The 41,437-nt window shown below is 72.0% G+C and carries 49 protein-coding genes; 31 read left to right on the top strand and 18 right to left on the bottom strand.

Annotated elements, in window-relative coordinates; translation table 11 throughout:
* The 3 genes from VGO20_RS04575 to VGO20_RS04565 form a co-directional block, all read left to right on the top strand.
* Positions 1–437, top strand: a 437-nt coding sequence (locus VGO20_RS04575; RefSeq protein WP_327501112.1) for an ISAs1 family transposase, incomplete at its 5' end; no start/stop codon positions are given.
* An 85-nt stretch (positions 438–522) separates the two neighbouring features.
* On the top strand, positions 523–1,320 hold the full coding sequence (locus VGO20_RS04570; RefSeq protein WP_327501111.1) for a terminase small subunit: 798 nt from the start codon (positions 523–525) through the stop codon (positions 1,318–1,320).
* A 127-nt stretch (positions 1,321–1,447) separates the two neighbouring features.
* Complete coding sequence (locus VGO20_RS04565) at positions 1,448–2,350, top strand: DMT family transporter (RefSeq protein WP_327501110.1); 903 nt, start codon at positions 1,448–1,450, stop codon at positions 2,348–2,350.
* Between the two features lie 7 nt (positions 2,351–2,357).
* On the opposite strand, the gene VGO20_RS04560 is transcribed toward VGO20_RS04565, so the two are convergent.
* Both VGO20_RS04560 and VGO20_RS04555 read right to left on the bottom strand, forming a co-directional pair.
* Positions 2,358–3,338, bottom strand: a complete 981-nt coding sequence (locus VGO20_RS04560) for a DMT family transporter (protein WP_327501109.1) — start codon at positions 3,336–3,338, stop codon at positions 2,358–2,360.
* A gap of 82 nt (positions 3,339–3,420) precedes the next feature.
* Positions 3,421–3,810, bottom strand: coding sequence for a YkvA family protein (locus VGO20_RS04555; RefSeq protein WP_327501108.1), 390 nt, complete (start codon positions 3,808–3,810; stop codon positions 3,421–3,423).
* Positions 3,811–3,912: 102 nt separating this feature from the next.
* On the opposite strand from VGO20_RS04555, the gene VGO20_RS04550 reads away from it, so the two are divergent.
* Positions 3,913–4,674 carry an SDR family NAD(P)-dependent oxidoreductase gene (locus VGO20_RS04550; RefSeq protein ID WP_327501107.1) on the top strand — a complete coding sequence of 254 codons (762 nt, stop codon included), beginning with the start codon at positions 3,913–3,915 and terminating at the stop codon, positions 4,672–4,674.
* Positions 4,675–4,698: 24 nt separating this feature from the next.
* On the opposite strand, the gene VGO20_RS04545 is transcribed toward VGO20_RS04550, so the two are convergent.
* Entirely contained in the window at positions 4,699–5,052 is a 354-nt protein-coding gene (locus VGO20_RS04545; protein ID WP_327501106.1) for a 4a-hydroxytetrahydrobiopterin dehydratase, read from the bottom strand.
* Between VGO20_RS04545 and VGO20_RS04540 the strand changes: the two genes are divergently transcribed.
* Positions 5,051–5,452: a metallopeptidase family protein gene (locus VGO20_RS04540; RefSeq protein ID WP_327501105.1), complete on the top strand. Its 402-nt coding sequence runs from the start codon at positions 5,051–5,053 to the stop codon at positions 5,450–5,452. The genes VGO20_RS04545 and VGO20_RS04540 overlap by 2 nt on opposite strands.
* A 48-nt stretch (positions 5,453–5,500) precedes the next feature.
* Here VGO20_RS04540 and VGO20_RS04535 read toward each other — a convergent pair whose 3' ends face one another.
* The 3 genes from VGO20_RS04535 to cobB form a co-directional block, all read right to left on the bottom strand.
* A complete protein-coding gene (locus VGO20_RS04535; RefSeq protein WP_327501104.1) occupies positions 5,501–6,469 on the bottom strand; it encodes an acyltransferase in 969 nt (322 codons plus the stop codon).
* A 195-nt stretch (positions 6,470–6,664) separates the two neighbouring features.
* Entirely contained in the window at positions 6,665–7,285 is a 621-nt protein-coding gene (locus VGO20_RS04530) for a uracil-DNA glycosylase family protein (protein WP_327501103.1), read from the bottom strand.
* The gene (cobB, locus tag VGO20_RS04525) at positions 7,282–7,998 is read right to left on the bottom strand and encodes a Sir2 family NAD+-dependent deacetylase (protein ID WP_327501102.1); all 717 of its coding nucleotides are present in this window, start codon (positions 7,996–7,998) and stop codon (positions 7,282–7,284) included. The genes VGO20_RS04530 and cobB overlap by 4 nt, the downstream gene beginning before the upstream one ends.
* An 84-nt stretch (positions 7,999–8,082) precedes the next feature.
* Here cobB and VGO20_RS04520 point away from each other — a divergent pair, with 84 nt between their 5' ends.
* From VGO20_RS04520 to yddG, 6 genes are all read left to right on the top strand, one after another.
* Positions 8,083–8,502, top strand: coding sequence for a DUF6314 family protein (locus VGO20_RS04520; RefSeq protein ID WP_327501101.1), 420 nt, complete (start codon positions 8,083–8,085; stop codon positions 8,500–8,502).
* Between the two features lie 79 nt (positions 8,503–8,581).
* A complete protein-coding gene (locus tag VGO20_RS04515; RefSeq protein WP_327501100.1) occupies positions 8,582–9,151 on the top strand; it encodes a low molecular weight protein-tyrosine-phosphatase in 570 nt (189 codons plus the stop codon).
* Positions 9,138–10,877 (top strand): sensor histidine kinase, encoded by a 1,740-nt coding sequence (locus VGO20_RS04510; RefSeq protein WP_327501099.1) that lies wholly within the window; start codon positions 9,138–9,140, stop codon positions 10,875–10,877. Before VGO20_RS04515 ends, VGO20_RS04510 begins: the two co-directional genes overlap by 14 nt.
* Before the next feature lie 14 nt (positions 10,878–10,891).
* Complete coding sequence (locus VGO20_RS04505) at positions 10,892–11,743, top strand: fructosamine kinase family protein (RefSeq protein WP_327501098.1); 852 nt, start codon at positions 10,892–10,894, stop codon at positions 11,741–11,743.
* Positions 11,744–11,754: 11 nt separating this feature from the next.
* Entirely contained in the window at positions 11,755–12,504 is a 750-nt protein-coding gene (locus VGO20_RS04500) for an AraC family transcriptional regulator (RefSeq protein ID WP_327501097.1), read from the top strand.
* Positions 12,505–12,571: 67 nt separating this feature from the next.
* The gene (gene yddG, locus VGO20_RS04495) at positions 12,572–13,513 is read left to right on the top strand and encodes an aromatic amino acid exporter YddG (protein ID WP_327501096.1); all 942 of its coding nucleotides are present in this window, start codon (positions 12,572–12,574) and stop codon (positions 13,511–13,513) included.
* On the opposite strand, the gene VGO20_RS04490 is transcribed toward yddG, so the two are convergent.
* Together VGO20_RS04490 and pspF are read right to left on the bottom strand one after the other, a co-directional pair.
* Entirely contained in the window at positions 13,489–15,519 is a 2,031-nt protein-coding gene (locus VGO20_RS04490) for a transglycosylase domain-containing protein (RefSeq protein ID WP_327501095.1), read from the bottom strand. The two genes, yddG and VGO20_RS04490, sit on opposite strands and share 25 nt — an antisense overlap.
* 31 nt (positions 15,520–15,550) lie before the next feature.
* Positions 15,551–16,564, bottom strand: a complete 1,014-nt coding sequence (pspF, locus tag VGO20_RS04485) for a phage shock protein operon transcriptional activator (protein ID WP_327501094.1) — start codon at positions 16,562–16,564, stop codon at positions 15,551–15,553.
* Positions 16,565–16,730: 166 nt separating this feature from the next.
* Here pspF and VGO20_RS04480 point away from each other — a divergent pair, with 166 nt between their 5' ends.
* From VGO20_RS04480 to pspC, 4 genes are read left to right on the top strand one after another with little or no spacing between them, the layout of a single operon-like run.
* A complete protein-coding gene (locus VGO20_RS04480) occupies positions 16,731–16,865 on the top strand; it encodes a hypothetical protein (protein ID WP_327501093.1) in 135 nt (44 codons plus the stop codon).
* A gap of 34 nt (positions 16,866–16,899) precedes the next feature.
* Positions 16,900–17,574: a phage shock protein PspA gene (gene pspA, locus VGO20_RS04475; RefSeq protein WP_327501092.1), complete on the top strand. Its 675-nt coding sequence runs from the start codon at positions 16,900–16,902 to the stop codon at positions 17,572–17,574.
* Between the two features lie 3 nt (positions 17,575–17,577).
* Entirely contained in the window at positions 17,578–17,811 is a 234-nt protein-coding gene (gene pspB, locus VGO20_RS04470) for an envelope stress response membrane protein PspB (RefSeq protein WP_327501091.1), read from the top strand.
* Positions 17,808–18,212: an envelope stress response membrane protein PspC gene (gene pspC, locus VGO20_RS04465; RefSeq protein WP_327501090.1), complete on the top strand. Its 405-nt coding sequence runs from the start codon at positions 17,808–17,810 to the stop codon at positions 18,210–18,212. The genes pspB and pspC overlap by 4 nt, the downstream gene beginning before the upstream one ends.
* Before the next feature lie 16 nt (positions 18,213–18,228).
* Here pspC and VGO20_RS04460 read toward each other — a convergent pair whose 3' ends face one another.
* From VGO20_RS04460 to VGO20_RS04450, 3 genes are all read right to left on the bottom strand, one after another.
* Entirely contained in the window at positions 18,229–18,369 is a 141-nt protein-coding gene (locus VGO20_RS04460) for a hypothetical protein (RefSeq protein WP_327501089.1), read from the bottom strand.
* Between the two features lie 102 nt (positions 18,370–18,471).
* Complete coding sequence (locus tag VGO20_RS04455; protein ID WP_327501088.1) at positions 18,472–19,464, bottom strand: cobalamin biosynthesis protein; 993 nt, start codon at positions 19,462–19,464, stop codon at positions 18,472–18,474.
* 13 nt (positions 19,465–19,477) lie between these two features.
* Complete coding sequence (locus VGO20_RS04450) at positions 19,478–20,035, bottom strand: ankyrin repeat domain-containing protein (RefSeq protein ID WP_327501087.1); 558 nt, start codon at positions 20,033–20,035, stop codon at positions 19,478–19,480.
* 138 nt (positions 20,036–20,173) lie between these two features.
* Between VGO20_RS04450 and VGO20_RS04445 the strand changes: the two genes are divergently transcribed.
* The 5 genes from VGO20_RS04445 (at position 20,174) to VGO20_RS04425 (ending at position 25,247) form a co-directional block, all read left to right on the top strand.
* Positions 20,174–20,797, top strand: a complete 624-nt coding sequence (locus tag VGO20_RS04445; protein WP_327501086.1) for a hypothetical protein — start codon at positions 20,174–20,176, stop codon at positions 20,795–20,797.
* A 79-nt stretch (positions 20,798–20,876) separates the two neighbouring features.
* A complete protein-coding gene (locus tag VGO20_RS04440; RefSeq protein WP_327501085.1) occupies positions 20,877–21,665 on the top strand; it encodes a sulfite exporter TauE/SafE family protein in 789 nt (262 codons plus the stop codon).
* 186 nt (positions 21,666–21,851) lie between these two features.
* A complete protein-coding gene (locus VGO20_RS04435; RefSeq protein ID WP_327501113.1) occupies positions 21,852–23,096 on the top strand; it encodes a polyhydroxyalkanoate depolymerase in 1,245 nt (414 codons plus the stop codon).
* Between the two features lie 134 nt (positions 23,097–23,230).
* Complete coding sequence (locus tag VGO20_RS04430; protein WP_327501084.1) at positions 23,231–23,941, top strand: M48 family metallopeptidase; 711 nt, start codon at positions 23,231–23,233, stop codon at positions 23,939–23,941.
* Between the two features lie 115 nt (positions 23,942–24,056).
* Positions 24,057–25,247, top strand: a complete 1,191-nt coding sequence (locus VGO20_RS04425; protein ID WP_327501083.1) for a multidrug effflux MFS transporter — start codon at positions 24,057–24,059, stop codon at positions 25,245–25,247.
* Between the two features lie 24 nt (positions 25,248–25,271).
* Here the strand turns inward: VGO20_RS04425 and VGO20_RS04420 are convergent, their stop codons facing one another.
* From VGO20_RS04420 to VGO20_RS04410, 3 genes are all read right to left on the bottom strand, one after another.
* Complete coding sequence (locus VGO20_RS04420) at positions 25,272–26,054, bottom strand: SPOR domain-containing protein (RefSeq protein ID WP_327501082.1); 783 nt, start codon at positions 26,052–26,054, stop codon at positions 25,272–25,274.
* The gene (locus tag VGO20_RS04415; RefSeq protein ID WP_327501081.1) at positions 26,051–26,704 is read right to left on the bottom strand and encodes a hypothetical protein; all 654 of its coding nucleotides are present in this window, start codon (positions 26,702–26,704) and stop codon (positions 26,051–26,053) included. Before VGO20_RS04415 ends, VGO20_RS04420 begins: the two co-directional genes overlap by 4 nt.
* 89 nt (positions 26,705–26,793) lie before the next feature.
* On the bottom strand, positions 26,794–27,717 hold the full coding sequence (locus VGO20_RS04410; protein WP_327501080.1) for a LysR family transcriptional regulator: 924 nt from the start codon (positions 27,715–27,717) through the stop codon (positions 26,794–26,796).
* Positions 27,718–27,821: 104 nt separating this feature from the next.
* On the opposite strand from VGO20_RS04410, the gene wrbA reads away from it, so the two are divergent.
* The 3 genes from wrbA to VGO20_RS04395 are packed head-to-tail and all read left to right on the top strand — an operon-like array spanning position 27,822 to position 30,130.
* Positions 27,822–28,520, top strand: a complete 699-nt coding sequence (gene wrbA / locus VGO20_RS04405) for an NAD(P)H:quinone oxidoreductase (protein ID WP_327501079.1) — start codon at positions 27,822–27,824, stop codon at positions 28,518–28,520.
* Between the two features lie 6 nt (positions 28,521–28,526).
* Positions 28,527–29,798 carry an MFS transporter gene (locus VGO20_RS04400; protein ID WP_327501078.1) on the top strand — a complete coding sequence of 424 codons (1,272 nt, stop codon included), beginning with the start codon at positions 28,527–28,529 and terminating at the stop codon, positions 29,796–29,798.
* The gene (locus tag VGO20_RS04395) at positions 29,795–30,130 is read left to right on the top strand and encodes an antibiotic biosynthesis monooxygenase (RefSeq protein WP_327501077.1); all 336 of its coding nucleotides are present in this window, start codon (positions 29,795–29,797) and stop codon (positions 30,128–30,130) included. The genes VGO20_RS04400 and VGO20_RS04395 overlap by 4 nt, the downstream gene beginning before the upstream one ends.
* A gap of 33 nt (positions 30,131–30,163) precedes the next feature.
* On the opposite strand, the gene VGO20_RS04390 is transcribed toward VGO20_RS04395, so the two are convergent.
* A complete protein-coding gene (locus VGO20_RS04390; RefSeq protein WP_327501076.1) occupies positions 30,164–30,682 on the bottom strand; it encodes an HNH endonuclease in 519 nt (172 codons plus the stop codon).
* 62 nt (positions 30,683–30,744) lie between these two features.
* A complete protein-coding gene (locus VGO20_RS04385) occupies positions 30,745–31,365 on the bottom strand; it encodes a TetR/AcrR family transcriptional regulator (RefSeq protein ID WP_327501075.1) in 621 nt (206 codons plus the stop codon).
* Positions 31,366–31,460: 95 nt separating this feature from the next.
* Here VGO20_RS04385 and VGO20_RS04380 point away from each other — a divergent pair, with 95 nt between their 5' ends.
* Genes VGO20_RS04380 through VGO20_RS04370 form a run of 3 tightly spaced genes read left to right on the top strand, consistent with a single transcriptional unit; the run spans position 31,461 to position 36,741 of the window.
* Entirely contained in the window at positions 31,461–32,564 is a 1,104-nt protein-coding gene (locus VGO20_RS04380; protein WP_327501074.1) for an efflux RND transporter periplasmic adaptor subunit, read from the top strand.
* Positions 32,561–35,674 (top strand): efflux RND transporter permease subunit, encoded by a 3,114-nt coding sequence (locus VGO20_RS04375; RefSeq protein ID WP_327501073.1) that lies wholly within the window; start codon positions 32,561–32,563, stop codon positions 35,672–35,674. Before VGO20_RS04380 ends, VGO20_RS04375 begins: the two co-directional genes overlap by 4 nt.
* Positions 35,671–36,741 carry a proline racemase family protein gene (locus VGO20_RS04370; RefSeq protein ID WP_327501072.1) on the top strand — a complete coding sequence of 357 codons (1,071 nt, stop codon included), beginning with the start codon at positions 35,671–35,673 and terminating at the stop codon, positions 36,739–36,741. Before VGO20_RS04375 ends, VGO20_RS04370 begins: the two co-directional genes overlap by 4 nt.
* Here VGO20_RS04370 and VGO20_RS04365 read toward each other — a convergent pair.
* Positions 36,669–37,283, bottom strand: coding sequence for a hypothetical protein (locus VGO20_RS04365; RefSeq protein ID WP_327501071.1), 615 nt, complete (start codon positions 37,281–37,283; stop codon positions 36,669–36,671). The two genes, VGO20_RS04370 and VGO20_RS04365, sit on opposite strands and share 73 nt — an antisense overlap.
* Before the next feature lie 228 nt (positions 37,284–37,511).
* On the opposite strand from VGO20_RS04365, the gene VGO20_RS04360 reads away from it, so the two are divergent.
* From VGO20_RS04360 to VGO20_RS04350, 3 genes are all read left to right on the top strand, one after another.
* Entirely contained in the window at positions 37,512–37,712 is a 201-nt protein-coding gene (locus tag VGO20_RS04360; protein WP_327501070.1) for a heavy-metal-associated domain-containing protein, read from the top strand.
* Between the two features lie 128 nt (positions 37,713–37,840).
* Complete coding sequence (locus VGO20_RS04355) at positions 37,841–38,368, top strand: Dps family protein (RefSeq protein ID WP_327501069.1); 528 nt, start codon at positions 37,841–37,843, stop codon at positions 38,366–38,368.
* Positions 38,369–38,512: 144 nt separating this feature from the next.
* Positions 38,513–38,971, top strand: a complete 459-nt coding sequence (locus tag VGO20_RS04350; protein WP_327501068.1) for a DUF411 domain-containing protein — start codon at positions 38,513–38,515, stop codon at positions 38,969–38,971.
* 10 nt (positions 38,972–38,981) lie between these two features.
* On the opposite strand, the gene VGO20_RS04345 is transcribed toward VGO20_RS04350, so the two are convergent.
* Complete coding sequence (locus VGO20_RS04345) at positions 38,982–40,208, bottom strand: MFS transporter (protein ID WP_327501067.1); 1,227 nt, start codon at positions 40,206–40,208, stop codon at positions 38,982–38,984.
* 101 nt (positions 40,209–40,309) lie between these two features.
* Here VGO20_RS04345 and VGO20_RS04340 point away from each other — a divergent pair, with 101 nt between their 5' ends.
* Positions 40,310–40,852, top strand: a complete 543-nt coding sequence (locus VGO20_RS04340) for a CGNR zinc finger domain-containing protein (protein ID WP_327501066.1) — start codon at positions 40,310–40,312, stop codon at positions 40,850–40,852.
* Positions 40,853–40,927: 75 nt separating this feature from the next.
* Positions 40,928–41,437 (top strand): hypothetical protein (locus tag VGO20_RS04335; protein WP_327501065.1); only part of this gene is annotated, 510 nt, incomplete at its 3' end.

The following is a 41,437-nucleotide window of genomic DNA, read 5'->3' as shown; positions in this document are numbered from 1 at the left end:
TCGAGATCCGGCGGGCCTGGGTCAGCCATGACCTCGATTGGCTGCGCGGGCCGAAATCGGCTTCGAGCGAGCCGGTGCTGCTACCCGACATGACCTGCCTGGGCCTGATCGAGACCACCGTCGAGCACCGCGGCAAGACCGCCACGACCCGGCACTACCACCTCTCCTCCCGCGCGCTGTCGCCCGCGGCCTACCTGCAGGCCGCGCGCGCCCACTGGGCGATCGAGAACAGCTTGCACTGGGTGCTCGACGTCACCTTCGACGAGGATCGTGCCCGAAACCGCAAGGACCACGGCCCGGAAAACCTCGCCACCTTGCGCAAGCTCGCCCTCAACGTCCTCCGACGCGCCCGCCCCGAAATCTCGATCCGGCGCAAGCGAAAGCGCTCAGGATGGTCCAACGACTTCGCAAGATCCATCCTCGGCCAAATGCGATGACCGTGCGGGAGAGGGGATGTTCTCTTGACTATCGTCCTATTTTGTTCTCTCCTTGTCCATTCAACCGGAATGAGGAGAGCCCGCCATGGACACGCCCGCCCCCCTGCCGCCGCGCGTCGAGCAGTTCTGCCGCGCCGCCGCGCGCGGCGAGCCCCTGGCCGAGGCCGCGCGCCGCGCCGGCTACGCGCCCGTTGCCGCCCGCCGGCACGCCGCGGAGCTGTGGGCGCGCGACGACGTCCAGGCCCGCATCGGCGCGCTACGCGAGGCGGAGGAGAACCGCGAGCAGGCCATGATCGACAGCATGCGCCGCAAGTACGAGCGGATGCTCGACATCTTCTGGAAGAACGGCAAGTCCGAGGCCGCCAGCCGCACGATGGCGCAGTGGTGGCGCTTCGAGAAGGACGTCCGCGCCCAGCGCACCCTGACCCCGCGCGAGCGCGAGCGCCTGCACGACGAGGTCCGCGACGACCTGCGCGAGCAGATGCGCCCCGAGATCGCCGAGGAACTGCGCGCCGAAATGCGCGAGGAGATCGCCGCCAGGCTGCGCGAGGAGATCGGGGCCGAGCTGCACGCGCAGGCCGGCCCGGTACGAACCGTGACGAAACATGACGCCGGACGGGTTTCCGCGTCCCCGAAGCCGGCTGCCCCCGGGCGTCCCGTGTCATTGCGTGATGAACTGGACGAGATCGAGGCCCTGCTGGCCGCCACCGACAAGAACGCCGCCGCCTTCGAATCCGTCCTCCACGCCCTCCACGACGACCCCCACGACGACCCCCACGACGACGAGGACGACCGGCCGCTCAGCGCCCTCGACGCCAGGCTGCGCGAGATCGGCCGCGCCATGATCGTCCGGCCGCCCTCGCCCGGCATCGCGGACGACTGAGCGGACGCCCGCCCCGGCCCGCCGCCCGAAAGCCGCCAGCTCCCGGAAACGGGCATTGCTGGCCTGCGGGAACGCAGTCGTCTTCGCGCTTCCACCGTGCCGGCCGACGGCTTACCGTCGCTCCGCCATGCCCGAGCACGTCCCCCCGCGCGTCCACCCGTCCGCCCCGTCCGCGGCACTCTCCGGCGCGCTGTGGATGATCGTGTCCGCGGTCCTGTTCGCGGTGCTGAACCTGCTGATCCGCGTCGGCGCCGAGCATCTGCATCCGTTCCAGATCGCCTTCTTCCGCTGCGCCTTCAGCCTCGCCTTCCTGACGCCGTGGCTGGTGCGGACGGGCTTCGGCGGGATGCGCACCGGCCGGCTGCGGCTCTATCTCACCCGGTGCCTGACCGGGCTGTGCGCGATGTTGACCTGGTTCCTCGGCCTCAGCCTGATGCCGCTCGGGACCGCGGTCACGCTCGGCTTCACGACGCCGCTGTTCGCCACCGTCGGCGCCGCGCTGTTCCTGGGCGAGGTGGTGCGCCGCCGGCGCTGGACCGCCACGGCGATCGGCTTCCTGGGCGTCGTGATCGTGATCCGGCCGACCCCGGAGACGCTCAGCCTCGCCGCCCTGCTCGTGCTGTTCTCGGCCGTGCTCAACGCGGCGACGGCGCTCCAGGTCAAGTCGCTGGCCCGGACCGAGCCGACCACGGCGATGGTCACCTACATGGCGCTCTTCCTGACGCCGATGTCGCTGGTCCCGGCGCTCTTCGTCTGGCAATGGCCGAGCTGGCCGGTGCTCGGCCTGATGGTCGTGCTCGGCGGCATCGCGACGCTCGGCCAGCTCGCGGTGACCCGGGCCTTCCACGCCGCCGACGCCTCGGCGCTGATGCCGCTCGACTACGTGAAGCTGCCGATCTCGGCCCTGCTGGGCTGGTTCGCCTTCGGCGAGGTCCTCGACGCGTGGACCTGGGTCGGCGCCGCCGTCATCGCCGGCTCGACCCTCTACATCGCGCATCGCGAGGCGACGCTCGCGCGCCGCGGCAGGTAGGCCGGCCTCAGCTCCGCGATGGGCGCGCGGCGTCCGGCGGGACCGCAGGCTCCCCGGCAGGCTCCACGGCGGGCGCCAAGGCCGGCGCCGCGGGGGGCACCGCCACGGCCGGCGCGGGCCGCCGGGCGTGCATGCGCGTCAGCGCGACGCCGCCGCCCACGATCAGCGTCACCCCCGCGAGCGTCGCGGGGCCGGGCCGCTCGCCGAAGAAGACGAAGCCGATCAGCCCCGCGAAGACGATCCAGCTGTAGCCGATCGGGCCGACCAGCGACGCGTCGGCCAGCCGGAAGCCCCGGATGTTGCAGTACTGCCCGAAGATCGCGAGCGGGCCGAGCAGGCAGAGCGGCAGCAGCGTGCCCAGCGGGACCGGCTCCCAGGTCAGCGCGATCGGCACCGTCAGGAGCAGGGTCGCGATGCCGTTGACCCAGATCAGGATCGTGAACGGCCGCTCGCGCGCCGACAGCACCTTGATCAGGATGATCTCGCTGGCCAGCAGCAGCGCGCCCAGGAACGCGACCAGCGCCGGGAACAGGTGGGTCGAGGCGAGCGACGGGCCGCCGGCGTCGCCGCGCACCACGATCAGCGCCCCGGCGGTGCACACCAGCGCGGCGAGCCAGTGCCGCGCCGTCACCCGCTCGCCCAGGAACAGGACCGCCAGCACGATCACCAGCATGCCCTGGGTCAGGCCGATCGCGGTCGCGTCGGCGATCGGCATGTGCATGGGGGCGTAGACGATGCACAGCGCGGCGCCGATCCCGCACAGGGCCCGCATCGCATGCATGAAAGGCTGCGGCGTCGCGAACACCCGCGCCTCGCGCAGCAGCGCCGAGGCCGTCAGCAGGACGACCAGCCCGCCGAGATAGCGGATGAACACGATCTGCAGCACCGGGACGGTGCCGCCGCTGAGCTTGCCCGAGGCGAAGACCAGCGAGAACACGAAGGTCCCCGTCAGGACCCACAGCACGCCCCGAACCGTATCCGTCTTCACTCCGCCCGCCATGCCGCCCCCGTCGAGATCCGGAACGGATGGTATAGGCGATCGCACCGCCGGCGGGGAGCGTTTCCCGGGGTCAGTCCCCGGGCGCCGGCGTTTCGCGCTCGGACGCCAGCGCGGCGCGGGCGCGCTCCCGGTGCTCGGGCCGGACATGGCTCTGCACGACGCGCAGCGCCGCCAGCAGCACCGTCGCGTCGTCGGTGAAGCCGAGGACGGCCAGGAAGTCCGGCAGGACGTCGACCGGCAGCACGAAATAGGCCAGCGCCGCCAGCAGGACGCCCTTCGCCTTGGCCGGGGTCGCGGGGTCGATGGCGCAGAAATAGGCGGCCAGCAGGTCGTCCAGGAACGGGATGCGGTGCAGGTTCGCCCGCAGCTTCGCCCAGAATCCCGTGCGCACGATGCGCTCGTCGCGCTCGGCCGTCGAAGGGTCCACCCGCGTGTGGACGAGGTCGGCGTGGTTTTCCATCCCACAGATCTGGGTGGGCGGTTCCGATCCTGCAATCGCCGGAACGATCTGCTAAGAGGGAGGCGGACGCCGCGGGACGCGGTTCAGCAGACGGAGATGACCATGGACGTTAAGGGACATGCGGCGATCGTGACCGGCGGCGGCTCGGGCATGGGGGCGGCGACGGCGCGCAGGCTGGCCGCGGCGGGGGCCAAGGTCGCGCTGTTCGACGTCAACCTGGACGCCGCCGACGCGGTCGCGCGCGAGATCGGCGGCATTGCGGTCGCCTGCGACGTCTCGGACGCCGCCAGCGCCGAGGCCGCGGTCGCCCGGGCGCGCGAGGCCCATGGCCCGGCGCGGGTCGCCGTCAACTGCGCCGGCGTCGCTACCGCCGGCCGCATCGTCGGGCGCGACGGGCCGCTCGACCTCGCCGCGTTCAAGCGGGTGATCGACATCAACCTCGTCGGCACCTTCAACATCCTGCGGCTCGCCGCCCACGACATGACGAAGCTCGACGCCCTCGACACGGCCGAGCGCGGGGTCATCGTCAACACCGCCTCCGTCGCCGCCTTCGAGGGGCAGATCGGCCAGGCGGCCTACGGCGCCTCCAAGGGCGGCGTCGTGGCGCTCGGGCTGCCGGCCGCGCGCGAGTTCGCGCGCTCCGGCATCCGGGTCATGACCATCGCCCCCGGCCTGATCGGCACGCCGATGCTGCTGGGCATGCCGCAGGAGGTGCAGGACAGCCTCGCCGCCACGGTGCCGTTCCCGACCCGCTTCGGCCGGCCGGAGGAATACGCCGACCTCGTGCTGCACATCCTCGGCAACGTGATGCTGAACGGCGAGGTGATCCGCCTCGACGGCGCGATGCGCATGCAGCCGAAGTGACGTCCGGCGCCCCGGCCCCGGCCCTCAGCGGTCGTGGGCGGGGGCGATCTGGTCCATGGCGCGCGCCATCCGGATGTCGCGGTCCGTGACCCCGTCGGCGTCGTGCGTGGTCAGGATGACCTCGACCCGGTCGTAGACGTTGAACCATTCGGGGTGGTGGTCCGCCTTCTCGGCCATCAGCGCGACCTTGGTCATGAAGCCGAAGGCTTCGACGAAGCTCGCGAAGTGATAGGTCTTGCGGATGGCGTCGCGATCGGCCACCTCGACCCAGCCGTGGAGTTCGGCGAGCGCCGCCTGACGTCTCGCTCCGACCAGTTTCTCGGCCATGACCTCGTTTCTCCTCCTCGTGCGTTGGCAAGAACGAACGGACCCCCGCATGCCGGCCTACACCACCGCCCCCAGCATCGCCGACATCGAGCGGCTCGCCGAGGAGGCTTTCGCCTCCATTCCCGCCGAGCTGGCCCGGCACCTGAACGACGTCGTGATCCGCGTCGAGGACTTCCCCGACGAGGAGACCGAGACGGAGATGGGCCTGGAGAGCCCCTTCGACCTGCTCGGTCTTTACCGCGGCGTCAGCCTCAACAACAAGAGCGTCGCATCGGCTCCGCAGGACGTCGACATGATCTACCTGTATCGCCGCCCCCTGCTCGACTACTGGTGCGAGAGCGGCGAGGACCTCGCCCATCTCGTGCGCCACGTCCTGATCCACGAGGCCGGGCACCATTTCGGCTTCTCCGACGACGACATGGACGCGATCGAGCAGGGCGTCCCGGACTGAGCCCGGCCGGCCGGCCGGCGCCTCAGTCCGCATGCGCCGGCCGGCGCCTCAGTCCGCGTGCGCCAGCCGGCGCTTCGGCACGCGCGGCAGGGCGAACAGCCAGGTGGGGCCGATCCGCCGCGCCGCCCATGCCAGCGCCAGCGAGCCGAGCAGCCCGGCCGCGAAGGTGAGCGCCAGCATCACCCCCTCGGAGCCGGGAGGCAGCACCCGGCCGAGCGGCACCGCCGCCGCCGCGATCGCCAGCCAGTGCAGGACGTACAGCGTCAGCGAGTTGCGCCCGATGTGGCGCAGCACCGTGGACGCCGCCGTCCGGCAGACGCCTTCGGCCAGCAGGACCAGCGCCAGCAGCCCGCCCAGCACGAACGGCACGCCCGCCACCTGGTAGCGCAGCTCCAGCCCCGCCCAGGCCGCCCACGCCAGGCCCGACGCGAGCAGCAGGCCCGCGCCGACGGCCGGCGGCGCCGCCTTGATCCGTTCCCACGTCCCGGCCCTGCGTCCGGCCGCGTCGCCCAGGGCGAAGAACGCGAACAGGAAGCAGAAGCGCGACACCTCCATCGGCTCGGGCACCGCCAGCGCCGCCGCGAAGCCGCCCGCCGCCAGCACCAGGCGCGGCACGGGCCGCAGGACCAGCATCAGCAGGTAGAACAGGAACAGGTTGTGGAGGAACCACAGATGGGCGGGCGGAAGGTAGAGGATCTGCAGGTAGTCCCTCAGCCGGTGCTCGCCGCCCGTGACCGGCGAGGCCAGCAGGAACAGCGTGACGTAGACCACGGACCACAGCAGGTAGGGATACAGCACGTTGCGGACCTTGCCGCCGACATAGACGGCCGGGCCCTTGGCCAGCGAGGCGTGCAGCAGCATCCCCGACAGGAACACCATGGCCGGCATGCGGAGCGGGTTCAGCATCTGGCTGAAGAAGCCGGCCGGTTCCGGCACCCCGCCCGCGTAGATCTCGGTGAACCGGATCGCGTGGTCGAAGACCACCAGCACGAGGGCCATCCCGCGCAGGGCGTCCATCCATTCTATACGACCGCCGCCGGGTCGCTTCTCCGCGACGTTAGGCATTGTACGTAGTACTCCCGGGCTCCGGTTTCGACCTTCGGATATGCCTGACGGGGGCAACCCGAATTCCGAATGCACGCGATCAACAGCGCGCGGGCCCCCGGTAGTCCCGGGACTCGTGCGGTACCCCTTCCCGGTCCTGCGTGAGGGTTAGGTACGCTCGGCGGAATAGCCGAGGAGCCCGGCCACGCGCCGGCGCAGCTCCGGCACCAGTTCGGCCTCGAACCACGGGTTCCGCCGGAGCCAGCCGGTGTTGCGCCAGCTCGGATGCGGCGTGGGCAGGAAGGCCGGCAGCCGGTCGCGCCATTGCGCGACCGTGCGGGTCATGCCGGCCCTCGCCGTCGTGCCCAGGTAGCGCGTCTGTGCGTGGGCGCCGACCAGCAGCGTCAGCTCGACCCGCGGCATCAGCCGCAGCAGCGCCGGATGCCACGCGGGGGCGCATTCCGGGCGCGGCGGCAGGTCGCCTCCGCGCGGCGCCGTGCCGGGGTAGCAGAACCCCATCGGCACGATGGCGATCCGGCTCTCGTCGTAGAAGGTCTCGCGGTCGAGGCCGAGCCAGGCGCGCAGCCGGTCGCCCGACGCGTCGTCCCAGGGCGTGCCGTTGGCATGGACGCGCGTGCCCGGCGCCTGGCCGACGATCAGCAGGCGCGCGGTCGGCGATGCCCTCACCACCGGCCGCGGGCCGAGGGGCAGGTGCGCCGCGCACAGGCGGCAGGCCCGGACCTCTTCGAGGAGGGCGGCCAGCGCCGCCGCTTCGCCCGCCTGCGTCATCGGCCCGCGATCAGCCGCGCCACGAAGTCGGGGACGGTGCGGGTCGCGGGGCCGTAGACCGCCTCGTCGAACAGGCTGGCGCCCTCCGACGGCTCGAGGTTCAGCTCGACCGTCCGCGCACCCGCCGCCCGGGCCTCGCGCACGAAGCCGGCGGCCGGGTAGACGTTGCCCGAGGTGCCGATCGAGACGAACAGCTCGCACCCCGCCAGCGCCGCGTAGATGCGCTCCATCTCCAGCGGCATCTCGCCGAACCAGACCACGTGCGGGCGCAGGCCCTGCGCCCCGCAGGCGGGGCAGCGCGGGTCGGGGGCCAGGTCGTCGCGCCGCGGCACCACCGCCTCGCACCGGGTGCAGCGCGCCTTCAGCAGTTCGCCGTGCATGTGGACGAGGTTGCCCTGCCCCGCCCGGTCGTGCAGGTCGTCGATGTTCTGGGTCACGACCAGCACCTCGCCCGGCAGGCGGCGCTCCAGCTCGGCCAGCGCCTCGTGCGCGGCATTGGGCCGCACCGCCTGCTCGAGCAGGCCGCGCCGGCGCGCGTCGTAGAAGGACTGGACCCGCCCTGGATCGCGGGCGAAGGCCTCCGGGGTCGCGACGTCCTCGATCCTCACCTGCGACCACAGCCCGCCGGCGCAGCGGAACGTGTCGAGGCCGGACTCCTTGGAGATACCCGCCCCGGTCAGGATGACGATCCTTTCGCTCGGGTGCATTGTCATGGCCTTAACCGTTACTCCCTTACATGGGATCGGGACGAGAGTTTAGAGGCTGCGGTGGCTGACGGAAACGCGAGACTCTGGCCGGTGTCGGACCTCCGGGACTTCCTCCTCGGAGTGTGGAGGCTCGACCGCATCCTGGTCGACGGCCGCATCGGGCAAGGTGGCACGATGGAGGGCACGGCCCTGTTCGCGCCCAGCGGCCGGCGCCTGCTCTACAGCGAGGCCGGCAAGCTCCGCTTCGGCGATCACGTCGGCACGGCCGAGCAGTCCTATTTCTACGACTTCCCGCAGCCCGGCCGCGCGGCGATAACCCGCCACGACGGCACGCCCTTCGTCGACCTGGACCTGACCGCCGGCCGCTCGGAGGTCGTCCACCGCTGCGGCGCCGACCTCTACCGGGGGACCTTCGGCGTCGCGGCCGGCGCGCAGTGGTGGGTCGAATGGGAGGTCACCGGCCCGCGCAAGGACCAGCGGATCTCCACCCGGTACCGCCGCCTGTCCTGAAGCTCATTGTGGTGGCCCGGCCGGCCGGCTGCGGTCATACTGCCGCCAACCCCGAAACGGTGTCGAACGGAACGGAGCGGTGACCAGTCGCGAGCCCAGGAGAACCGTCGGTTCCGCGAACCCGGGCCCGCGCGAGGCACTGGCCCTGCGCGTCCTGTTCGTCTGCACGGGCAACATCTGCCGCTCGCCGACGGCCGAAGGGGTGTTCCGCCACCTGCTGCGCGAGGCCGGCCTCGAGGGCCTCGTCGCGACCGACAGCGCCGGGACGCACGACTACCATGTCGGCGATCCGCCCGACCCCCGCTCGGCCGCCTGCGCTGGGCGCCGCGGCATCGACATTTCCGGACTGCGGGCGCGCCGCGTGCGGCCGTCGGACTTCGCGGATTTCGACCTGATCCTCGCGATGGACCGCGGCCACCGCGAGGCCCTGCTGCGCCAGGCGCCGGCGGAGGCGCGCGAGCGGGTCCGGCTGTTCCTGGACTATGCCCCCGATGCCCCCGTCCGCGACGTCCCCGATCCCTACTACGGCGGTGAGAACCATTTCGACGAGACGTTCGTACTGATCGAGGCGGCGTCGCACGGACTTCTCGCAGCCCTGGTCCGCGACCGCCGGGACGTACTCGACCGGAGTGGCGATGACGGCGGATGACTACCGCGCCTCCGACGCGGAGCCGGTCCTTCCGGGACTGGTCAGGCGCTACCGCCTCAGCGCGGTGGCCGCGACCCTGCTCATCGTGACCCTGCTGGCGGCGGCCGGCTGGATCAGCCACTCGCGCACGCGCGACGCGGTCGAGGCCCAGGCGGAATCGGTCCTCACGCTGGTCGGGCGCGAGGCGGAGCGGCTCGTCGCGTCCGCCGACCTGCTTCTCGAACTGGTCGGCGGACGCATCCACGACGCCGACTGGTCCGATCCGGCCTCGCTCGCCGGACTGCGTTCGGAGCTGCTGCACCTCAAGCGGATGGTGCCCGACGCCTTCCGCCTCTTCGTCGTGGACGCGGAGGGGATCGTCCGCGTCGCGTCCGCCGAGACGGCGCTCGGCACCGACGTGCGGGACCGCTCCTATTTCCGGGCCCATCTCGGAAACGACGTCGGCCTCCATCTCGGCGAGCCGATGCTGGCGCTGATCGACGGCAGCCTGATCTTCACCGCGAGCCGGCGCATCTCCGCGCCCGATGGCACCCTCCTCGGCATCGCTGTGGTGTCCTTCGAGCCCGGCGAGCTGGCCCGTTTCTACCAGTCGCTCGCGTTCTTCGGCGACGCCAGCTTCGTCTGGGCGCGCGAGGACGGCCGCCTGCTGATGCGCGTGCCGCCGCTGCCGGCCGGGGAACTCCTCGACACGCGCCTTTCTCCGCGCCTGCTCGACCTGGCCCGGGAATCGCCCAACGGCCAGTGGATCGGCTACCGGTCCAACATCGACGGCGTGCAGCGCCTGGCCTGGTACCGCAAGGTCGGGGCCTATCCCCTGTACGTGGTTCTCGGCCTGCCGGGGGATGCGGTGTTCCGCTCCTGGCTCTCGACCGTTCTGCCCTATGCGGCGGTCGCGGCGCTCGCGGCCGCGGGACTGGCGGCGGCACTCGCCTACGCCTTGCGCTGGGCCCATGTCGAGGAGGGGTATCGCAGGCGCCTGGCCGAACGCGCGCGCATTCTGGTCACCATGAACGAGGAGCTGGAGCAGCGCGTGGCGGACCGGACGGCGGCGCTGACGCAGGCCCTCGGCGAGAAGGAGGCCCTGCTCGCCCAGAAGGAACTGCTGCTGCACGAGGTCAACCACCGCGTCGGCAACAGCCTCCAGCTCGTCGCGTCGATGCTGCGCATCCAGGGGGCCGCGTTCCCCGGCGACGACGTCCGCGGGCAGTTCGACGAGGCCGTCTCGCGGGTCACCGCCGTGGCCAGGCTGCACGAGCGGCTGCATCGCGGCGGCGAACCCGGCTCGATCGACCTGGTCGACTACCTGCGCGACCTGTGCGCCGACCTGGAGCGCTCCGCCCGGACCGACCACAACCGCTGGCGCGTCGAGGTCGGGGGCGAGGCCGTGCAGCTTGCGCCGGACGTCGCGGTTTCGGTCGGGCTGGCGGTCAACGAGCTGGTCACCAACGCCTTCAAGTACGGCCGGCCCGCCGACCCGGCGCCGGGCGGCTGGACGGTCGACGTGGGTGTCGCGCGGTCCGCGGACGGCGAACTGTCGGTCTCGGTCCGCGACCGCGGCGCCGGGCTGGTCGCGACGCCGCGGTCGCCCGGCTCGGCCGGCTTCGGCATGCGGCTCGTCCGGGCGCTCGCGGAGCGCTTCGACGGCAGGCTGGAGACCGGCGCGGCGGAGCCGGGGATGCGGTTCACCCTGCACCTGCGCCCGGAACGGGCGCAGGCCTCGTCCTGATCGTGGAGGCGCGGGTGGACCAAGCCCGGATCGACGCTGCCCGAATTGAGACTGCGGTCGGCGGCCGCGTGCGCCGCCTCTCCCCGCTCGGCGGCGGGACCGCCTCGCAGCTGTTCCTGGTCGAGATGGCGGACGGGCGCCGGCTGGTGGCCAAGCACGGGCCCGGGCTGGCGGTGGAGGGCTTCATGCTCGACCACCTCGCGCGCCGGACCCCGCTTCCCGTCCCGAAGCTGCATCATGCCGCGGCGGACCTCCTCGTGATGGACCATGTCGAGACCTCCGGCCGGCTGGACGACCGCACGCAGGAGCATGCGGCCGAGCTGGTCGCGGCGCTGCACGGGGTGACGGCGGAGCGCTACGGCTTTCCCCGCGTCACGACGATCGGCCCGCTGCCCCAGCCCAACGCCGAGAGCGGCGACTGGATCGCCTTCTTCCGCGACCGCCGCCTGCTGCACATGGGCCGCGCGGCGCTGGAGCAGGGCCGGATCGACGCCGGCCTGATGGCCGGGCTGGAGCGGGTCGCCGCCCGGCTGCCGGAACTGATCGGCCCGCCGGGACCGCCTTCGCTGGTGCATGGCGACCTCTGGGGCGGCAACGTGCTGGTCCGCGACGGCCGGGTCGCCGCCTTCATCGATCCGGCGATCCACCACGCCGATGCGGAGGTGGAGCTTGCCTTCACGACCCTGTTCGGCACCTTCGGCGAGGCCTTCTTCCGCCGCTACGGCGAGCTGCGCCCGATCCGGCCGGGCTTCTTCGAGCTGCGGCGCGATCTCTACAACCTCTATCCGCTGCTCGTGCATGTCCGGCTGTTCGGCGGTACATATGGGGCCCAGGCCGCCGCCACCGTCCGCCGGCTGGTGGGATAAGGGGGGGGAGCATGGACCTCGCGACACGCAGCTACGCAGGAGTGCGCCACAGCCACGCCCACGACTTCCACCAGATCGTGCTGCCGGTGGCGGGCGTGCTGGAGATGGAGATCGGGACGGTCGGCGGCCAGGTCGACTTCGGCTGCGGGGCGATGATCGCGTGCGGCACCGAGCACGGCTTTTGCGCCGACGGGGACAACCGGTTCGTCGTGCTCGACCTGCACGATGCGGACCTGCCGGGCGAACTGCTGCGCCGGGCGGCGGCACGCCCCTTCTTCGCGGTCGACGCGGGATTGCGCCACCTCGTCCGCCATCTCGCCTTCGAGGCGGCGGAGGGAGGGCTCGACGGGCCGGCTGCGGCCCATGCCTGCGGCCTGCTGACCCACGCGCTCGCACGCCGCGCGGCCCGGCCGGAGCCGGACCTGCCCGCCGGGATCGTGCGGGCGCTCGCCCATCTGCGCGCCCGGTTCGCCGAGCCCGTCGCGGTGGCCGACCTCGCCCGTGCCGCCGGCATGTCGACCGGCCACCTGCACCGCCGGTTCCGGGCGGCGCTCGGCCGCACTCCGGCCGAGTGGCTGGCCGAGTTCCGGCTCGACCAGGCCGTGCGCCTGCTGGAGGAAGGCCGCCTGCCGATCGTCGAGGTGGCGCTCGCCTGCGGCTATTCCGACCAGACGGCCCTGACGCGCAGCCTGCGGCGGCGGCGCGGCGTGACGCCGGCGGCGCTGAGGCGCGCAGCCCGGGTCAAGACCGCGTCAGGCTGAGCCAAGAAGGAGGGGCCGCGCTCGGTGTATTGATGGGGCCGTTCCCAACCGAGCCCCCGTTCCCGGCATGACCGCCCTCGCCCACCGCCGTTCCCGCCCCTCCGTCGGCCGCGCCACCGCGATCGGCGCCAGCGCCATCTTGATGTGGTCGACGCTCGCGGCCCTGACCACGCTGGCCGGCGGCTTGCCGCCGTTCCAGATGTGCGCCGTCGCGTTCGCCGTCGCCTTCCTGGTCGGCGCCGCCGGCTCGCTGGTCCGCGGCCGCAACCCGTTCACCCATCTGCGCCAGCCGCCGGCGGTCTGGCTGCTCGGGGTCGGCGGCCTTTTCGGCTACCACTTCTTCTATTTCCTGGCGCTGCAGTCCGCCCCGCCGGTCGAGGCGAACCTGCTGAACTACCTTTGGCCGCTGCTGATCGTCCTGTTCTCGGCGCTGCTGCCGGGCGAACGCCTGCGCTGGTGGCACGGTGCGGGCGCCCTGGCGGGGCTTGCCGGCACCGTGCTGCTGGTGACCCGCGGCTCGGGCTTCGAGGGCATCCGCGCGCAATACCTGCCCGGCTATCTCGCGGCCCTCGCCTGCGCCGTGACCTGGAGCGCCTATTCGGTTCTGAGCCGCCGCTTCGGCGACGTGCCGACCGACGCGGTCGGCGGCTTCTGCCTGGCGACGGCCGTGCTGGCGGCCCTCTGCCATCTCGCCTTCGAACAGACCGCGTGGCCGAACGGGCCCCTCGCCTGGGCGGCGCTCGCCGCCCTCGGCCTGGGCCCCGTCGGCGCCGCCTTCTTCGTCTGGGACCACGGGGTCAAGCACGGCGACATCCGCGCACTCGGCGCCATGTCCTACGCGGCGCCGCTGCTTTCGACCCTTCTGCTGATCGCGCTCGGCCTGGCCGAGGGGCGCTGGACGGTCTGGGCCGCCTGCGTCCTGATCGTGGGCGGTGCGCTTCTGGCGAGCCGCGACCTTCTGCGGCCGGCGCGGCGGCCCGCGCCTCAGTCGTCCTTGCCGGTCGGATAGGTGTATTCGACCTTCGCGTTGCCGGTCAGCTTCCGGATCAGCGCGCCTATCCCGCTCAGCGCCGGGGATCCGGCGGGCGGGGCGGCACGGTCGTCGGATACCAGCAGCGGGGCGGCAGGCGCGGGGGCGTCCAGGCCCGGGATCGGGCGCGGAGGCAGGCCTTCATGCGCCGAAGCCATGACGTCGTGCCACAGCCGCGCCGGCAGCCCGCCGCCTGTGACCCTCGCCATCGGCGCGTTGTCGTCGTTGCCGAGCCAGACGCCGGTGACGTAGTCGGCGGTGAACCCCACGAACCAGGCGTCGCGATGGTCCTGGGTGGTGCCGGTCTTGCCGGCCGCCATCCGGTCCAGGCGCGCGGCCTTGCCGGTCCCGTACTCGACGGCGCCGATCATCATCCGGTTGAGCTCGGCCAGATGCGTGCGCGACACGGCGGGTTTGAGCTCGGCGCCGGCGCGGCTGTAGAGCACCCGCCCGTTCCGGTCCAGGATCTCGGTCACGCCGTAGGGGATCACCGCCCTGCCGCCGTTCGCGAACGCGGCGTAGGCGCCGGTCAGCTCCAGCAGCGTCACCTCGCTGGTGCCGAGCGCGACGCTGAGGTCGTTGCCGACCGGCGAGGCGATGCCGAGCCGCCGGGCCACTCCCTGGGTGCGCTCGATGCCGGCATGGTCCAGGACCCTGACCGCCGACGTGTTGATCGAGAAGGCGAGCGCGTCGGACAGCGGTATGAGACCGCTGTGGCCGGGCTCGAAGTTCTTCGGCTGCCAGGTGCCGATGCGGAGCGGGCCGTCGTCGATCCGGCTGCCGCCCGTCAGCCCGGCCTCGACGGCCGCGAGGAACACGAGCGGCTTGAACGACGATCCGGGCTGGCGCAAGGCCTGGGTCGCCCGGTTGAACTGGCTCTCGCCGTAGTCGCCTCCCCCGATCATCACCCGGATCGCGCCGTCGGGCGCCATCGTCAGGACGGCCGCCGAGCCGGCCTTCACCTCCCGGCCGGGGCCGGCGAGCAGCGCGTCCGTCCGCCGTTCCGCCGCGCGCTGGAGGCCGATGTCGAGCGTCGTACGGACGACGACGTCGGGATGGTCGACGCCGATCAGCGCCGGGACCTGCTCCGCCACCCAGTCCGCGAAGTAGCGCCAGGCGTCCTCGCCGGGCTTGCGCCTCGGAAGCGGCGGCTGGCTGCGCAACGCCTCCACCTCGGCTGCCGAGAGGAAGCCGGCCTGGGTCATCGCGCCGAGCACGACATTGGCCCGCTCGGCCGCCTTGGCCGGGTTGCTCGCGGGCGAGAAGCGGGACGGCGCCTTGAGCAGCCCGGCGAGGATCGCGGCCTCGCGCAGGTCGACCTCCATCGCCGACTTGCCGAAATAGGTCCGCGCCGCCGCTTCGACGCCATAGGTGCCGGCCCCGAGATAGACCCGGTTCAGATAGGCGGTCAGGATCTGGTTCTTGGTGTATGTGCGCTCCAGCCAGAACGCCAGCAGCGCCTCCTGGACCTTGCGCCGCAGCGTGCGCTCGGGCGTGAGGAACAGGTTCTTGGCGAGCTGCTGCGTGATCGTCGATCCGCCCTGGACGAGCGCACCCCTGCGCCAGTTGGTGTAGACGGCGCGGGCGAGGCCGATGGGATCGACGCCGAAATGGCTGTAGAAGCGCCGGTCCTCGGTCGCGATCACCGCGTTCACGAGATGCTCGGGCAGGTCGGCCGCGTTGACCATCGTGCCATGCAGGTCTCCGTAGCGGGCGAAAGTCGTCCCGTCCGACGCGAGCATCGTGATCGCCGGCCGCCGGCTCGGTGCCTCGACCTCGGAGATGTCCGGCAGGTCGTAGGCGAAATAGGCCACTGCGCCGACGACCAGGATCACCGCCCAGATGCCGGCGACCGCCATCCATTTCGCGATGGTGGCGCCCCAACCGCGCCCTCGGGACGTCGGCCGCGCGGCGGTGCGGCGCCCCGGGGGCGGTTTGCCTGCGGGCTTGCGGGATGACGTGTCGGTGGTCTTGCGCTTGCTCACGGGAGCCTTTCGCCGGTCGAGGGCAGGTGCGTCACGGTCCGGCCTGGAGTCCGTGGCGCCGCAGAAGGCGGCGGAGCTGATGGTAGCTCAGGCCCAACGCCGCGGCTGTGGCTTTCTGGTTGAATCTTTCCCGCCGCAGCGCGTCCTCGAGCAAGCCGGACTCGAAGGCCGCCACGCATTCGGCGAAATCCCCGGGTGCCGGCGCCGGTCCGGCGGGCGGGGCTTGGGCGGCGGCGGCGGCGGCGGTGGGCCGTTCCGGCCGCCAGGGAGAGCGGAACGGATCGAGGACGATGCCGCCGACCGGCCGGTCGGAGCGTTCGGCCCGGCCGACCGCACGCTCGACGACGTTCCTCAACTCGCGCACGTTGCCGGGCCAGTCATGGCCGAGCAACAGTTCGAGGGCCGACGGGGTGAAGCCCGGGAACAGCTTCCAGCCGAGTTCGCGCGCCATGGCCATGCCGAAATGCTCGGCCAGGAGCGGGATGTCGTCGCGACGCGCCCTCAGCGGCGGGACCGTCACCACGTCGAAGGCCAGCCTGTCCAGCAGGTCCGCGCGGAACCCCCCCGCCTCGGCCATGGCGGGGAGGTCGGCGTTGGTGGCGCCGATGACCCGCGTATCCACCCTCAGCGTGTCGCTGCCGCCCAGGCGCTCGTACTCGCCATATTCCACCACCCGGAGCAGTTTCTCCTGAACGCGCGAGGAGGCGGTAGCGATCTCGTCCAGGAACAGGCTGCCGCCGTCGGCGGCCTCGAAACGGCCGGGTCGCCGGCGCGCGGCACCGGTGAAGGCTCCGGCCTCGTGGCCGAACAGTTCGCTCTCCAGCAGCGATTCGGACAGGGCCGCGCAGTTGAGCTTCACGAACGGCCGGTCCCACCGGCGCGACAGGTAATGCAGGCGCGCCGCCACAAGCTCCTTGCCCGTCCCACGCTCTCCGACCACGAGGATCGGACGGTCGAGCGGGGCCAGGCGGGATACCTGCTCGAGCATGCCCTGGAAAGCCGGCGCGGAACCGATCAGGGGCGGTAGGCTTGATTGCGGGTTCACGGTGCTGGAATCGCCAATGATTCGCGAAATTCGCCATTCCTTGGCGATTCAAGTAGGCACGCCGCCGTCACGCATCAAGGAAAACCGGGGCTCCGGAGGATGGCACGGGCCTTGCTGATAGGGAGGACAGGGACAACGACCCCACTTCAAGGAACTTCCTGCGCCCATGAACCCGTATCGAAACCAGACCCGCACGCGCCATGGCACCGGCACCCGCCTTGCGGACTATCTGCGCAGCCGTACCGCCGAGCACTGGGCGTTCTTCGCCGCCGGCTTCGTGGTCGCGGCCCTGCTGACCTGACCCAGTTCCAGACCGACTGAAATCGAGGACGACCATGGGAATATTCTCCCGCCTGACCGACATCGTGAACTCCAACCTCAACTCGCTGCTCGACCGCGCCGAGGACCCGGAGAAGCTGATCCGCCTGATCATCCAGGAGATGGAGGACACGCTCGTCGAGGTGCGCTCGGGCACCGTCAAGACGATCGCCGAGAAGAAGGAGATCGAACGGCGGATCGCCGAGGTCGAGCGTGAGCGCGACGACTGGCAGCGCAAGGCCGAGTTCGCCCTGTCCAAGGACCGCGACGACCTGGCTCGCGGCGCTCTGGTCGCGAAGGCGCGGCTGGTCGAGCAGCACGAGACGCTGACCCGGCAGCTCCGCCAGATCGAGGACGCGCTGGCGAAGAGCGGCGAGGACATCGCCCGGCTCCAGCAGAAGCTGAACGACGCGAGGACGCGCGAGAAGTCTCTCGTCGCCCGCCACAAGTCCGCCGCCCAGCGCCTCAAGGTGCGCAGCCAGATCTACGACGAGCGGATCACCGACGCCTTCGCCCGTTTCGAGCAGATCGAGCGCTCCCTCGACGAGATGGAAGGTCGGGTCGAGAGCTACGACATCGGCCGCCCGCGCACGCTCGACGACGAGTTCGCGGAGTTGCGGAACGACGGCCGCGTCGAGCAGGAGCTCGAAGAGCTCAAGGCGCGGATGCACAACCAGAAGACGGCAGGCTGAGCCATGATCGGCGGCGGAGTCTTCCTGGTCCTGGCGGTGCTGTTCCTGACGATCGTGGCGCCGATCTGGATCATCTTCCACTACCTGACCCGGTGGCGCACGTCGCGGTCGCTCTCCGCCGAGGACGAGCGGATGCTGGCGGAGATGTGGGACAGCGCCCAGCGGATCGAGAACCGCGTCACCAGCCTCGAGAAGATCCTCGACGCCGAGGCTCCGGGATGGAGGACCAGATCATGATCGGAAAAGACAGCCCCTTCTCCTCACCGAACCCCCACCGCCTCTACCGCAACCCGCACAAGGGCAAGGTGTTCGGCGTCTGCGCCGGCATCGCCGACTATCTCGGTTTCGATGCCCTGCTGGTCCGGATACTGGCGGTGCTGGGGCTGGTGTTCTTCTCGATGCCGGTGCTGATCGGCTATTTCCTGCTGGCCTTCCTGCTGAAGCCGACGCCCGACGACCTCTACGGCTCACCGGCGGACGAGGAGTTCTGGCGCAGCGTCACCATGAAGCCGGACCGGACGCTGGGCGGCTTGAGGCACAAGTTCCGCGACCTGGAGCGGCGGATCGGTGCGATGGAGACCTGCGTCACGACCCAGGAATTCGAACTCAACCGGGCGATCAACGACCTGGAGAAATGATGGGGACGGCCGGCGGTCAGTCGCGTGCCCGGCGGGGCATGCGGCGGCGGTCGGCGGTTGCCCGGACACGGACCGGGGCCGGGCGCTGCGACCGCTTGGCCGCCAGGAATCCCGCGGCGGCAATTCCGATCGCGATCGCGAGCAACGCGACTTCCATTGTGATCCTCCCCTGCGCTCCGGAGCATGCTGCTCCAAATCAGTGTGTCTGAAAAGTGAAAAAAAAGTGGCAGTGCGGCAGTAATGCCGCACTGCCGCATGGTCACGCCGCGAGCGCGAGCGCCGCGACCGCGCCGCCCGCGACCAGCAACGATGTCCAGTACAGCGCTACGGCGCGCCGCAGGTCGGCTGCCGTGGCGCGGGCCCGCCCCTGGCCGATCCAAGGGGCGCGAACGACGACCTCGCCCTCCCGCCTCGGCCCGCCGAGCGAGAGGTCGAGTGCACCCGCGAACGCCGCGGCCGGACAACTTTCGTCGTTGAAACGCCGGTATCGACGCGCGTCCCGGACCATGGCCGCGACCGCCGGCCGGAGTCGCGCCGTCGCCACGAAGCTGGCCGCGGTTGCTGCCAGCAGCCCTGCCAGCAAGGCCGGCAGCAGGCCGAGAAACCTGGCCGTCCGGACGGCGGCGGCGCCGAACCCGGCTTGGCTGGAGACCGTCCGCCCGAGTTCGGCGTCCATCGCTTCGACGACCAGCCAGACCAACAGGCCCGGCAGCCCCAGGAGCACGTACCAGAACAGCGGCGCCACGGCATGCCGGCCCAGGCTGTGGGCAAGCAGCTCGATCCCGGCCCGCGCCACTGCGTGGAGATCCGATCCGGAGAGGTTCCGGCGCGTGACGCCGCGCAGCTCCTCCCTCGCGCTCTCGCCGTCCCCGCCGTCGAGCGCGCGGGCAGCCGCCAGCGCCGCGGTCCAGGGCCGGTTCGCCCCCAGCGCGGCCAGCAACAGGTACAGGTCGGCCAGCCAGCCATAAGGAAAGCCTTCCGCCAGCCCCGCCGCGAACCAGCCGAACGCGGCCGCCGGCAGTACGAGGGCGGCGACCAGCAATGCGCCGCGTGCGCGCCGGGTCGCCTCGCTTCGCTGAAGCCTGTTGAGCCGCCGCTCCGCAATGCGCGCCGCCGCCCGGACCAGCCGGGCCGGCGGCGAGGTCGCCCGCGAAACCGGCCCCCAGTCCCCGAGATACGCGTCGAGCGCCAGCGCCAGCAGGAGCACGATCAGACGGTCGGGCCCCGCGAGGAGCGGCAGGAAGTCGGGCACGCGGCCCGCCCGGTCAGCGGGTTTCGGCCGCCGCCAGGACGTCGACCACGCGCGGATTGCGGCCGTCCTGGGCCCACATGCGTGCGCTGCGCCCGGTGAAATCGAGGATTTCCGGCCGGGCGCCGGCATCCAGCAGGGCACGCACCGCGTCGAGCCGGCCGCTGCGGGCCGCCGCCATCAGGGGCGTCATCCCTTGCCGGTTTTCCTTGTTCACGTTCGCCCCGCCTTCGATCAGCCGCTCCACGACCGCCGCGTCGCCTTGTTCGGCCGCCCACATCAGCGCCGTGTTGCCGACCTTGTCGGTCGCATCGAGGTTCGCGCCATGATCGAGCAGAACGTCGATCAGGCCCAAGTTGCCGGAAGTCGCGGCGATGATCAGGGACGTCTTGCCCGATGCGTCGTGGGTATTCGCGTTGGTGCCGCGCATCAGGAGCTGGCGGACGGTGTCGACGTCGTCCTGCGCCGCCGCCTTGATGATGTCGGGGGCCTGGAACAGGACGATTTCGGCGTGAACCGGTGCTGCGGTCCAGGCCAGCGCCAGGGCGATGATGCCGAACAGCCGCTTCTTCATGATTCCCACTCGACTGCGTTCGCACGAAGTTTCATGGGGCGGGACTCTAGCCGGAATTGCTCCCCGGAGGCGACAGCGAATCGCAGGGAACGCCGGGAACGCCGGGCGGTTTGCCCAGGGAGCGAAGAGGAGAGGTCGATGACCGAAAAATTCCATGACACAGACAGGGTGGCACCGGTCGACGCGGACCTGCCGCGCGTGCGCGAAGCCATCGCCGTGATCGGCGACGTCGAGACCCTGCACCGGGCGATCGACGACCTCACCCTGAGCGGCGTCGAGCGCCAGGACATCAGCCTGCTGGCCAGCGACGAGACCGTGGAGAACAGGATCCACAGTACCTATCGCTCCATCGACGAGGCCAAGCACGACCCGAATGCGCCGCGCACCTCCTACGTCGCGCCGGAGGAGGTCGGCAACGCCGAGGGAGCCGCCGCCGCGATCCCGGCCTATATCGGCGCGGTCGTCGCTGCCGGCGCGATCGTCGCGACCGGCGGCGGCGCCGCCATCGCCGCAGCCGGGGCGGCGGCGGCAGGTCTCGGCGCGGGTGGATTGGGCGCACTGGTCTCGCGCTGGGTATCCGGGCAGCGCGCGGAGTGGCTCGACGAGCATCTTCGCAAAGGCGGCATCCTGGTGTGGGTCAACCTGCGCGATCCCGGGCATGAGCGGATGGTGACGGAGATCTTGTCCCGCTACAGCGTACGGCCGGTCGAGACCCACGAACTGGCCCAGCCAGACCCGATCCCGGGCGGGCGCACCATCTGATCCGCCCGGCTCTTGACGCAGGTCAAGGCCCCGACCCCGGCCCGTGCGCCAAACTCGCCCAAACCACGAGGATGGGCGATTGGACCAGTACGGCCTCCTTACCCTGCTCGAACTCGGGATCGCCCGGTGTGCCGGGCTCGCGGCCGAAGGCGACGGCGCGCTCGCGGCGATGCTGTTGGCGGCGGGACTGGCCGGCGGGCTCGGCCACTGCCCGGGTATGTGCGGGCCGCTGGTGCTGGCCCAGGTCGGCGCGCGGCTGGAACGCGTGCCGGCCGCGCGCATGGGCGAGTTGCACCGGATCGTGGCCGCGGCCCTGCTGCCGTATCATCTCGGGCGCGCCACCGCCTACGGGGCGCTCGGCGCGGCGGCGGCGGCCACCGCGGGGACGCTCGGTTCCATGCCGGGCCTCCGCTGGCTCTCCGCCGGCCTGCTCCTGCTCGCGGCCGCCGTCTTCCTCGCCAATGCGCTGCGCCGGTTCGGGCTCGCCCGGGCGCGGGCCGGAAGGCCGGGCTGTGCGGCCGCGGCGCGCAAGCCCTGGGCACGCGCCCTGACGGCACGCCTGAGGGCACTGCTCGGCACCCCCACGGGATGGCGCGGCTACGCCCTGGGCTTCGCGCTCGGCTTCCTCCCCTGCGGGCTGCTCTACGGCGCGCTCGCGGCCGCGGCCGCGAGCGGCAACCCCGCCGCCGGCGGGATCGGCATGCTCGCCTTCGCGCTGGGAACCGCGCCGAGCCTGGTCGCGATCGGCTGGGCCGGGCATGTGGCCGGACGTGCTCTGGACGGTCCGGTGCGTCGGGCGGCTCCGGTGCTGATGGTCGTCAACGCCGCCGTCCTCGGCTACATGGCTTGGGCCATGGCTGCGCCATAGCGCTTGGGCCATGGCTGCGCCATAGCGCCGTGCGACGGCTACGCTCGATGCAATCCGTTTACTTTCGGGCAACCATTCCTACATCACCTTGTTGAAGAAACGTGCGGCGCAACGCCGCACGGCTCGGCTCGCTGCCCCGCAGCACGCGCATTGCCGCGTGGCCGTGAACAGTAGGTGAGGGTCGCATTGCTCTACCAACTCTATGACCTGCAGCAGGCTGCATGGTTGCCGATCCGTCTGGTTGCCGAAGCGACCCAGGCCACGTTCCAGCACCCGTTCGTTCCCGCCTCCTACACCCGCTTCGGGCGGACCGTCGCCGCTGGCGCGGAGTTGCTGGAGAGGACGACGCGCCGTTTCGCCAAACCGGAGTTCGGGCTCGCCGAAACCGTGATCGAGGGAACCCCGGTCGCGGTGACGGAGACGACCGTCGCGCACAAGCCGTTCTGCAACCTCGTTCGTTTCGAGCGCGCGGTGGAGCGTGACGACCCCAAGGTGCTGCTGGTGGCGCCCATGTCGGGGCATCACGCGACGCTGCTGCGCGGCACCGTGGCGGCACTGCTTCCCGAGCACGACGTCTACGTCACGGACTGGATCGATGCCCGCAAGGTCCCGCTCGCGCGCGGCGGCTTCGGCATGGACGACTACGTCGACTACGTGATCGAGTTCCTGCGCCTGCTCGGACCGGAGGTCCACGTGATGGCGGTGTGCCAGCCGGCGGTGCCGGTGCTGGCCGCGGTGTCGGTGATGGCCCAGTCGGGCGATCCGCACCAGCCGCGCAGCATGGTGCTGATGGGCGGCCCGATCGACACGACGGCGGCCCCCACCGTCGTGACGCGCCTTGCCGAGACCAGGCCGCTGTCCTGGTTCGAGCGCAACGTCGTGGCCACGGTCCCGATCTACTACCCGGGCGGGTTGAGGCAGGTCTATCCCGGGTTCATCCAGCTCACGGGCTTCATGTCCATGAACCTCGACCGTCACGTCGGCGAGCATCTCCGGCTGTTCGAGCACCTCGTGCGCGGCGACGGCGAGAGCGCCGAACAGCACCGCAGGTTCTACGACGAGTACCTGTCGGTGATGGACCTCCCGGCGGAATTCTACCTCGAGACCGTCTCGACCGTGTTCCAGAAGCACTCCCTGCCGCGCGGCACCATGCGCTGGCGCGGCGAGTTGGTCGAGCCGCGCGCGATCACGCGGACCGCGCTGATGACGGTGGAAGGCGAGCTCGACGACATCAGCGCGCCGGGTCAGACACGCGCCGCGCACCAGCTGTGCTCGGGTCTGCGCCCGGAGCAGCGGCTCGACCACCTCCAGGAAGGGGTCGGCCACTACGGCATCTTCAACGGGCGGCGCTGGCGCGAGGTGATCATGCCGCGCGTACGCGGCTTCATCCGTGCCCACGCGGGCGAGGCCGCTCCAGCCGACGCGGCCTGACCGCTCGCGATGCCCGCCGCGGGCGAACCGCGGCGTTTTTACCCGCCATGCGTGTCAGGCTGCCCACGATCCTTGTGGCGCGCCGGCCATCCTCCCTCTATACCTCGGACATGCGAGACGCCCACGAGAAGGCTGTGCCCGACCGTACCGCATCGCGCCGACCGCTGCTGGTGACCGGCCTGCCGGCCAGCGCGCTCGAGTTGCGGGAGAGCCCGCGGGCGACCCGCATGACCTTGCGGGTCGATCCGGCCCGTGACGTGATCCAGGTGGTGGTGCCGCGCGGCGTCACGGAAGCCGAGGCGGCCCGCTTCGTCGCCCGGCATGCCGACTGGGTGCGCTCCCGGCTCGCCGCCATGCCGCCGAGGCTCGCGTTCGCCGATGGCGTCGCGCTGCCGTTCCTGGGCGCCGACCACGTCGTCAGGCACGACCCCCGGCACCGCGGCGGCACCCTGCGCGCGGATGGCGAGATCCGCGTCGGCGGCAGTCCGGAGTTCGTGGCCCGGCGCGTGCGCGACTTCCTCGTCGCCGAGGCCCGGCGCGAGCTTGCCGCGCGCTCGCGCGACAAGGCGGAGCGGATCGGCGCCTCGCTCGGCGCCGTCGCGGTGCGCGACACCCGCAGCCGCTGGGGGAGCTGCGCGTCCACCGGCCGGCTGTCCTTCTCGTGGCGGCTGATCCTGGCGCCTGAACCGGTGCTCGACTACGTGGTCTCCCACGAAGTGGCGCATCTGCGCGAGATGAACCACGGCCCCCGTTTCTGGCGGCTGGTCGCGACGCTGAGCCCGGAAGCCGAGGGTGCCCGCGCCTGGCTCAAGGCGAACGGGGCGCGGCTGCTGCGCTACGGCTGAGGCGGCGCCGGCCCGCATGTCCGCATGCCCGCAGATCTGACCTGCCGGCGCGGGGGTGGACAGGGCGGGGCCGGATGGGGCATGTGTCCTGGTCCCTCTCCTGCGATGGCCGTCCATGCCCCGTCCGCAAAGCCGCACCGTCGCCGTCCTGCTGACCGCGCTGGTCGCGTTCGGGCCGCTCTCGACGGACCTCTATCTTCCCTCGCTGCCGCTCCTGGCCTCGGTGTTCTCGACGGACGCCGCCTCGGTCCAGCTCACGCTCAGCGTGTTCCTGGTCGGCTTCGCGGTCAGCCAGCTCGTCTACGGGCCGATGTCCGACCGGTTCGGCCGCAGGCCGGTGATCCTGGGCGGTGTGGCGATCTTCGTGGTCGCCAGCGTCGCCTGTACCTTCGCACAGTCGATCGAGCAGCTCGTCGCCGCGCGCTTCTTCCAGGCGGTCGGAGCCTGCTGCGGGCCCGTGCTCGGCCGTGCCGTGGTGCGCGACGTCTATGGACGGGACGGCGCCGCGCGCATCCTCGCCTACATGGCGATGGCGGTGGCGCTCGGCCCCGCGGTCGGGCCGGTGATCGGCGGCGTGCTGACCACGGCGTTCGGCTGGCGGGCGAACTTCGTCCTGCTGCTGGCCTTCGGCGCCGTGATCCTGGTCGCGGCCGCCCTGCTGCTGGACGAGACCAACGACCATCTCGACCCGCTGGCGCTGAGGCCCGGCCGGCTGGCCTCGAACTACGCGACGCTGCTCGGCGACCGCGTCTATATCGGCTACGTGTTGTGCGCGTCCTTCGTCTACAGCGGCATCTTCGCCTTCATTTCCGGCTCGTCCTTCGTGCTGATCGACGGGCTCGGCCTCTCGCCCGAGGAGTACGGCCTGTCCTTCGGCGTCGTGGTGGTCGGCTACATAACGGGATCGTTCGGCGCAGGCCGCCTCTCGCTCGCGCTGGGGCCCACGAGGATGGTGGCGCTGGGGACCGCGGTCCTGATGCTGGGCGGACTGTCGGGCCTCGCCCTGGCGGTTGCGGGCGAGCCTTCGGTCGCGTCCATCCTCGCGCCGCTGTTCGTGTTCCTGGCCGGGGCGGGGCTGACGCTGCCGAATACGATGGCCGGGGCGATCGGCCCCTTCCCGGCGATGGCCGGGCTCGCCTCGGCCCTGCTGGGCTTCATCCAGATGACGCTCGCGAGTGCGGTCGGCATCTTCGTCGGCCATCTCGACGGCGGCGACGGCGTGGTCATGATGGCGGCGACCGCGGCGGCCTCCGTGGCTGCCGCGGCCTGCCGCCGGCTGGTGGCGCCGCGTCCGGCCGCGGCCTGAAGCCGGCCAGGACGGGAGGCGGCGCTACTGCGTCGCCAGCGGCCAGCTCACGGCGTGGGCGGGCAGGCCGAGCGCCGCGGCGGCCTCGCGGGCGAGGCGGTTGGCCGTCTCGGCATCCGGTTGCGGGCCCAGGGTCACCATGTACCACGACGGGGCGGCCGGAATACCTGGCTCGCGTGCCAGCACGATCTGCGGCTTGTAGCCGAGGGCGGCCAACTCGGCGGCGAGGGCGTCCGCATTCTCCTTCATCAAGAAGCGTGCGACCTGGACCGACAGGATCGACGGCGGGCCCGCGGCCTCGACCGGCACCGGCGGAGGAACCTCCGCCACCGTCTCGGGCGGCGGCATGGCCGTCGTCGCCTCCAGCAGGGAACCGCGCATCTTGGAGCTCGGCGGCCGCTGCGGCGACGGTCCTGAGCGGACCTCCACCACTGCCGGCGGCTCGGCGGCTGCCGGCGGCGGGTCGGCGGCCTCCGCCGGCGGCAGAGCGGCGACCTCGGTCGGAGCGGCGGTCTCGACGGGCACGCTTGCCTCGGCCGGGCCGCTCGCCGGAGCGGTGCTCCCGGCGGAAGCGACGGAACTGCTGTCCGACACGCTGACGCTCACGCTCTGGCCGCCGGCGGCACCGTCGGCCGCGGGAGCGGAAGCGACGGCCTCCGCCCCGGTGGCGGAAGCTTCGGCCGGCGGGTTCGCGATCGCGAAACTACCACCCATTCCGTGGCCGAGGATGAGGCCGAGGACGAAGGTGATGCACCCGAAGGTGAGCATACCCAGCCCGACGAAGGCACTGAGCCAGCGGCCCATCATGATGGCTTTCCCTTTTCGGCGGTGGCCGGCTTGGTGGCCGCGGGGGAGGTTGTCGCACGCGGTGCGGCGGGACCGGCGGTCCCCTCTTCCTTGGGGCTCGTCGGCGCCTTCGGTTTGTGCGCGGCGGGCGCGGTTGCCGCGTGCCTGTCCGTGAACATGCCGCGCTGCATGGAATTGCCGCCCATCTGGAGCCGCTGCCACGGCACGAAGCGGTCGCCGGGGAGCTGGGCCTGCTGCCGGAACGCCGCGATCGGCTGGTAGGTGCCCGAATAGTTGCTCCACCAGTCGAGCGAACCGTTGTCGAATCGGACCGTGCCCGCATAGAGCACCGCCCGCCCGCCGGCGAGCTTCGCGTGGCTGGCCTTGTTGGAGACGAACGTATGGGCGTCGTTGCGCGTCGTACCGTGCACCCGGACGAAGTTGTAGGTGCCGTTGGGCTTGACGCGCAGCCCCCGCTCGGCGGTTTCGAGCTGGAACTGGCCATCGTGGAGCGACAAGAGCTGGTCGGCCACGGCGCTTCGTTCCGTCTTTTGGGCCCTCAGCGGGTCGAAGGTGCGGAACGCTTGCACCGCGGGCGCGCGGGCACCGGCCGGCGGCTTGCCGGGCCAGTGGGCCGGGGGCGGTGCGAAGCTCCGGTGCTTGGCGGACATGGCGGCTCGGCGGCAAGTACCTCTATCGGTGGACTATACCCCAAGCGGGGCGGTCTGCAAACACGGGTCGGTTGCGGCAGCCGACCTTATTATCGCGACACGAGGTTCACGGCTCCCGCGACCTGCCGCAGCAGCGCCCGGCGGAATGCCCGCGCGGCCGGGCCCAGGGGCTCGTCCAGGCGATGGGCGAGATGGGCGTCGACGATGGTCTCGCCGCCCGGGCCCAATGCCTCGGCGGCGATCCGCGCGAGCCGCCCCTCGGCCAGGTCGCGCTCGACCGCCCACAGCGGCAGCCGCCCCCAGCCGGCCCCCGCCAGGATCAAGGCCTGCTTCGCATCCTGGCCGTCCACGCGCCACGTCCCGGGCGAGAGCACGCCGAAGTCGCGCCCCTGCGACAGCGGGGTCGGATCCTCCTGCACGATCTGCAGGTGATCGGCGAGTTCCACCGCGCCGAGCGGCCCCGCCCTGCGGGCCAGGGGATGGGCCGCGGCGGCCACCGCGACGAAGGATAGGCGGCACAGCGCCTCCAGCTCGACGTGCGGGTCGCGGAAGTCGTGGCCGACGGTGATCCCCAACGTGCAGCGCCGCTCGCGCAGCGCGGCGAACGGAGCGCCGAGGGGGGCTACCCGCATCCTGACGCCGACCGAAGGATGAGCCTGGTGCAGGTCCTTCAGCGCCGCGCCGACGGCGTCCAGCGGGAACAGGCTGTCGACCACGATCGACAGGACCAGTTCCACCCCCTCGCCCAGCCCGCGCGCCCGCGCCCGCAAGGCGTCGACCTTCAGCAGGATGGCACGCGCGTCCTCCAGCAGCGCGCGTCCCTCCGGCGTCAAAGCCGGCCGGTGGCCGGAACGGTCGAAAAGCGTCACCCCCAGCTGGGCCTCGAGGCCGGCGACGGCATGGCTCACCGCCGACTGGACCCGCGACAGGCGGCCGGCGGCCGCGCGGAAGCTGCCGGCTTCGGCGACGGCGACGAAGACGCGCATCTGGTCGAGCGTCAGGGCATCCAGCATGATCTATTCCATCGATCAATCTCAGCGAGTTTTTAGCAGTTACGTAGATCGACCTGCAACGTCATCTCTGGAGCGTCGGAAACGAAACGGGAGAGGTGACAGCGATGACGATCGACGCTTCGAGCGGCGCCGCCAGGGTGCTCGTGCTCTATTACTCGTCCTACGGCCATATCGAAGCCATGGCGCAAGCGGTCGCGCAGGGCGTCCGCGAGGCGGGCGCCGTCGCGGTGCTCAGACGGGTGCCGGAACTCGTGCCGGGCGAGGTCGCGCAACGCTCCGGCTACAAGCTCGACCAGGCGGCGCCGGTCGCGACGGTCGCGGAACTGGCGGACTACGACGCGATCATCCTGGGCACGCCGACCCGCTTCGGCAACATGGCGTCGCAGATGAAGAACTTCCTCGACCAGACCGGCGGGCTGTGGTTCGAGGACAAGCTGGTCGGCAAGGTCGGCAGCGTCTTCACCTCGACCGGCAGCCAGCACGGCGGCCAGGAATCGACGATCCTGGCGACCCATGTCGTGCTGATGCATCTGGGCATGCTGGTCGTCGGCCTTCCCTACACCTTCAAGGGCCAGATGCGCATGGACGAGATCACCGGCGGCTCGCCCTACGGCGCCTCGACGCTGGCCGACGACGGCGAGGGCGGCGACCGCCGGCCGAGCGCCAACGAGCTGGCCGGCGCGCGCTTCCAGGGCCGGCACGTGGCTGAGCTCGCGACGGCGCTGGCGCTCGGACGCCGGCATGCCCCGCGCACGGCCGCCTGGGCGGATGTCGCGGCGGACGTCGCGGCTTCGGTCGGCTGAGGCGGCATGCCCGGCATCCTCCTCATCGTCGGCGCGGGCGTCGTCTCGGCCTTCCAGGTCGGCAAGGCGTCCGCGGCACTCGCCGCCGTGCAGGCCGACTTCGCCCTCGACCTCGCCACGGCGTCGTGGCTGCTCTCGGCCTTCGCGGTCGTCGGCGCGGTCGCCGGCATCGCCATCGGCGTCAGCGTGGACCATGCGGGCGCCAGGCGGATGGCGGTCGGCGGCCTGCTGCTGCAGGGCCTGTGCAGCGGCGCCGGCGCGTTCGCGGCCGGTGCGATGCCGCTGCTGGCGACCCGCGTGCTCGAAGGCGTCGGCTTCCTCGCCGTCACGGTCGCCGCGCCGGCCCTGATCCTCGCGGCGACGTCCCCGCGCGAACGGGGCCGGGCGCTGGCCGTCTGGGGCACGTTCATGCCGGCCGGGCTCACCCTGGTCATGCTTGGCGCGCCGCTGCTGGACGCCGTGGGGTGGCGCGGCTTCTGGCTGGCGAACGCGGCTCTCCTCGTCGGCTACGCCGCGCTGCTCGCGCGGGGCACGCGGTCGATCCCGCCCGGCGCCGTCCCGCAGCGGGGTATCGCGGACGACGTGCGGGAAACGCTGACCGCCGGCGGGCCGTGGCTTCTGGGCAGCCTCTTCGCCACTTTCGCCGCCGCCTTCTTCGCGGTATTCGCGTTCCTGCCCTCGATCCTGGCCGACCGGCTGGCGGTCTCGCCGGAGACCGCCGGCGTGCTGACCGCGGCCGTGGTGGCGGCGAGCGCGCTGGGCAATCTCGCCTGCGGACGGCTGCTGGCCCGCGGCGTGCGGCCCGTGTTCATCCTGCTGGCGGGCTTCGGCATCATGGTGCCGTGCGGCATCGGCATCCTCGGCGACGTCCTCCCGGGCGCCGCCGCCTATGCGCTGTGCATCGTCTTCTCGGCCGTCGGCGGGCTGATCCCCGTCACCCTGATCGAGGCCGCGTCCCGCCACGCGCCGCGCCCCGACCTCGTCGGCGCCACCGTCGGCTTCCTGATGCAGGGCAACAACGTCGGCATGGTCCTCGGGCCGGCGATGGCCGGGGCGATCGCCGCCGCGTCCGGCTGGCCCGCGGTCGCCCTGCTGGTCGTCGCCCTCGGCGTCGCGGGCGGCCTGCTGGCACTGGCGCTCCGTGCGCTTCCGGCAGAGAGGCTGGCTGAGAGGCAGGCGGGTTCGGGGATCTTGACCTCAACCATGGTTGAGGACCCAAGGTCGCCCGATCGAGCCGCGCGGTCGGCGCCGCGGCACCAGGGAGAAACAAGCAGATGAACGCCAACGAGACGTCGCGGCCGTTGTACCGGGTCGACAAGTTCATCGTCCCTGCCCAGGGGCGCGACGAGTTCCTGGACAAGGTGGCGCGGACCCACGCCGTTTTGCGGAACCAGGAGGGCTTCGTGCGGGACTACATCCTGGAGCAGCAGTCCGGCCCGGGAGAGTTCAACATGGTGACCTTCGTGGAGTGGACGGGCCAGGACGCGATCGAGCGGGCCTCGGCCGCCGTGGCGAAGCTGCACGCCGAGATCGGCTTCGACCGCCGCGAGATGATGACCCGGCTGGGGATCAGGGCCGACATCGCCAACTATGCGAGGCTGGAGATCTAGAAAGGAAAGGAGAGCCGGGGGGCAGGTGCCACCTCAACTGTTGTTGGCGAGGTACGCACCCCCCGTGTGGGGCAGCGCCTGGTGCTCCCAGGTGGGAACGAGCTGCATCGTCCCGGTCGCCTCCTCATGGGGATAGCCGGTATGGTGCCAGGTGTATCCGGACTTCGATCCACCCTCGAAATTGCAATCGCTGATATCCTCAGAGGATTTCCCGGTATATATGAAATCATCTATTTGGGAATGAGGGTAAGCCCACCAAAGGAAAACCCGATTATTATAGATTTTAACGTAAATATCGTCCTCGTTGACACCCCTGCCCTTCACAGGCCATTTGCCGTACTTGTTCTCATTCTTGTTGAAATACGAGAGGGAGACATAGCCGGGCGGCACCCCACGCACCGTCGTCGCGGCCTTCTTGGTCCTGGACCGCAGGCTGTAGCCCTCGTCCATCTTCTGCACGACCACCCGTGGCGGTGCGGCATGCGACGGCTTGGCCTGCGCGGGCGCGGGGCCGAAGCGCGTCGGCGGAGGCGGATGTCTGCGGCGGTCCATGGTCACTTTCCCGTCCGGGCTACCGCGCCAGAGTACCAACTCCGCCGGCCGGCGGCATACCCCTAAGTGCGGATCTCGGTCCCGAGGCCGCGAAGGAACAGCGCCACCGCGGCGCGGACGTGCCGCTCGCGCTCCTCCTCGGTCGGGACGGGGCGGCGGCCGAAGCTCAGGTCCCAGTCCAGCCGTCCCTTCAGCGCCGCCATGAACTGGCCGCCCAGGAACGCCGGGTCGAAGCCGGTCGAGGGCAGGCGCCTCTGGGCGACCGCCCGGGCGAAGAAGCGGGCGACCGCGTCGCAGCCACGGTCCGGCCCGCTGCTGCAGAAGATCTCCGCCAGCTCGGGAAAGCGCGCGGCCTCGCCGGTCACCATCTGCCGCAGCCGCATCGCCCCCGGCGACCACAGCAGCGCAAGGAAGCGCAGGCCGATCCGGCGCAACGCCTCGTCGAGCGGGACGTCGTCGAACGCCTCGGGGGCGAAATGCATGCCGCTGCGCCGGCACTCCGTCTCCACGGTCGCGGCGAACAGCGCCTCCTTCGACGGGAAGCGGGTGTAGAGCGTCGTCTTGGAGACGCGGGCGGTCTGCGCGATCAAGTCCATCGAGGTCGCGGCGAAGCCGTGCTCCAGGAACGCCGCCCTGGCGGCGGACAGGATCTTGTCGAGCTTGGGGTCCGGGCGTTCGCTCATTCTGGACTGGACTGTACGGTTTCCTCTTGACGAGGTCAACGCGCCGATGCAGCCTCGCGATACGATACAGTTCAGTTCAGTTCTGGGAGCGGCAGATGCGCATCGCGTTCGGTCGGCCGGCGGTTCTCGCCGGGCTCGGGGTCCTGGTCCTGCTCTCCGCCTGCGAGGCGCCGGCGGAAGTGGCGGCGGGGCCCTCCTCCCCCACCCCTCGCCCGGTCCGGACCGCGCCGGTCGTGCTGGAGCCGGCGGTCGGGACCGACCGCTACGCGGCCGTCATCCGGCCGCGTACCGAGTCGGAGCTGGGCTTCCGGGTCGCGGGCAAGGTGGTCGAACGGCTGGTGGCGGTCGGCGACCGGGTCGCGGCGGGAACCCCGCTCGCCCGGCTGGACGCGGCCGACCTGGACCTGCGCGTGCGGGCGGCGGAGGCGCGGCTCGCCGCGGCACGGGCGGAAGCCGCCAACGCGCGTGAGGATTTCCGCCGCTACGCGGCCCTGCGCGACGGCGGCTGGACGACGCGCCAGGAGCACGACCGCCGCCGGGCCGCCGCCGAGCGGGCCGAGGCCGGCATGCGCGAGAGCGAGGCCGAGTTGCGCGCCGCGCGCAACGCCGCCGGATACGCGGTCCTGACCGCCGACGCCGACGGGATCGTCACCGCCGCGCCGGTCGAGCCGGGCCAGGTCGTCGTCGCCGGCCAGACCGTGGTCCGGGTCGCGCGCGAGGGGGCGCTGGAGGCCGTCGCCGACCTGCCGGAGCAGGCGGTCGCGGGGCTGGCCGACCGCGTGCTGACGGTCGAGCTGTGGTCCTTGCCCGGGCTGAGCCTCGACGGCGCGGTGCGCGAGGTCGCTCCCTCGGCCGATCCCGCCACCCGCACCTACCGCGTCCGGATCGACCTCGCCGACACGCCGCCAGGGGTCCGGATCGGCATGACCGCGACCCTGCTCGCCCGCGTGCCCGATGCCGGCGCCGTCGCGCATCTGCCGCTCGCCGCGCTGACCGACGCGGGCGGAAGCCCGGCGGTCTGGGTCGTGGACGCGGCCGGCACCGGGGTCGAGCTGCGCCCGGTCCGGGTCGCGGGCTACGAGGGCGACCGGGTCGTGATCGCGGACGGGCTCGCGGAGGGCGAGCGGGTCGTCACCGCCGGTGTTCACAAGCTCGACCCGGCGCAGGAGATCCGCGTCTGGCAGGAAGCATCCAGATGAGCGGCCGGCTCAACCTGTCGGCCTGGGCGCTCGCGCACCGCACGCTCGTGCTGTTCCTGATCCTGGCGAGCATCGCCGCGGGCGTCTTCGCCTATTCCGCCCTCGGGCGCGCCGAGGACCCCTCCTTCACCTTCAAGGTGATGACGATCCGCGCCGAGTGGCCGGGCGCGACCGCGGCCGAGGTCGAGCGCTACGTCACCGACCCGATCGAGGAGGTGCTGGAGGAGGTCCCGCATTTCGACTACGCCCGCAGCTACTCCCGGCCGGGCGAATCGGTGGTCTTCGCGACGCTGAGGGACGATACCCCGCCGCATCGGGTCCAGGACCTGTGGTACCAGACCCGCAAGAAGGTCGGCGACATGGCCCACCGGCTGCCGGACGGCGTGCTCGGCCCCTGGTTCGACGACGAGTTCGGCGACGTCTACAGCGCGATCTACGCCTTCGCCGGCGAGGAGTTCTCCCCGGCCGAGCTGAAGGCGGCGGCCGAGGCGGCGCGCGAACGGCTGCGCCACTTGCCGGGGGTGGAGCAGATCGACCTGGTCGCCGACCGGGACGAGCGTGTCTTCGTCGAGATTTCCAGCCGCCGCCTCGCCAGCTTCGGCGTGCCGGTGCAGGCCGTGGTCGACGCACTGAGGCGCGAGAACGCGATGGCGCCGTCCGGCCGGGTCGAGACGGAGTCCCGGCGCGTGTTCGTCCGCCTCGACGCCGGCGAGGCCGGCGGGAACGCCGTCGAGCGGCTGCGGGCGCTGCCGATCGCGGCCGGGGACCGGGTTCTGGCGCTCGGCGACGTCGCGCAGATCCGGCGCGGCTACGAGGACCCGCCACGCAGCACGATGCGGGTCGACGGCCGCCCGGCGGTCGGCCTCGGCGTCGTGATGGCGCCCGGCGGCGACGTCCTGGCGCTGGGCGAAGCGCTCGCGGCCGCGATGGAGCGGGTCCGGGCGGAGTTGCCGCTCGGCATGGAGGCGGTCCAGGTCGCCGACCAGTCCCGGGTCGTCCAGGACTCGGTCGGCGAGTTCACGAAGGCGCTGGCCGAGGCGCTGGGCATCGTGATCCTGGTCGGGATCGTCAGCCTGGGCTGGCGCAGCGGGGTCGTCGTGGCGCTGACGGTGCCGCTGGTGCTGGCGCTGACGCTGGCGGCGATGCTCCTGCTCGGCATCGACCTGCACCGCATCTCTCTCGGCGCGCTGATCATCGCGCTGGGGCTGCTGGTCGACGACGCGATCATCGCGGTCGAGATGATGGCCGTGAAGATGGAGCAGGGCTGGGACCGGCTCAGCGCCGGCGCCTTCGCCTACACCTCGACCGCGTTCCCGATGCTGACCGGCACGCTGGTGACCGCGGCGGGCTTCCTGCCGGTCGGCCTCGCCCGCTCCGCCTCCGGTGAATACACCAACGCGATCTTCTGGGTCGTCGGCGCGTCGCTGTTGATCTCCTGGATCGTCGCGGTGGTCTTCACCCCCTATCTCGGATACCTGCTGCTGCCGGCGCCGAAGCCGGGCCGGCACGCCGATCCCTGGGACGGGCGCGCCTACCGGATGCTGAGGCGCGCGATCGGGGCCTGCCTGCGCCTCCGGTGGACGGTGATCGGGCTGACGGCCGGCTGCTTCATCGCGGCGCTCGCGGGCTTCGGCCTGGTCCAGCAGCAGTTCTTCCCGTCGGCGAGCCGGCCCGAACTGCTGGTGGACGTCAGGCTCGCGGCCGGCGCCTCGTTCGAGGCGACCGAACGCGAGGTGGAGAGGATGGAGCGCCTCCTTGCGGCCGACGACCGGATCGCGCACTGGGCCGCCTATACCGGCGCCGGCACGCCGCGCTTCTACCTGCCGATCGACCAGCAGCTCCCGAACCCGGGCTTCGCCCAGTTCGTCGTCGTGACCAGGGGGCTGGAGGAGCGCGAGGGGGTGATGGCCGACCTGTCGGCGCGCGCCGAGGCCGAGTTTCCGGCCGCGCGCCTGCGCGTCAGCCGGCTGGAGAACGGCCCGCCGGTCGGATACCCGGTGCAGTTCCGGGTATCGGGCGACGATCCCGACCGCCTGCGCGAGATCGCCCGCCGCGTGCGCGACGAGATGCGCGCCGACCCGGACCTCGCCGACGTCCATCTCGATTGGGGCGAGCTCGCCCCGTCCGTCCGGCTCGAGGTCGATCCCGTGAAGGCGCGGGCGCTCGGCATCGACAGGAACGAGCTGTCGCGCGCGGTGGCGATGCTGCTCGACGGGGTCGCCGTCACGGAGCTGCGCGAAGGCGGGGAGACGATCGACGTGGTCCTGCGCGCGACGGAGGAGGAGCGGCGCGACCTCTCGGGCCTCGGCACGCTGTCCGTCGGGACCGCCGACGGCACGGTGCTGCCGCTGGGCCAGGTCGCGGTCCCGCGCTACGGGCTGGAGGAGCCGGTGCTGTGGCGGCGCGACCGGGCGACGACGATCGCCGTCAAGGCGGACGTCGCGGGCGGCGTCCAGGCGCCGTCCGCCAGCCGGCGCATGGACGCCCGGCTCGACGCGCTGCGCGCAGGGCTGCCGCCCGGCTATGCGATCGTCATGGGCGGCGCGATCGAGGAGAGCGCCCGGGGACAAGGGTCGATCGCGAAGATCCTGCCGCTGATGGTGCTGGTCATGGTGACGATGCTGATGATCCAGCTCCAGAGCTTCTCCCGGCTGGCGCTGGTGCTGCTGACGGCGCCGCTGGGGCTGATCGGGGTCACGGCCTCGCTGCTCGCCTCGGGCCTGCCCTTCGGCTTCGTGGCGCTGCTCGGCGTCATCGCGCTCGCCGGCATCATCATGCGCAACTCCGTGATCCTCGTGGACCAGATAGACGCCGACATCCGGGCGGGCGAGCCGCGCTGGACGGCGGTGGTCGATGCCACCGTGCGGCGTGCGCGGCCGATCCTGCTGACCGCCGCGGCGGCGATCCTGGCCATGATCCCGCTGGCCGGCAGCGTGTTCTGGGGGCCGATGGCGGTCGCGATCATGGGCGGGCTGGCCGGGGCGACGGTGCTGACGCTGTTCTTCCTGCCCGCCCTCTATGCCGCCTGGTTCCGGGTCCGCCCCGACGAGGTGCGGGCGGCCGAGCCCGCCCCCGCCCCCGCCCCGCTGCGCGCGCTGGCGGCGGAGTGAGCGCGCGCCTACACTCGGCCGGCAGCACGGGGGCAGCGCGCGAGGACGGGCCGGCGATGGAGCGGGAGACCTATAAGGTCGTGGACATGCACACGGCGGGCGAGCCGGTGCGCATCGTCACCGGCGGCTACCCGCCGCTCGAGGGGGCGACGCTGCTGGAGAAGCGCCGCTTCGTGCACGAGCGGCTGGACCATGTCCGCACCCGCCTGATGCACGAGCCGCGCGGCCATGCCGAGATGTACGGGGCGATCTTGACCGAGCCGTCGCATCCCGGCTGCGCGGCGGCCGTGCTGTTCATGCACGCCTCGGGCTACAGCACGATGTGCGGCCATGCCACGATCGCGCTCGGGCGCTGGCTGGTCGACACCGGCCGGGTCGGGCGCACGGGCGACGAGACGCGCTTCCTGCTGGAATGCCCCTGCGGCCCGGTGGCGGTCGCGGTCGACACGCGCGGCGCGCGCACGGGGGCGGTGTCGTTCGACAGCGTCCCGGCCTTCGCCTGCGCGCTCGACCGCGAGGCCGAGGTGCCGGGGCTGGGGCGGGTGCGCTTCGACATCGGCTATGGCGGCGCCTTCTACGCGGTGCTGCCGGCCGCCCGCCTCGGGCTCGATCTGCGGGCGACGCCGCTGGCGCGCCTCGTCGAGGCGGCGACCGCGATCACCGAGGCGGTGCGCGCCGGACCGCCGGTCCGCCACCCGTCGGAACCGGACCTTTCCTTTCTCTACGGCACGATCCTGACCGACGACGAGGCTCCTGGCCCGGACCGGCCGTCGCGCAACCTCTGCGTCTTCGGCGACGGGCAGGTCGACCGCAGCCCCACCGGCAGCGGCGTCACCGCGCGCATCGCCATCGAGACCGCGCGCCGGCGCCTCGTTCCGGGCACGCCGTGGCGGATCGAGGGCGTGACCGGCGTGCCGTTCGAGGGCATGGCCGTCGCGGCGACGACCGCGGGGAGGTATCCCGCGGTCACGGTCCGCGTCTCGGGCCGGGCCTACTATTGCGGCTGGTCGGAGTTCGTGGTGGAGGAGGAGGACCCGTTGCGCGACGGCTTCCTGCTGCCGGGCTGACGACGCGCCGGCCGCCCGCGCTTCGCCGGCCGGCCGGTCTTGGGATTGGCGCTGGCAGGATTGGTGTTGGCGGGGTGGGCGCCGGGAAGCGGATCGAACGGGAGCGGCACGTCGCCGAGCATGCCGTCGGCCGAGAACTCCGCGGCCCACGAGGCGGCCATGGCCATCAGGGACTCCGGCGACGGCGGCGGCTCGAGCGGGCCGCCGTTGCGCACCTCCTGCTCCATGCCTTCCCGGACCTCGTCCATCATGCTCAGCGCGAGGCGGGCGTTCTTCGTGTCGCCGATGGCCATGCCCCGCTCTGCGAGGCGCTTCAGCATGTCCATGATGGAGGTGGCGCGCGCCACGCGCTTGGACAGCACCTCGACGCGCAATTCGGCGACGCGCGCACGGACCTCAGGGCGGGCCCAGGCCTTGGCCCCCAGATCGGCTGAGATCTCCTGGTGCAGCCCCGCCGCCCGCAGCGCGTCTTCCGGGCGGTGACCCTGGGCGACGTGCCGGCAGAAGAGCTCGTCCAACGGGTCCAGTTTCCGCTCGCTCATCGCCCTCTCCCCAGTCGGCCCCTCATCGCACAGAAGGGCTTTATGGAACGAAATACGAACATTGTCAACCCGGCCGGGTCGCGTCCCGATCGGATGCGCGCACCCGGGCGCCGGCCCCCAGGGAACCCGGCGGCCCCGCCGGCGGTTCGGGGATGGCTGAAGAAACCGCTTGACCTTCCAGCCGCTGGAAGGTGGAGGCTTGCCGGACATCCAGCGAAGGAGAGCGACATGCTGAAGCTGAAAGTGGACGGAATGACCTGCGGGCATTGCGCCCAGACCGTCACGAGGGCCGTCGAGGCCGTGCCCGCCGTCGAGCGCGCCCTGGTGGACCTGAAGGCGGGCGAGGTGAGCGTCGAAGGCGACGCCGAGGAGACGGCCGTCCGCCGGGCGATCGAGGATGCCGGCTACGACGTCCGCGGCGCGGCCTGAAAGCGCACCGGTCCGGAACCGGCCGGGGAGATCGGCCGTTGATCTCGCGGGGGCGCTCGTCGAGGGATGATCCGGGCGCCCCCGTAATCTGCCGACGCCAAAGGCCGACGCCAAGGATGGAGAGATCGATGCCATTCGCCGACATCGCACGCAAATCGAACGAGCCGCTCGACGTCAAGATCGGGATACCGGACCAGCAGCGCAAAGCCATCGCCGACGGGCTGTCGAAGCTGCTCGCCGACACCTACACGCTGCTCGGCAAGACCCACGGCTTCCACTGGAACGTCGAGGGCCCGACCTTCCACAGCCTCCACGAGATGTTCCAGGAGCAGTACGAGGACCTGCAGGGGGCGGTGGACGAGATCGCGGAGCGCATCCGCGCGCTGGGGTACTTCCCGCCCGGCAGCCTGAGCCAGTTCCTGAAGCACACCAGCATCAAGGACGAGCACGGCACCCCGGACGCCCGCAACATGGTCGAGCAGATCGTCCGCGACAACGAGGAGGTCACCCGGACCGCGCGCGAGATCGTGCAGATCTGCGACGAGGCCAACGACACCGTGACCGAGGACCTCCTGAACAAGCGCATGGGCGCGCACGAGAAGGTGGCCTGGATGCTGCGCTCCACCCTCGCCAAGTCCGACCTGGTGAGGAACTAGCCTGCGTCCGGCGGGCCGCGCCACCCGGTGCGGCCCGCCGCCGGCAGCTCCGCTCCGCTACCGCACCTTGCCATGCACGGCGACCGGCATGATGATCGGGGTCGTTCACCGCGGCACGATCCGGGACCATCGATGGAGGACACCATGAAGCCGTTCGCACGCGCCCTGCTGTTCGCGCTGGCGTTGCTCGTCCCGACCGTCACCCAACTCGCGGTCGCCCAGGCCCAAGCGGCTCCGGACCGGGTCGAGGTCTGGAAGTCGCCGAGCTGCGGCTGCTGCGGCGGATGGGTCGACCACATGCGGGCTGCCGGTTTCGCCGTGACGGTCCATGAAGTGGACGACCTGGAGCCGGTCAAGCGATCCGGCGGCGTGCCCGAGGCGCTGGGCTCCTGCCACACGGCGCTCGTCGACGGCTACGTGATCGAGGGCCACGTCCCCGCCGGCGACGTGAGGCGCCTGCTGTCCGAACGCCCCGCGGCTCGGGGCCTGTCGGTGCCCGGCATGCCGATGGACGCGCCGGGCATGGACATGGCGACGGGCGAGCCCTACGAGACGATCCTGTTCGGCGCCTCGGGCGGGGACAGGGTCTTCGCCCGGCACTGAAGAACCGGGTTTACGCCGGGCCGCCGGCCGCGGACCGCCCGAGCGGGGCGTCGGCGGGGAGCAGGCGGAAGAAGGAGATCGCCAGCACCGCCGAGCCCAGGGCGAAAACGGCGAAGGCCGCCTGCAGCGAGGCCGCCTCGGCGATCGCGCCGGCCACGGCCGAGCCGGCCGGGAACGCCGTCCAGCCGATCCAGCGATAGGCCGCGACCGTGCGGCCGAGAAGGGCGCGCGGCACCGCGACCTGGAGGTGCGAGGCGACCGTGACCACCCAGACCACCCCCCCGAACCCGGCCGCCACGGCCGCCGCGCATACGGCGACCACGCCGCCGCTGAGCGCCGGTACCGCGAGCAGCAGGACCGTGCCGGCCAGGTCGAGGAACAGGACCGGCCGGTCGCCCAGCACCCGGCGCAGCGGCTCGACCGCGACGGCGCCGAGAAGGCTGCCGACCCCGAGGCAGGCCATGATGCCGCCGAGCAGGCTCGCGGGCAGGTCCAGCGCGTCGGGCGACACCGCATAGGAGACGACGAGGCTCAGCCACGCGCTCCAGCAGCCGGACATGCCGGTGACGAGGACCGTGAGTCCCAGCAGCGTCCGGTCGCGCCCGATGTACCGCAGGCCCGCGAACGGGCTCGCAGCCCCGCCCGCCGGCCGGTCGGGCCGCGGGGACGCCCGACGGGCCGGAAGGGTGACGAGCGCCGCCGCGGCAAGCACGGCCGCCACGGCGCAGAACGCGAAAGGAACCGAGACTTCCAGCAGCGCTGCGCCGAACAGCGGCGCCAGCAGCAGCATGGCCACCGTCTTGGTCCCCTGGAGCAGGCTGTTGGCGCGGCCGAGCGCCGCCGGCGCGACCAGATCGGGAGCCACGGTCTGGCTCACGTTCTCGGCCAGCACCTCGCCGCAGCTCACCGCGAAGCCGGCGGCGCACAGCAGCGCCAGCACCCCGGCGGCCGGTCCCGCGCCGACCGACGCCGCGACCAGCGCCGCCGCAAGCGCGGCCAGGAGAACCAGGGCGTGCGCCAGCAGCAGCGCGTCGGTCTTGCGCATGCGGTCGAGGAGGACGCCGGCCAGGATGCCGAACAACGGCCACCCCATCGTCAGCGCGGTCGCCACCGCCGCGACCTCCGCCGGCGACCCGCCGCCGAGCGCCACCGCGGCCGGGAACGCCACCTTCAGCGCCGCGACGCCGAGACCGGCTCCGGCGAGGCCCGCCACCACCATGAAGAACGGGGTTGCCATCGCCCGTCACCCCCTCAATATGGAATGGAGCTTACAGGTACCATGGACCGGTAATCTTGAAAACAGATTTCAAAGATTACGAAGAGGCTGTACCCCGGTGCGTGCGGGAGCCGGAGGGCTTCGTCCTCGCCCTGGTGAACACGGTGGACCCCGTGCGTCCGGTGCCCGACCTGCTGGTGGACGCCGAGGGCTGCCGGGACTTCCTGAAGGCGTGGCTGGACACGGCCCCGGAACCGGACGACGCCGGAGCGATCCGGGCCGTCCGCGACCGCGTCCGCGCCGCGGCGCTGGCGCTGGCGGAGGGGCGATCCGGCCGTGAGGTGGCGGAGAGCCTGGACACCCTGGTCACCCGCGTCGCGTTCCGGGCCTCGGTGCGCGCGGGGGACGACGCCCCGGCCGTCGGGATGGCGCCCGCCCCCGGGACGGAACCGGCCGATCGCCTCGCCGCCTACGCCGTGCTGGCGCTGGCCGACGTGATCGAGGCGCGCGGAGCCGGGCGCCTGCGCCAATGCGAATCGGCGCCGTGCGAAGAGGTCTTCGTGGACGCCTCCAAAGCCGGGCAGCAGCGCTTCTGCTCCAAACGCTGCGCAACCCGGTTCCACGTCGCCCGCCACCGGCACCGCAAGGCGGGTGGAAGCGGCTGACCTCGACCCGCTCCTTGACTGCCGACGCCTTATGTTCTCTTATTGTTCTCTTTACCGGAACGAGGAGGACACCCCATGGCCCCGCGCATCGAGTTGTTCTGCCGCATCGCCGCGCGCGGCGAGCCCCTGGCCGAGGCCGCGCGCCGCGCTGGCTACGCCCCCGGCTCCACGCCGTGGGCGCACGCGGACGTCCGGGCCCGCCTCGCCGAGCTGTCCGCGGAGGAGGAGGACCGGCACGAGGCCCTCGTCGAGCAGATGCGCCGGCAGCACGACGAGCTGTACGGCAAGCTGGTCGAGCAGGGGCATGTCCCCGCCGCCGCCCGCCTGCTGGCCCACCGGTGGCGCTTCGAGAAAGACGTCGGCGCCGTCCGCGCCGTGACCCGGGCCGAGCGCGAGCGCCTGCGCGAGGACCTGCGCGAGGACGTCCGGGACGAGCTGCGCGACGAACTGCGCGGCAAGGTCCAGGCGGAACTGGTGGAGGAGCTGCGCAAGGAGCTGGCGGGACTGCGCGACGAGCTGCGCGCGGAAATGCGCGCCGGGCCGAAGACGAAAACCGGCACCGTGACGAAACATGACATTCCCGCA

It is taken from the genome of Arenibaculum sp. (assembly GCF_035998295.1).
Lineage (GTDB): Bacteria > Pseudomonadota > Alphaproteobacteria > Azospirillales > Azospirillaceae > DASYHS01.
The sequence above is the reverse complement of the archived record's forward strand: the minus strand, read 5'-3'. Positions and strand labels throughout refer to the sequence as shown.

What these genes read in the sequence shown, in the direction of transcription:
- VGO20_RS04500 (WP_327501097.1), top strand. Translation starts at nt 11,755, where the DNA reads ATGGACCTCGCGACACGCAGCTACGCAGGAGTGCGCCACAGCCACGCC.
- VGO20_RS04355 (WP_327501069.1), top strand. Translation starts at nt 37,841, where the DNA reads ATGCCATTCGCCGACATCGCACGCAAATCGAACGAGCCGCTCGACGTC.
- VGO20_RS04570 (WP_327501111.1), top strand. Translation starts at nt 523, where the DNA reads ATGGACACGCCCGCCCCCCTGCCGCCGCGCGTCGAGCAGTTCTGCCGC.
- VGO20_RS04350 (WP_327501068.1), top strand. Translation starts at nt 38,513, where the DNA reads ATGAAGCCGTTCGCACGCGCCCTGCTGTTCGCGCTGGCGTTGCTCGTC.
- pspA (WP_327501092.1), top strand. Translation starts at nt 16,900, where the DNA reads ATGGGAATATTCTCCCGCCTGACCGACATCGTGAACTCCAACCTCAAC.
- wrbA (WP_327501079.1), top strand. Translation starts at nt 27,822, where the DNA reads ATGACGATCGACGCTTCGAGCGGCGCCGCCAGGGTGCTCGTGCTCTAT.
- VGO20_RS04510 (WP_327501099.1), top strand. Translation starts at nt 9,138, where the DNA reads ATGACGGCGGATGACTACCGCGCCTCCGACGCGGAGCCGGTCCTTCCG.
- VGO20_RS04540 (WP_327501105.1), top strand. Translation starts at nt 5,051, where the DNA reads ATGCCGGCCTACACCACCGCCCCCAGCATCGCCGACATCGAGCGGCTC.
- VGO20_RS04420 (WP_327501082.1), bottom strand. Translation starts at nt 26,054, where the DNA reads ATGATGGGCCGCTGGCTCAGTGCCTTCGTCGGGCTGGGTATGCTCACC.
- VGO20_RS04390 (WP_327501076.1), bottom strand. Translation starts at nt 30,682, where the DNA reads ATGGACCGCCGCAGACATCCGCCTCCGCCGACGCGCTTCGGCCCCGCG.
- VGO20_RS04460 (WP_327501089.1), bottom strand. Translation starts at nt 18,369, where the DNA reads ATGGAAGTCGCGTTGCTCGCGATCGCGATCGGAATTGCCGCCGCGGGA.
- VGO20_RS04425 (WP_327501083.1), top strand. Translation starts at nt 24,057, where the DNA reads ATGCCCCGTCCGCAAAGCCGCACCGTCGCCGTCCTGCTGACCGCGCTG.
- VGO20_RS04545 (WP_327501106.1), bottom strand. Translation starts at nt 5,052, where the DNA reads ATGCGGGGGTCCGTTCGTTCTTGCCAACGCACGAGGAGGAGAAACGAG.
- VGO20_RS04555 (WP_327501108.1), bottom strand. Translation starts at nt 3,810, where the DNA reads ATGGAAAACCACGCCGACCTCGTCCACACGCGGGTGGACCCTTCGACG.
- VGO20_RS04360 (WP_327501070.1), top strand. Translation starts at nt 37,512, where the DNA reads ATGCTGAAGCTGAAAGTGGACGGAATGACCTGCGGGCATTGCGCCCAG.
- VGO20_RS04385 (WP_327501075.1), bottom strand. Translation starts at nt 31,365, where the DNA reads ATGAGCGAACGCCCGGACCCCAAGCTCGACAAGATCCTGTCCGCCGCC.
- VGO20_RS04480 (WP_327501093.1), top strand. Translation starts at nt 16,731, where the DNA reads ATGAACCCGTATCGAAACCAGACCCGCACGCGCCATGGCACCGGCACC.
- pspC (WP_327501090.1), top strand. Translation starts at nt 17,808, where the DNA reads ATGATCGGAAAAGACAGCCCCTTCTCCTCACCGAACCCCCACCGCCTC.
- VGO20_RS04565 (WP_327501110.1), top strand. Translation starts at nt 1,448, where the DNA reads ATGCCCGAGCACGTCCCCCCGCGCGTCCACCCGTCCGCCCCGTCCGCG.
- VGO20_RS04535 (WP_327501104.1), bottom strand. Translation starts at nt 6,469, where the DNA reads ATGGACGCCCTGCGCGGGATGGCCCTCGTGCTGGTGGTCTTCGACCAC.
- VGO20_RS04530 (WP_327501103.1), bottom strand. Translation starts at nt 7,285, where the DNA reads ATGACGCAGGCGGGCGAAGCGGCGGCGCTGGCCGCCCTCCTCGAAGAG.
- VGO20_RS04395 (WP_327501077.1), top strand. Translation starts at nt 29,795, where the DNA reads ATGAACGCCAACGAGACGTCGCGGCCGTTGTACCGGGTCGACAAGTTC.
- VGO20_RS04380 (WP_327501074.1), top strand. Translation starts at nt 31,461, where the DNA reads ATGCGCATCGCGTTCGGTCGGCCGGCGGTTCTCGCCGGGCTCGGGGTC.
- VGO20_RS04550 (WP_327501107.1), top strand. Translation starts at nt 3,913, where the DNA reads ATGGACGTTAAGGGACATGCGGCGATCGTGACCGGCGGCGGCTCGGGC.
- cobB (WP_327501102.1), bottom strand. Translation starts at nt 7,998, where the DNA reads ATGACAATGCACCCGAGCGAAAGGATCGTCATCCTGACCGGGGCGGGT.
- VGO20_RS04445 (WP_327501086.1), top strand. Translation starts at nt 20,174, where the DNA reads ATGACCGAAAAATTCCATGACACAGACAGGGTGGCACCGGTCGACGCG.
- VGO20_RS04345 (WP_327501067.1), bottom strand. Translation starts at nt 40,208, where the DNA reads ATGGCAACCCCGTTCTTCATGGTGGTGGCGGGCCTCGCCGGAGCCGGT.
- pspB (WP_327501091.1), top strand. Translation starts at nt 17,578, where the DNA reads ATGATCGGCGGCGGAGTCTTCCTGGTCCTGGCGGTGCTGTTCCTGACG.
- VGO20_RS04450 (WP_327501087.1), bottom strand. Translation starts at nt 20,035, where the DNA reads ATGAAGAAGCGGCTGTTCGGCATCATCGCCCTGGCGCTGGCCTGGACC.
- VGO20_RS04400 (WP_327501078.1), top strand. Translation starts at nt 28,527, where the DNA reads ATGCCCGGCATCCTCCTCATCGTCGGCGCGGGCGTCGTCTCGGCCTTC.
- VGO20_RS04415 (WP_327501081.1), bottom strand. Translation starts at nt 26,704, where the DNA reads ATGTCCGCCAAGCACCGGAGCTTCGCACCGCCCCCGGCCCACTGGCCC.
- yddG (WP_327501096.1), top strand. Translation starts at nt 12,572, where the DNA reads ATGACCGCCCTCGCCCACCGCCGTTCCCGCCCCTCCGTCGGCCGCGCC.
- VGO20_RS04365 (WP_327501071.1), bottom strand. Translation starts at nt 37,283, where the DNA reads ATGAGCGAGCGGAAACTGGACCCGTTGGACGAGCTCTTCTGCCGGCAC.
- VGO20_RS04410 (WP_327501080.1), bottom strand. Translation starts at nt 27,717, where the DNA reads ATGCTGGATGCCCTGACGCTCGACCAGATGCGCGTCTTCGTCGCCGTC.
- VGO20_RS04375 (WP_327501073.1), top strand. Translation starts at nt 32,561, where the DNA reads ATGAGCGGCCGGCTCAACCTGTCGGCCTGGGCGCTCGCGCACCGCACG.